Annotated in this window: 55 protein-coding genes and 1 tRNA gene (2 of these 56 running past the window's edge); 29 read left to right on the top strand and 27 right to left on the bottom strand. The window is 71.5% G+C overall.

Annotated features, from left to right (window positions below; translation table 11 throughout):
- The 4 genes from HHX30_RS26485 to HHX30_RS26470 form a co-directional block, all read left to right on the top strand.
- A protein-coding gene (locus HHX30_RS26485) for an ATP-binding SpoIIE family protein phosphatase (RefSeq protein WP_169984714.1) crosses the window boundary here: on the top strand, positions 1 to 751 show its 3' portion. 689 nt of this gene lie to the left of the window's left edge; 751 of the gene's 1440 nt are visible here — the last part of the coding sequence; its start codon lies beyond the left edge, outside the window; it ends in the stop codon at positions 749 to 751.
- An 88-nt stretch (positions 752 to 839) separates the two neighbouring features.
- A tRNA-Ala gene (locus tag HHX30_RS26480) sits at positions 840 to 915 on the top strand.
- Entirely contained in the window at positions 915 to 1460 is a 546-nt protein-coding gene (locus HHX30_RS26475) for a nucleotidyltransferase domain-containing protein (protein ID WP_169984712.1), read from the top strand. Before HHX30_RS26480 ends, HHX30_RS26475 begins: the two co-directional genes overlap by 1 nt.
- 35 nt (positions 1461 to 1495) lie before the next feature.
- A complete protein-coding gene (locus HHX30_RS26470; protein ID WP_169984710.1) occupies positions 1496 to 1702 on the top strand; it encodes a DUF6203 family protein in 207 nt (68 codons plus the stop codon).
- A 1-nt stretch (position 1703) separates the two neighbouring features.
- Here HHX30_RS26470 and HHX30_RS26465 read toward each other — a convergent pair whose 3' ends face one another.
- The gene (locus tag HHX30_RS26465; RefSeq protein ID WP_169984708.1) at positions 1704 to 2678 is read right to left on the bottom strand and encodes a GlxA family transcriptional regulator; all 975 of its coding nucleotides are present in this window, start codon (positions 2676 to 2678) and stop codon (positions 1704 to 1706) included.
- Positions 2679 to 2750: 72 nt separating this feature from the next.
- Here HHX30_RS26465 and HHX30_RS26460 point away from each other — a divergent pair, with 72 nt between their 5' ends.
- From HHX30_RS26460 to HHX30_RS26450, 3 genes are read left to right on the top strand one after another with little or no spacing between them, the layout of a single operon-like run.
- Positions 2751 to 4010 carry an MFS transporter gene (locus HHX30_RS26460; RefSeq protein WP_169984706.1) on the top strand — a complete coding sequence of 420 codons (1260 nt, stop codon included), beginning with the start codon at positions 2751 to 2753 and terminating at the stop codon, positions 4008 to 4010.
- Positions 4007 to 4669 carry a peptidyl-tRNA hydrolase gene (locus HHX30_RS26455; protein WP_310742158.1) on the top strand — a complete coding sequence of 221 codons (663 nt, stop codon included), beginning with the start codon at positions 4007 to 4009 and terminating at the stop codon, positions 4667 to 4669. The genes HHX30_RS26460 and HHX30_RS26455 overlap by 4 nt, the downstream gene beginning before the upstream one ends.
- Positions 4670 to 4715: 46 nt before the next feature.
- Entirely contained in the window at positions 4716 to 5696 is a 981-nt protein-coding gene (locus tag HHX30_RS26450) for a hypothetical protein (protein WP_169984702.1), read from the top strand.
- Positions 5697 to 5722: 26 nt separating this feature from the next.
- On the opposite strand, the gene HHX30_RS26445 is transcribed toward HHX30_RS26450, so the two are convergent.
- Complete coding sequence (locus HHX30_RS26445) at positions 5723 to 7588, bottom strand: CASTOR/POLLUX-related putative ion channel (protein ID WP_169984700.1); 1866 nt, start codon at positions 7586 to 7588, stop codon at positions 5723 to 5725.
- Between the two features lie 60 nt (positions 7589 to 7648).
- Between HHX30_RS26445 and HHX30_RS26440 the strand changes: the two genes are divergently transcribed.
- A complete protein-coding gene (locus HHX30_RS26440) occupies positions 7649 to 8236 on the top strand; it encodes a nucleoside triphosphate pyrophosphatase (RefSeq protein ID WP_169984698.1) in 588 nt (195 codons plus the stop codon).
- Positions 8237 to 8246: 10 nt separating this feature from the next.
- Positions 8247 to 9053, top strand: a complete 807-nt coding sequence (locus HHX30_RS26435; RefSeq protein ID WP_169984696.1) for an EI24 domain-containing protein — start codon at positions 8247 to 8249, stop codon at positions 9051 to 9053.
- Here the strand turns inward: HHX30_RS26435 and HHX30_RS26430 are convergent.
- Positions 9026 to 10618, bottom strand: coding sequence for an ABC-F family ATP-binding cassette domain-containing protein (locus HHX30_RS26430; protein WP_169984694.1), 1593 nt, complete (start codon positions 10616 to 10618; stop codon positions 9026 to 9028). The genes HHX30_RS26435 and HHX30_RS26430 overlap by 28 nt on opposite strands.
- A gap of 243 nt (positions 10619 to 10861) precedes the next feature.
- Here HHX30_RS26430 and HHX30_RS26425 point away from each other — a divergent pair, with 243 nt between their 5' ends.
- Positions 10862 to 11956, top strand: coding sequence for a DUF4192 domain-containing protein (locus tag HHX30_RS26425; RefSeq protein ID WP_169984692.1), 1095 nt, complete (start codon positions 10862 to 10864; stop codon positions 11954 to 11956).
- On the opposite strand, the gene HHX30_RS26420 is transcribed toward HHX30_RS26425, so the two are convergent.
- Positions 11935 to 12282, bottom strand: a complete 348-nt coding sequence (locus HHX30_RS26420; protein WP_169984690.1) for a hypothetical protein — start codon at positions 12280 to 12282, stop codon at positions 11935 to 11937. The two genes, HHX30_RS26425 and HHX30_RS26420, sit on opposite strands and share 22 nt — an antisense overlap.
- Before the next feature lie 200 nt (positions 12283 to 12482).
- Between HHX30_RS26420 and HHX30_RS26415 the strand changes: the two genes are divergently transcribed.
- Positions 12483 to 13025, top strand: coding sequence for a DUF1707 and DUF4870 domain-containing protein (locus HHX30_RS26415; RefSeq protein WP_169984689.1), 543 nt, complete (start codon positions 12483 to 12485; stop codon positions 13023 to 13025).
- Positions 13026 to 13046: 21 nt separating this feature from the next.
- On the opposite strand, the gene HHX30_RS26410 is transcribed toward HHX30_RS26415, so the two are convergent.
- The 5 genes from HHX30_RS26410 to HHX30_RS26390 form a co-directional block, all read right to left on the bottom strand.
- Positions 13047 to 14573, bottom strand: a complete 1527-nt coding sequence (locus HHX30_RS26410; protein ID WP_169984687.1) for an ATP-dependent DNA ligase — start codon at positions 14571 to 14573, stop codon at positions 13047 to 13049.
- 171 nt (positions 14574 to 14744) lie between these two features.
- A complete protein-coding gene (locus tag HHX30_RS26405; RefSeq protein ID WP_169984686.1) occupies positions 14745 to 16247 on the bottom strand; it encodes a glycosyltransferase family 39 protein in 1503 nt (500 codons plus the stop codon).
- 135 nt (positions 16248 to 16382) lie between these two features.
- Positions 16383 to 16757 (bottom strand): FKBP-type peptidyl-prolyl cis-trans isomerase, encoded by a 375-nt coding sequence (locus HHX30_RS26400; RefSeq protein ID WP_079316111.1) that lies wholly within the window; start codon positions 16755 to 16757, stop codon positions 16383 to 16385.
- 132 nt (positions 16758 to 16889) lie between these two features.
- The gene (locus HHX30_RS26395; protein ID WP_211592536.1) at positions 16890 to 17543 is read right to left on the bottom strand and encodes a general stress protein; all 654 of its coding nucleotides are present in this window, start codon (positions 17541 to 17543) and stop codon (positions 16890 to 16892) included.
- A gap of 83 nt (positions 17544 to 17626) precedes the next feature.
- A complete protein-coding gene (locus HHX30_RS26390) occupies positions 17627 to 19066 on the bottom strand; it encodes a GuaB1 family IMP dehydrogenase-related protein (protein ID WP_169984685.1) in 1440 nt (479 codons plus the stop codon).
- 104 nt (positions 19067 to 19170) lie between these two features.
- On the opposite strand from HHX30_RS26390, the gene HHX30_RS26385 reads away from it, so the two are divergent.
- Entirely contained in the window at positions 19171 to 19680 is a 510-nt protein-coding gene (locus HHX30_RS26385) for an effector binding domain-containing protein (protein ID WP_169984684.1), read from the top strand.
- On the opposite strand, the gene HHX30_RS26380 is transcribed toward HHX30_RS26385, so the two are convergent.
- The 8 genes from HHX30_RS26380 to HHX30_RS26355 form a co-directional block, all read right to left on the bottom strand.
- On the bottom strand, positions 19662 to 19898 hold the full coding sequence (locus HHX30_RS26380) for a hypothetical protein (protein WP_169984683.1): 237 nt from the start codon (positions 19896 to 19898) through the stop codon (positions 19662 to 19664). The genes HHX30_RS26385 and HHX30_RS26380 overlap by 19 nt on opposite strands.
- A gap of 118 nt (positions 19899 to 20016) precedes the next feature.
- The gene (locus tag HHX30_RS42835; protein ID WP_283246876.1) at positions 20017 to 20151 is read right to left on the bottom strand and encodes a hypothetical protein; all 135 of its coding nucleotides are present in this window, start codon (positions 20149 to 20151) and stop codon (positions 20017 to 20019) included.
- Entirely contained in the window at positions 20148 to 20381 is a 234-nt protein-coding gene (locus HHX30_RS26375) for a helix-turn-helix transcriptional regulator (protein WP_076434397.1), read from the bottom strand. The genes HHX30_RS42835 and HHX30_RS26375 overlap by 4 nt, the downstream gene beginning before the upstream one ends.
- Positions 20382 to 20411: 30 nt before the next feature.
- Positions 20412 to 21200 carry an ABC transporter permease gene (locus HHX30_RS26370; protein WP_169984682.1) on the bottom strand — a complete coding sequence of 263 codons (789 nt, stop codon included), beginning with the start codon at positions 21198 to 21200 and terminating at the stop codon, positions 20412 to 20414.
- A complete protein-coding gene (locus tag HHX30_RS43415; RefSeq protein WP_311922869.1) occupies positions 21197 to 21487 on the bottom strand; it encodes a hypothetical protein in 291 nt (96 codons plus the stop codon). Before HHX30_RS43415 ends, HHX30_RS26370 begins: the two co-directional genes overlap by 4 nt.
- 32 nt (positions 21488 to 21519) lie before the next feature.
- Positions 21520 to 21783 (bottom strand): ATP-binding cassette domain-containing protein, encoded by a 264-nt coding sequence (locus tag HHX30_RS43410; RefSeq protein ID WP_311922868.1) that lies wholly within the window; start codon positions 21781 to 21783, stop codon positions 21520 to 21522.
- A gap of 94 nt (positions 21784 to 21877) precedes the next feature.
- On the bottom strand, positions 21878 to 22525 hold the full coding sequence (locus HHX30_RS26360) for a nitroreductase family protein (protein WP_169984681.1): 648 nt from the start codon (positions 22523 to 22525) through the stop codon (positions 21878 to 21880).
- Positions 22526 to 22601: 76 nt separating this feature from the next.
- Positions 22602 to 23720 carry a CaiB/BaiF CoA-transferase family protein gene (locus HHX30_RS26355; RefSeq protein ID WP_169984680.1) on the bottom strand — a complete coding sequence of 373 codons (1119 nt, stop codon included), beginning with the start codon at positions 23718 to 23720 and terminating at the stop codon, positions 22602 to 22604.
- 74 nt (positions 23721 to 23794) lie between these two features.
- On the opposite strand from HHX30_RS26355, the gene HHX30_RS26350 reads away from it, so the two are divergent.
- The 3 genes from HHX30_RS26350 to HHX30_RS26340 all read left to right on the top strand — a co-directional run bounded on the left by HHX30_RS26350 (position 23795) and on the right by HHX30_RS26340 (position 27623).
- On the top strand, positions 23795 to 24784 hold the full coding sequence (locus HHX30_RS26350; RefSeq protein ID WP_169984679.1) for an NAD(P)-dependent oxidoreductase: 990 nt from the start codon (positions 23795 to 23797) through the stop codon (positions 24782 to 24784).
- A 186-nt stretch (positions 24785 to 24970) separates the two neighbouring features.
- Positions 24971 to 26341 carry an FAD-binding oxidoreductase gene (locus tag HHX30_RS26345; protein ID WP_211592534.1) on the top strand — a complete coding sequence of 457 codons (1371 nt, stop codon included), beginning with the start codon at positions 24971 to 24973 and terminating at the stop codon, positions 26339 to 26341.
- A 25-nt stretch (positions 26342 to 26366) separates the two neighbouring features.
- Positions 26367 to 27623, top strand: a complete 1257-nt coding sequence (locus HHX30_RS26340; protein WP_169984678.1) for a class I SAM-dependent methyltransferase — start codon at positions 26367 to 26369, stop codon at positions 27621 to 27623.
- Positions 27624 to 27633: 10 nt separating this feature from the next.
- Here the strand turns inward: HHX30_RS26340 and HHX30_RS26335 are convergent, their stop codons facing one another.
- Together HHX30_RS26335 and HHX30_RS26330 are read right to left on the bottom strand one after the other, a co-directional pair.
- A complete protein-coding gene (locus HHX30_RS26335) occupies positions 27634 to 29160 on the bottom strand; it encodes a long-chain fatty acid--CoA ligase (protein WP_169984677.1) in 1527 nt (508 codons plus the stop codon).
- Positions 29161 to 29272: 112 nt separating this feature from the next.
- Positions 29273 to 29677 carry a hypothetical protein gene (locus tag HHX30_RS26330; protein WP_169984676.1) on the bottom strand — a complete coding sequence of 135 codons (405 nt, stop codon included), beginning with the start codon at positions 29675 to 29677 and terminating at the stop codon, positions 29273 to 29275.
- Between the two features lie 99 nt (positions 29678 to 29776).
- Here HHX30_RS26330 and HHX30_RS26325 point away from each other — a divergent pair, with 99 nt between their 5' ends.
- The 3 genes from HHX30_RS26325 to HHX30_RS26315 are packed head-to-tail and all read left to right on the top strand — an operon-like array spanning position 29777 to position 33145.
- Positions 29777 to 30817 (top strand): GlxA family transcriptional regulator, encoded by a 1041-nt coding sequence (locus tag HHX30_RS26325; protein WP_169984675.1) that lies wholly within the window; start codon positions 29777 to 29779, stop codon positions 30815 to 30817.
- A gap of 43 nt (positions 30818 to 30860) precedes the next feature.
- Entirely contained in the window at positions 30861 to 32144 is a 1284-nt protein-coding gene (locus tag HHX30_RS26320) for a cytochrome P450 (RefSeq protein WP_169984674.1), read from the top strand.
- A gap of 17 nt (positions 32145 to 32161) precedes the next feature.
- Positions 32162 to 33145, top strand: coding sequence for a phosphotriesterase (locus HHX30_RS26315; protein WP_169984673.1), 984 nt, complete (start codon positions 32162 to 32164; stop codon positions 33143 to 33145).
- Here the strand turns inward: HHX30_RS26315 and HHX30_RS26310 are convergent.
- On the bottom strand, positions 33129 to 34622 hold the full coding sequence (locus HHX30_RS26310) for a hypothetical protein (protein ID WP_169984672.1): 1494 nt from the start codon (positions 34620 to 34622) through the stop codon (positions 33129 to 33131). The genes HHX30_RS26315 and HHX30_RS26310 overlap by 17 nt on opposite strands.
- 539 nt (positions 34623 to 35161) lie before the next feature.
- Here HHX30_RS26310 and leuS point away from each other — a divergent pair.
- The 3 genes from leuS to HHX30_RS41970 all read left to right on the top strand — a co-directional run bounded on the left by leuS (position 35162) and on the right by HHX30_RS41970 (position 42691).
- Complete coding sequence (gene leuS / locus HHX30_RS26305; RefSeq protein WP_169984671.1) at positions 35162 to 37624, top strand: leucine--tRNA ligase; 2463 nt, start codon at positions 35162 to 35164, stop codon at positions 37622 to 37624.
- Between the two features lie 100 nt (positions 37625 to 37724).
- A complete protein-coding gene (locus HHX30_RS26300) occupies positions 37725 to 40874 on the top strand; it encodes a S41 family peptidase (RefSeq protein WP_211592533.1) in 3150 nt (1049 codons plus the stop codon).
- Between the two features lie 185 nt (positions 40875 to 41059).
- Positions 41060 to 42691 carry a cellulase family glycosylhydrolase gene (locus tag HHX30_RS41970; protein WP_249350455.1) on the top strand — a complete coding sequence of 544 codons (1632 nt, stop codon included), beginning with the start codon at positions 41060 to 41062 and terminating at the stop codon, positions 42689 to 42691.
- Positions 42692 to 42700: 9 nt separating this feature from the next.
- Here the strand turns inward: HHX30_RS41970 and HHX30_RS26290 are convergent, their stop codons facing one another.
- On the bottom strand, positions 42701 to 43795 hold the full coding sequence (locus tag HHX30_RS26290; RefSeq protein ID WP_169984669.1) for a MalY/PatB family protein: 1095 nt from the start codon (positions 43793 to 43795) through the stop codon (positions 42701 to 42703).
- Between the two features lie 86 nt (positions 43796 to 43881).
- Positions 43882 to 44598, bottom strand: coding sequence for a transcriptional repressor LexA (gene lexA / locus HHX30_RS26285; RefSeq protein ID WP_169950829.1), 717 nt, complete (start codon positions 44596 to 44598; stop codon positions 43882 to 43884).
- A gap of 431 nt (positions 44599 to 45029) precedes the next feature.
- Between lexA and nrdR the strand changes: the two genes are divergently transcribed.
- Together nrdR and HHX30_RS26275 are read left to right on the top strand one after the other, a co-directional pair.
- Positions 45030 to 45494, top strand: a complete 465-nt coding sequence (nrdR, locus tag HHX30_RS26280) for a transcriptional regulator NrdR (RefSeq protein WP_169984668.1) — start codon at positions 45030 to 45032, stop codon at positions 45492 to 45494.
- Positions 45495 to 45614: 120 nt separating this feature from the next.
- Positions 45615 to 48527 carry a vitamin B12-dependent ribonucleotide reductase gene (locus tag HHX30_RS26275; protein ID WP_169984667.1) on the top strand — a complete coding sequence of 971 codons (2913 nt, stop codon included), beginning with the start codon at positions 45615 to 45617 and terminating at the stop codon, positions 48525 to 48527.
- A gap of 132 nt (positions 48528 to 48659) precedes the next feature.
- Here the strand turns inward: HHX30_RS26275 and HHX30_RS26270 are convergent, their stop codons facing one another.
- A complete protein-coding gene (locus HHX30_RS26270; protein ID WP_169984666.1) occupies positions 48660 to 49226 on the bottom strand; it encodes a hypothetical protein in 567 nt (188 codons plus the stop codon).
- A 407-nt stretch (positions 49227 to 49633) separates the two neighbouring features.
- Here HHX30_RS26270 and HHX30_RS26265 point away from each other — a divergent pair, with 407 nt between their 5' ends.
- The gene (locus HHX30_RS26265; RefSeq protein WP_211592531.1) at positions 49634 to 49804 is read left to right on the top strand and encodes a hypothetical protein; all 171 of its coding nucleotides are present in this window, start codon (positions 49634 to 49636) and stop codon (positions 49802 to 49804) included.
- Positions 49805 to 49845: 41 nt separating this feature from the next.
- Positions 49846 to 50472 (top strand): NADPH-dependent F420 reductase, encoded by a 627-nt coding sequence (locus tag HHX30_RS26260; protein WP_169984665.1) that lies wholly within the window; start codon positions 49846 to 49848, stop codon positions 50470 to 50472.
- 45 nt (positions 50473 to 50517) lie between these two features.
- On the opposite strand, the gene HHX30_RS26255 is transcribed toward HHX30_RS26260, so the two are convergent.
- Positions 50518 to 50952 carry a YbjN domain-containing protein gene (locus HHX30_RS26255; RefSeq protein WP_169984664.1) on the bottom strand — a complete coding sequence of 145 codons (435 nt, stop codon included), beginning with the start codon at positions 50950 to 50952 and terminating at the stop codon, positions 50518 to 50520.
- Between the two features lie 42 nt (positions 50953 to 50994).
- Between HHX30_RS26255 and HHX30_RS26250 the strand changes: the two genes are divergently transcribed.
- From HHX30_RS26250 to HHX30_RS26235, 4 genes are all read left to right on the top strand, one after another.
- Complete coding sequence (locus tag HHX30_RS26250) at positions 50995 to 51888, top strand: RNA polymerase sigma-70 factor (protein WP_169984663.1); 894 nt, start codon at positions 50995 to 50997, stop codon at positions 51886 to 51888.
- 4 nt (positions 51889 to 51892) lie between these two features.
- Positions 51893 to 52690 carry an SDR family oxidoreductase gene (locus tag HHX30_RS26245; protein WP_169984662.1) on the top strand — a complete coding sequence of 266 codons (798 nt, stop codon included), beginning with the start codon at positions 51893 to 51895 and terminating at the stop codon, positions 52688 to 52690.
- Positions 52687 to 52941 carry a hypothetical protein gene (locus HHX30_RS26240; RefSeq protein WP_169984661.1) on the top strand — a complete coding sequence of 85 codons (255 nt, stop codon included), beginning with the start codon at positions 52687 to 52689 and terminating at the stop codon, positions 52939 to 52941. Before HHX30_RS26245 ends, HHX30_RS26240 begins: the two co-directional genes overlap by 4 nt.
- A gap of 82 nt (positions 52942 to 53023) precedes the next feature.
- Positions 53024 to 54088 carry a cobalamin-independent methionine synthase II family protein gene (locus HHX30_RS26235; RefSeq protein WP_169984660.1) on the top strand — a complete coding sequence of 355 codons (1065 nt, stop codon included), beginning with the start codon at positions 53024 to 53026 and terminating at the stop codon, positions 54086 to 54088.
- A gap of 3 nt (positions 54089 to 54091) precedes the next feature.
- Here the strand turns inward: HHX30_RS26235 and HHX30_RS26230 are convergent, their stop codons facing one another.
- From HHX30_RS26230 to HHX30_RS26220, 3 genes are all read right to left on the bottom strand, one after another.
- Positions 54092 to 55036, bottom strand: coding sequence for a hypothetical protein (locus HHX30_RS26230; protein ID WP_169984659.1), 945 nt, complete (start codon positions 55034 to 55036; stop codon positions 54092 to 54094).
- A 64-nt stretch (positions 55037 to 55100) separates the two neighbouring features.
- A complete protein-coding gene (locus tag HHX30_RS26225; protein ID WP_169984658.1) occupies positions 55101 to 55670 on the bottom strand; it encodes a carboxymuconolactone decarboxylase family protein in 570 nt (189 codons plus the stop codon).
- A gap of 139 nt (positions 55671 to 55809) precedes the next feature.
- Positions 55810 to 56381: the 3' portion of a saccharopine dehydrogenase NADP-binding domain-containing protein gene (locus HHX30_RS26220; RefSeq protein ID WP_169984657.1), read on the bottom strand. 484 nt of this gene lie beyond the right edge of the window; only the last 572 of its 1056 coding nucleotides appear in the window; the start codon falls outside the window, past its right edge — the gene reads right to left on this strand; it ends in the stop codon at positions 55810 to 55812.

The raw sequence follows: 56381 nt of genomic DNA, 5'->3' as shown, positions 1-56381 counted from the left end.
GACGCTCACCACCTGTGTCTACTGCGTGTACGACCCCGTGCTGCGCAGGTGCACGATCGCGAGCGCCGGGCACCTGCCGCCGATCCTGCTGGGGCCGGACGGCAAGGCGGAGGTCCTGTCGCCGCCCCGGTGCCCGCCGATCGGGCTGGGCCGTACGCCGTTCGAGACGATGGAGATCGCGGCGGAGGACGGCAGCATGCTCGTCCTCTACACCGACGGGCTCGTGGAGGAGCGCGGGCAGGACATCGGGCTGAGCGTGGAGTCGCTGCGCCGCAGGCTCGCGAACGGCACCTCGATCGAGGCGCTGAGCGACGACGTGCTGTCCGCCGCCAGGACCGACGACGTCACCGTGCTCGCCATCCGGTTCCGCGGCATCCCCAGCGAGCACGTCGCCCAGTGGCTGCTGGAGCCCCAGCCGACGACGCCGGGGCGCGTGCGCGGCCTGGTCCGCCGGACGCTCGACTCGTGGGGTCTCACGCGGCTGATCCCGGTGGCCGAGCTGCTCGCCGGCGAGCTCGTCACCAACGCCGTACGGCACACCCAGCGGCCCATCACCCTCAGGCTGCTGCGCACCGACCATCTGCTGTGCGAGGTCAGCGACGACGACCACCGGCTGCCGGTGGTCCGCGAACCCGGCCCGCTCGACGAGGACGGCAGAGGGCTGTATCTGGTCAGCCAGCTCGCCGAGCACTGGGGGACCAGCCGGGTGGCGGGAGGCAAGACCGTCTGGTTCTCACTGGCGATTCGCTGACGCCCGCGCCTGCCGAGACCTTCTCGGTTACACCCACGCCGCGAAAGTCCTATACACTGGCCACGCGCCGCCGACGCGGCGTGGGTGAGGGGCTATAGCGCAGCTGGTAGCGCACTTCCATGGCATGGAAGGGGTCTGGGGTTCGAGTCCCCATAGCTCCACCATGACTGAAGCACCGCAAGAGCCGTCCTCCGCCCGGAGGGCGGCTCTCGGCGTTTCGACGGACGCCGAGACGGTCTGCGGCATCTACGGGTATCTCGCCGAAGGTGGCGTGAAGATCTGGATCGACGGCGGCTGGTGCGTCGACGCCCTTCTGGGCAGGCAGACGAGAGAGCACCCCGACCTCGATGTGGCGCTCGCCCGCGAGGACGAAGAGCGGTTCATCGAACACATGACGGACCTCGGATACACGAAGAGGCGCGACGACAACGACACCGCCTGGAACTACGTCGTGACCGATGACCGGGGCCGCCGTGTCGACGTGCACGTGTTCGAGTACGACGAGACCGGCAGGAACGTATACGGGATCGAGTACCCCCACGGCTCGCTGACGGGCGAGGGCACAATCGACGGCCGTACCGTGGCCTGCGTCGCGCCGGAATGGATGTTCGCCTTCAAGACGGCGTACCCCCCTGCCGAGAAAGACCTCGAAGACGTCCGCGCACTGAGTGAGACCTTCGGCTTCGAGATACCGCCAACCCATCGGTGACATGGTCACACCCGTGCCGGGTAGAGGCGGGTGTCATGAAGAGGATCCTGCAGCTCGTCGTCACCCGCTGGCTGGCGCGTACGCCGATCGGGATGGTCGTGCTCGGCCTCGGCTGGCTGTTCATGCGCAAGCGGCGGACCCGCAAGCAGCAGCCCGCGCAGACCCCGGCGCGCCGCGAGCCCGGACGCCGGTCGGGCAACCCCTACGCCTGGCGCGGTCCCGCCGCCCGCGACCGCCGGTGAATCAGCCGAGCACGGCGGGCGTGCGGAACGTCTGCCGGTAGACCAGGGGGGACACCCCCACGGCGGCGTGGAGGTGCTGGCGGAGTGAGACCGCGCTGCCGAACCCGGCCTTCCTGGCGATCGCGTCCACCGGCAGGTCGGTGGTCTCCAGCAGATGCCGGGCGTGCGCGATCCGCTGCCCGGCGAGCCACCTGGCCGGGCTGAGGCCGGTCTCCTCCCGGAACCTGCGGGTGAACGTCCGCACGCTCATGCGGGCGTGCGCGGCCAGGGCCGTCAGGTTGACCGGTTCCTCCAGGTGTTCGAGCATCCACGCCCGGGTCGGCGCCGTGGTCGTCCCGGCGGGGTCGGGCAGCGGCCGCTCGATGAACTGGGCCTGGCCGCCCTCCCGGAACGGCGGGGTGACGCACCGGCGGGCGGTGCGGTTGGCCACCTCGCTGCCGTGGTCGCGCCGGATGACGTGCAGGCACAGGTCGATCCCCGCCGCCACGCCCGCCGAGGTCAGCACGTCGCCGTCGTCGATGAACAGCACGTCGGGATCGAGCCGTACGCGGGGGAACAGCGCGCGGAAGGCCGCGGCGTTGCGCCAGTGCGTCGTCGCCGGGCGCCCGTCCAGCAGGCCTGCGGCGGCCAGCACGAAGGCGCCGGTGCAGATCGAGATGAGCCGGGCACGCCCGGCGACCCCCCGCAGCGCCTCGCGCACCTCCCCGTCGAACGTGCCGTTCTCCAGCGCCGCTCCGCTGTGGATGCCCGGTACCACCACGGTGTCCGCCGTCGCGAGCACGCCGAGGTCGTAATCGGGGACCACGCTGTAGCCCGCCCGGCTCCGCACCGGGCGGCCGCCCGGGGTGCAGGTGACGACCTCGTACAGCGGGCCGGGGTCGCGGGCGGCCCAGAACACCTGCCCGGGGATGCCCAGGTCGAGTGTGGCGAAATCGTCCAGGGCCAGTACGGCGACGCGGTGCACAGCCGGATGCATGGCCCGATTCTTTCACATGTTGGCCTCTCGGCCACTGTCCCCGATGGCGGACACAACAGGATGATGCTCGCCATGAAGTCGCTGCATCGTGCGTGGATCGTCGCCGCCGTCGCCTTCGTCGCGATCATCGGGGCGGCGGGGTTCCGCGCCACGCCGGGCGTGATGATCACGCCGCTGGAGGACGAGTTCGGCTGGACGAGGGGCACGATCTCGCTCGCCGTCTCGGTGAACCTCATGCTCTACGGGCTGTGCGCGCCGTTCGCGGCGGCGCTCATGGACCGCTTCGGCATGCGCCGCGTCGTCTCCTGCGCCCTGCTGCTGGTGGCGGTGGGCAGCGGCCTGACCGTTCTCATAACCGCGAGCTGGCAGCTCGTCGCGCTCTGGGGCGTTCTGGTCGGGCTGGGCACCGGCTCGATGGCGCTCGTCTTCGCCGCCACGCTGACCGACCGCTGGTTCGTACGGCACCGCGGCCTGGTCACCGGCGTGCTCACGGCGGGCGGGGCGACGGGACAGCTCGTCTTCCTGCCGGTGCTCGCGCACCTGGCCGAGTCGCAGGGCTGGCGGTGGGCCTCGGTCACGGTGGCGGCGGCCGCGCTCGCCGTCGTCCCGCTCGTGTGGTTCCTGCTCAGGGACACTCCGGAGGAGCTGGGCCTGACCGCGCTGGGCGCGACCGAGCCGGTCGTGCGCACATCGGGCAGGGGGGCAGCCGCGCGGGCCGTACGGGTGCTGCGGGACGCCGCCCGCACCCGGCGCTTCTGGTATCTCGCGCTCGGCTTCGCCATCTGCGGGGCGAGCACGAACGGCCTGGTCGGCACCCATTTCATCCCGGCCGCCCACGACCACGGCATGCCGGAGACCACCGCCGCCTCGCTGCTCGCCGTGATCGGGGTCTTCGACATCGCCGGCACCGTCTTCTCCGGCTGGCTGAGCGACCGGGTGGACCCGCGGCTCCTGCTCGTCGTCTACTACGGGCTGCGCGGGCTGTCGCTGCTGGTCCTGCCGCAGCTCTTCGCCGCCACGGCCGAGCCGAGCATGCTGGTCTTCATCGTCTTCTACGGCCTCGACTGGGTGGCCACCGTGCCGCCGACCGTCGCCCTGTGCCGCAAGATCTTCGGCGCGGACGGCGCCGTGGTGTTCGGCTGGGTCTTCGCCTCCCACCAGGTCGGCGCGGCCGTCGTCGCCACCGTGGCCGGGCTCACCCGCGACCACCTGGGGAACTACGACCTGGCGTGGTACGGCTCGGGCGCGCTGTGCCTGCTGGCCGCGCTCATGTCGTCCCGTATCGTCACGCGTGTCCGGGACCGCCGCGATGCTGCGATCCTTGTCGGGTGACCGAACGCGTTCTTCCCCTGGTCGTACGCATCGAGCGGGCCGCGCCGCCGCGGCGCACCGACGCGCTGGAGGCGGCCGCGACGGCGGTGGTGCGCCTGCTGGACAGTGCCGGGAACGGGGGACAGTGGCCGCAGGAGGTCGCCGAGTGGCAGGACGGCCGGATCAGGAAGGTCGTCAGGCGGGCACGCGGCGCCGAGTGGCGGCGTGCGCTCGCCCTGCCCGGCATCACCGTCGCCGTGGGCACGGCCGAGGTGCGCGTGCATCCTCCCGTGCCGCTGGACGGCTGGCCGCGCGACCTCGCCAGGCTCCAGGTGTCGGGCACCGAGCTCACCGACGACGTGGCGCCGCCGGAGGCGGGCCCCGATGACGTGGTGCTCTGGATCAATCCCCGTCTGGAGATGACGGCGGGCAAGGCGATGGCTCAGGCGGGCCACGGCGCGCAGTTCGCCTGGTGGGGCGCGGGCGAGGCGGACCGGGCGACCTGGCGCGGGCGCGGCTTCGCCGTACGGGTCAGGACGGCCGCCCCCGGAGGGTGGGACGCGCTGGCCGCGAGCGGGCTGCCGGTGGTCAGGGACGCCGGGTTCACCGAGATCGAACCGGGCTCCGCGACGGTCGTGGCCGACGCGCCGTGGCTGCGGGTGGGCGTTCCCGAAGTGTGATGGGGAAGGCACCCGAAATAGCGGGATTTGCCGTACGCTCCCGATCGTGTCACCTGGGGATCACGGGACGAAGGCCGTCCCCTCTTACTTAGCGGCCGAGGCCGAGACCACTCCGCTCCCGAAGATCACGGTCCCTGAGCCGGTGCCGCCGGCGAGTCCTCCGAAGAAACTCGGGGACCTGCCGATGCGGGTGGTCTACAAGGTCGTCGCGGTCGCGGCGGGGGTCGCCGTGCTGGGGGCGGGCGCGGCCGTCGTGCTGCTGAACCGGGACGACCCCGCCACCACGGCCGCCGCGCCGCGTCAGTCCGCCGCGGTCGGCCTGCTCTCGGCCGAACCGTTCCCGTCCGCGTCGAGCGCCGCCGCGCCGGCCGCGGGCGCGGTGGCCACGCCCGGTCTCAGCCCCCTGTCCAGTCCCGCCGCGAGTCCGGCGGCCAGTTCGGCGGCCAGTCCGGGCGCCGTGGATCCGGCGCTGGCGGCGGCCCTGAAGGATCCCCGTGTGCCCGCGCTGCCGAAGGCCGACCGCCGGCTTCGCGGCCTGCGCGGGCGGGCGGCCGCCACCCGCGGCCTGGTCAAGGACCGCCGCTCCGGCGTCGCCCTGGCCCGCTTCGCGAAGGAGTGGGCGCTTGTCACGCCCACGCCGTTCGCCTCCCGCCAGCTGCTGCCCAGGGTGAAGGGCGCGTCGTACCGGGGGATGGTGGTCTCCTGCCCCGTGCCGATCCCGGAGCAGGAGACGCTGCGCGACACCGCGTTCCTGGCCGCCCGGTGGACCCTGAACCACCACCCCTCGGGTGCCACGATCACCTGGACGGCCTCCCAGCCCTTCAAGGCGGGCAAGCGGAAGGGCTGGCTGCTGGGTTACACCGTGCACTACACGCTCAAGGGCAAGAAGCGGGTCTCCGCGGCGGCGCTGGCCCTCGTGGACGTCCCGGAGAAGAAGCCCGCCGTCGTGTTCGTCACGATCCCCGACGGCCAGAAGAAGCGCTGGCACGACATCAACACGGTGATGTCGTCGGTCAGGGCGCTCTGACCCAGCGCTCGGCTCGGTGTATCGGCTCAGTGCTCGGCTAGGACGATCACGGAGTCGCCGGGGGCGAACGTCACCGTCCGTGACCGGTCGGGGTTGAGCACGATGCCGTAGTGGGGCGGCTCTCCGGCGTTCGCCGCCAGGCGGTAGCCGATCGCGGTCTCGCCGCGCCGCAGGGCCGACTCCACGATCGTGCGGAAGGCGACGGGCACGCCGGTGGTCACGTAGTTCTCCACGGGCCGCGGGTAGACCTCCGAGCCCGCGGAGTCGAACAGCTGCCCGAAGACCTCGGCGAGGTGCGGGTTCTCGGCGAGTTGCGCGAGCAGCAGGCCGATCACGGTGTCGCTGATCACGATGTCGTCGGCCTCGGTGACCTCCGCGAGCGCGCGGTTGTTCTCGTCGTGCATCTCGCTCACGATCGAGTACTTCTCGCCGAGGGTCGCCTGCATGTCGCGCAGCTGCAGCAGCGTCATCAGGGTCCGGGTGTCGGCGTGGCGCGGGTCGTGCCGGTCGTCGGAGAGCACGATGACGTGCTGGTAGACGCCGACGCCGAGGGACTCCAGGGCGTACCTGTCGGTGGCGTCGCACTCCTTGACGTTCACCGCCAGGTTGGCGAGGTGCGCCAGGCCGATCCCCGCGCCGGGGTGGTCGCTCGCGACGTCGAGCACCGATCCGGATGTGACATAGCCGTCGAGGTGGCGGATGATCCGTGCGGCCCGGCCGTTCCAGCCGAGCATCAGCGTCCGCTCGGCGACCCTCTCCGGGGCGCACGCGGGCACGATGTGCCGTTCCTCGGCGGGTGCGGTGCCGTTCGCCAGGCGGATGAGCGAGTCGTCCTGGGCGAGCACGACGAGCTCGTCGGACGTCCCGATCACCGTGTCCGCCGGCGGGTTCAGCGCCACGCCGCCGGACGTGCGCAGGCCGAGGACGGTCGCGGTCGCGTACGCGTCGAGGGCCCGGCCGTACGACCGGTCGGCGAGGGACGGGTCGCGCCGCAGGTAGATCTCGCCGCCGTCGAAGTTCAGCAGGTCCATGCAGACGACGGACATGCCGGACTGGCGGGACGACTGCACGATCAGCCGGGCGGCGATGTCGTCGCTGTCGACCAGGTGGACGCCCGGCCCGCCGGCCAGCCGGGCGGCGGCCATGTTGCGCGAGGAGGCGACGGCGGCGACCACGGGAGGGTGGTCGCCGGCCCGCTTCGCCAGCGCGAGCAGGGTCTTGATCACGTGCGCGTCCGGGTCGTCCTTCTCGGGGGACAACACGACGATCGTGCGCGCCGTGTTCAGGCTCAGCAGATCGAGATCGGTCGGTTCGGTGGGCCGGCCGGTGCGGCAGACCAGCCGCGTCCTGCCGGTGTCGCCCACCCGCGCCCGGATGGCGTCCTCCATGGCCGGCTTGTCCTTGTCGGCCAGGATCGCGATGACCGAGCCGTGCTGGCTGGCATGCGCCTTCACCAGTTCGGAGACGATCGTGTAGAGCTGCTCGGACCAGCCGAGGATGACGGTGTGACCGCTCTCGATGACGCGCGAGCGGCCCTTGCGCAGCTCCTCGATCTTGCCGCGCAGGCCGGCGGAGAGCACGCCCACGAGGATGCTGACGATGAAGATGCCGCCGAGGGACGCACCCAGCATGATGGCGAGGAAGGGCGCCGTACCGGCGTCCCCGGCGATCTTCCCCGGGCTGAGCGCGTGCATGAGCGCAAGCCACAGCACGCCCGGCCACCCGTGGTACTTGAGTGCCTCGTCGGGGGTCAGCCACACCGTCAGTGCGCTGACCACCACGATGAGCCCCAGCGACACCATGGCCAGCCAGCCGATCAGGGCGGCCGTGCCCCTGGCCATCGTGTTGTCGAACCAGTAGCTCAGGCGCTCCTTGACCGTGGGTTTTGACACCGGCTCCCCCGTCTTTATCGGCAAACGCCAGACATAGTAGAAGCGACTAGGCTTCACCGTGTGACGGATCTGGTACTCGCCTCCGCTTCGCCCGCCCGCCTCGGTGTGCTGCGGGCGGCCGGGCTCGATCCGAAGGTGATCGTCAGCGGCGTCGACGAGGACGCGATCACGGCCGCTACGCCCGAGGAGCTGTGCCTGAAACTGGCCGTCGCCAAGGCGGACGCCGTCGCCGGATCGCTCGGCGACGGCATCGTGATCGGCTGTGACTCGGTGCTCGAACTCGACGGCGTCGCCTACGGCAAGCCGGGGACGCCCGAGGAGGCGGTGCGCCGCTGGCACATGATGCGGGGCAGGACCGGCCGGCTGCTGACCGGGCACAGCGTGGTCGACGTGGCGAGGGGCCGCGGGGTGTCCGAGGTGGCGGCGACCGTGGTGCGGTTCGGCACGCCGTCCGGCGAGGAGATCGAGGCGTACGTCGCCAGCGGGGAGCCGCTCCACGTGGCGGGGGCGTTCACGCTCGACGGCCTGGGCGGCTGGTTCGTGGAGGGCATCGAGGGCGACCACGGCAACGTGCTCGGCATCTCACTGCCCCTGCTTCGCCGCCTTTTCGCCGATCTGGATGTGCCGGTGACGACCTTGTGGCGCTAGCCTGCCCGCCATGAGTGGCATCGGGCGGCCCGCCGGACGGCGCGGCGTCGGCGGTTTCGCCGAGGGAATCGGGTACTGCTTCCGGGGTCTCGGGTGGGTCGCCCGGCATCCCCGCTGGTGGTTGTTCGGGTTGATCCCGGCGTTGATCGCGCTGGTGCTGTACGCCCTGGCGCTGGTCTGGCTGGGCACGCACGCCACCGACGTGGCGGCCTGGGCGACGCCGTTCGCGGACGACTGGGGCTGGCGCGACACCTTTCGCACGCTGGTCGGCGTGATGATCTTCGTGGTGGGTCTCGCGCTCGCCGTGCTGACGTTCACCGCGGTCACGCTCATCATCGGCGACCCGTTCTACGAGAAGCTGTCGGAGAAGGTCGAGGAGGATTGCGGCGGTCTTCCCGGCGGCGACCAGCCCTTCTGGTCGTCCCTGTTCCGGTCGATCCGCGACAGCCTCGTCACGCTCTGGTATGTCCTGCTGTTCACGGTGCCGCTGTTCGTGCTCGGCTTCGTGCCGGTCGTCGGGCAGACCGTGGTGCCCGTGGTGGGGGCGCTCGTCTCCGGGTTCTTCCTCACGGTCGAGCTGACCGCCCTGGCGATGGAACGCCGGGGCCTGCGGCGCAAGGAGCGTTTCGCCCTGCTCCGCTCGAACATGTCCGCCTCGCTCGGGTTCGGCGTGCCGCTCTTCCTCTCGTTCATGGTGCCGCTCGTCAGCGTCGTCGCGATGCCCGGCGCGGTCGCCGGCGCCGCCATGCTCGTCCGCATGCGTCTGGCGCCGGCGGCCGTACCGGAAGGTCAGGCCAAGGACACGAGACCGGCGTAGCCGGCGTTCCACATGTCCTCGACCCCGTCGGGCAGCAGCAGGACGCGGTCGGGACGCAGGGCCTCCACGGCGGTCTCGTCGTGGGTGACCATCACGACGGCGCCCTGGTAGGAGGCGACCGCGCCCAGCACCTCCTCCCGCGACGCCGGGTCGAGGTTGTTGGTCGGCTCGTCCAGCAGCAGCACGTTGGCCTGCGAGCAGACCAGGGTGGCCAGCGCCAGGCGGGTTTTCTCGCCGCCCGACAGCACACCGGCGGGCTTGCCCGCGTCGTCCCCTCCGAACAGGAACGAGCCGAGGACCCGGCGCGCCTCGCCGTCGCTCAGGTGCGGCGCGGCGGCGGCGAGGTTCTGGGCGACTGTGCGCGCCGGGTCGAGCGTGTCGTGCTCCTGCGCGAAGTAGCCCAGGCGCAGACCGGGCCCGTGCACGACGCGGCCCGAGTCGGGGCGTTCCCGCCCGGCGAGGATCCTCAGCAGGGTGGTCTTGCCGGCGCCGTTGAGGCCGAGGACGACGAGCCGGCTGCCCCGGTCCACGGCCAGGTCCACACCGGCGAGCACCCGCAGGTCGCCGTACGCCTTGGTCAGGCTGATCGCGCCCAGCGGGGTGCGTCCGCAGGGGGCGGGCTCGGGCAGCCGGATGCGGGCGACCTTCTCGGCGCGGCGGGCCGGCGCCACCTCGGCCAGCATGCGGTCGGCCCGCCGCGCCATGTCCTTGGCCCGCACGGCCGTCGACTTGCCGGCGCGCATCCGGTCGGCCTGCGCGTGCAGCGCCGCGGCCTTGCGCTCGGCGACCGCCCGCTGCCGGGCGCGGCCGCGCTCGACGGCGTCGCGGTCGGCCAGATAGGTGCGCCAGCCGGTGTTGTGCACCTCCAGCGCGGCCCGGCCGGGGTCGAGATGCCAGATCCTGTTCACGGTGTCGTCCAGGAGCCCGGTGTCGTGGCTGATCAGGACCAGCCCGCCGGTGCGGCCGGCGAGGAACGACCGGAGCCAGGCGACCGAGTCGGCGTCGAGGTGGTTGGTGGGCTCGTCGAGCAGCAGCGTGCCGTGCCCGGCGAACAGGATGCGGGCGAGTTCGACCCGACGGCGCTGCCCACCGGACAGGGTGCCGACCGGCTGGGCCATGACCCGGTCGGGCAGGCCGAGCCCGGCGGCGATGCGGGCGGCCTCGGCCTGCGCGGCGTACCCGCCGCGGGCCTCGAACTCCGCCTCGGCCCGGACGTAGCGCCGCATCGCCTGCTCCCGCAGGGCGGGATCGGCCATGGCCGCTTCGGCGGCCCGCAGTGCGCGCTCGGCCTCGTCGAGGCCCCGGGCCGACAGGACGCGGGCGGCGACGGTGAGGGACGGGTCGGCCGCCGCGGGATCCTGCGGGAGATAGCCGACCGGGCCGGTGCGGGTGATGGTGCCCGCGGCCGGTCGCAGTTCGCCGGACAGGGTCTTCAGCAGGGTGGTCTTGCCGGCGCCGTTGCGGCCGACCAGGCCGACGCGGTCGCCGGGGGAGACGTGGGCGGTGACGCCGGACAGCAGGAGACGGGCGCCGACGCGCACGTCGACACCGTGAAGGGTGATCATTGGGTGACGCTCCGGAGAAGCTCAAGGACACACGGGTGGCGTGGAAGCGGGTGTCCGAGCTAGGAGATCCGGGGCAGAGACATGGTGCCGAGTGTAGGCCGAGCACTCTGTCCGGTGCCAACGGGTTTCCTGCTGCCCGGCTGCCCTGCTGCCCGGTCGTCCGGTTGTCCACAGGAGGACGGCTGTCCCCAGAACGCGCTTCGGCGGTCCTGGGGGTGCGACCGTCCGGCGAGGCTTGCGGCCATGACGATCCCGAAGCTCGTGCTCTCCTCGCCGGCGGACATCCTCGCCGCCGTGCCCTATCTCGTCGGGTTCCATCCCGCCGACAGCCTCGTCGTGACCGGCTTCGCCGGCCCGGAGGTGCGGCTGACGACGCGCTGGGACCTGCCTGCCGCCTCCGATGACCTCGACCGGCTGGTCGCGCTGCTGCGCCGCGAGTCGGTGACCGCCGCCTTCGTCGTCGGGTACGGCCCCGGCGCCGCAGTGACCCCCGCCGTCGACACGGTGACCCGGTTGCTGCGTGCCGGGGGCATCCGGGTGACGGAGAGCCTCCGGGCCGAGGGCGGGCGCTACTGGTCCTACTCCTGCGGCAGCGCGACCTGCTGTCCCGCGGAGGGCACGCCGTACGACACCGAGCGCAGCCGTGTCACCGCGGAGGCCGTGATGCACGGGCTGGTGGCCCTGCCCGACCGGAGCAGCCTGCGGCGATCGGTCCAGCGGTCCGACGGGGCGGCGATGCGGCAGGCCACCCTCCGTGTGATGGCCGATCTGCGGGCGTTGCCGGAGCCCGGGGGCCCCGCCGCGGACGAACTGGCCGCGCGCTTCGTGGCCGAAGGGCTGGCACGGGTGCGCGGAGCCCTCGGCCTGTACGACTCCGGGGGCCGGCTGGACGACGAGGGCGCCGCCCGGCTCGGGCTCGACCTCGCCGTGGTCAGGGTGCGGGACGAGGCGTGGGCGTTGGTCGACGACCGTGACGCGCACATCGCGTTGTGGCGCGACCTCACCCGCCGCCTGGAGCCGGGCCACGCCGCGCCCGCGGCCTCACTGCTGGCGGCCGCCGCGTGGCATCGGGGGGAGTGCGCACTCGCGGGGATGGCGCTGGAGCGGGCGCTCGCCGCAGACCCCGGCTATTCGATGGCGCTCCTGCTCCGGCAGGCCCTGACGTACATGATGTCCCCCGCCATGCTCCGCGACCGCATGCCGACGCCGGAGGAACTCGACGACGAGATGGGCCGTCCCCGGGCGATCTGGCTCGCGCCGCTGCGCGCACTGCTGGCCCGGGACCTGTCCGAGCCGGCGCCGGTGCCGGACGGCCGTCAGACGGGGTCGCCGTCCTGAGCCCGGCGGCGCTCGTTGTAGGCCCGCATCCGGGCGGGGTAACCGGTGAGCTGCACGTCGTAGACCGGGAGAGCGAGGTCCCTGGCGACCTTGGCGATCACCGCGGGAGACCCGACACGGCGGCGGGTCCACTCCCCGTCGTGGGCGACGGCCACCGCGGTGGTGTCGGTCGCGAAGGTCTCGGGCTCGACGTAGAACTCGACGCCACGCCGCGTCTTGGCGAACTCGATGAGGGTCTCGATGTCGGCGTCGGTCGCCTCGCGGTCGAACTTTGCCACGCGGGCGCCCCGTCGCCGCCGGAGCCCATAGCGATCTCGCCATCTCATAGTGCTTGTATACATCGCCGTGGATCACGATGGCGTTAAGGGAACGGTCTCGGGGCGATGTCGGGGATGTCCCTGATGCCGCCGGGCGCGTAACCGGCACAAGATGGAGGGAGACTCGAAGAGAGCCGAGCAGTCGACGTGACGGAAGGCGATGCGTGATGCCCACGGCAGTCACACCACCCTGGCAGGGCCGTGCCCCTATGCCACACCCTCAGCTGCGCGTCACCAATCAGGACCGCGAACAGGTGGTCGAGCACGTCAAGGCGGCCTACGCCGAGGGCAGGCTCGACAAGTACGAGATGGACGAGCGCCTGCACCTGGCGATGACCGCGCGCACGCACGCCGACCTCGTGCCCATCATGAACGACCTGTACGGGACCCGTCCGGCCTACGTGCCCCGGCCGCCCTCGTACCACGCGGCCGCGGCCCCCGACGGGGGAGACCGGGTCGGGGCGGCGGCCTCGCACCTGTTCGGGCTGCTGGGGTTGTTCATCATCGGCCCGCTGCTGATGATGGTGACCGCGGGGCGGACGTCCCCCTACATCAGGAGGCACGCGGTGGAGTCGCTGAACTTCCACCTCACCGTGCTGGGGGCGAGCGTGCTGCTGCCGATCACCGTCGTCGGGCTCGTCCTGGTGCCGGTCGTCTGGGTCGTCGGGCTGGCCCTGAGCATCGTCGGCGGGGTGTCGGCCCTCGCCGGCACCGAGTTCCGCTACCCGCTGACCATCCGCCTCGTGAAGTGACGTCCGGAGCGGGGCGCCCGGTCAGGGCATGAGCACGCGGACCGCCGCCACGGTGTCGGCCTCCTCGGGCCGCTTGTCGGGCCGGTAGCGCAGCACCCGCGCGAACCGCAGTGCCATGCCGCCGGGGTAACGGCTCGACCGCTGCACGCCGTCGAAGGCGATCTCCACGACCAGCGCGGGCCTGAGCGTGACGACGTAGTCGTCCGCCGGCCCCTCCGCCAGTCGCAGGAACTGCTCGGTCTGCCAGGTCAGCAGTTCGTCGGTGAGGCCCTTGAACGTCTTGCCGAGCATCACGAAGCCGCCGGTCTCCGGGTCGTAGGCGCCGAGATGCAGGTTGGACAGCCAGCCCCGGCGCCGTCCGCTGCCCCACTCGGCGGCCAGCACGACCAGGTCGAGCGTGTGCCGCGGCTTGACCTTGATCCAGCCCGCCCCTCGCCGGCCCGCGGCGTAGGGCGTGCGCAGCGACTTCACCACGACGCCCTCGTGGCCACGCCGTACGGCGTCGCCGAAGAACGCCTCGGCCTCGTCGGCGTCGGCCGTGACGAGCCGAGGCGTGATCAGCTCGGCCGGGACCGCGGCCTCCAGCGCGGCGTGCCGCTCCGCGTCGGGCAGGTCGAGCAGGTCGGCGCCGCCCACGCGCAGGGCGTCGAAGAAGAAGACGGTCAGCGGCACGGTCGCGCGCACCGACGCGACGTCGGTCCTGCTGGCCACCCGGCCCGAGGTGACCTGGAACGGCTCGGGACGGCCGTCCGGGCGCAACGCGATGACCTCGCCGTCGAGCACGAGATCGGTCCCGGGCAGGCCGAGCACGGCCTCCACCAGCTCGGGGACCTGGGCGGTGATGTCGTCGAGCGTGCGGGTGAAGACGGAGACCCGGTCGCCCGACCGGTGGGCCTGGACCCGCACGCCGTCGAGCTTCCACTCCACCGCGGCGGGGACGCCGGCCTTCTCCAGAGCGGCGGTCACGCTGGGCGCGCTCTGCGCGAGCATCGGCGCCACCGCACGCCCGACCTCCAGGTGGAACGCCTTCAGCTCCGCGACGCCCCCGCGCAGCGCGGCCGCGCCGACGGCGGGCAGCGAGCCGCGCAGGGTCAGGGCCCGGCGCACCTCGGCCGCGGGCACGTTCGCTGCCATGGCGATCGCCTCGATCATCACGCCGTTCAGCGCCCCCTGGCGCAGCTCGCCCGTCATCAGCCGGTGCATGAACGACTGCTCCTGCCGGGTGAGGGCGCCGAACAGCTCGCCCAGCAGCTCACGGCGCGCGGCCTGCGAACCGGCGCCGGACTGGGACTTGACGCGTTCGAGCAGCTCGTCGACCCGGGTCAGGGTCGCCGTGGCGACCTGGCGCGGCTCGGAAAGGTCGGACAGGCTCCGCCAGCCCACCCCGATCTGGCGCTGCGGCAGCTCACCCGACAGGTACGCGATGGCGATCTCGGCCTCGTCCGCGCCCACCCTGCCGAGCAGCTCGGCGAGATGCCTGATCTTGGCGAGCCGCGCCGAGTCCGCGGCGACGGCCGCGGAGGTCCTGGCAAGGTCGATCAGCAACACACCGTAATCCTGCCTCACCGCAGCGGCAGATGCCCAGGCCGGGGGTCGGAGACCAGCGCCGCGACCGCCGGAGTCCGCCCGGAAGGAGCGGTGTCCAGAGTGGGTGGGGCGACAACGCGGCGAGGTGCCGCTCTGGTCGACGCGACGGGGCGAAGGTTGGCGGGAGGGGCACTAGCTGTAGTGGCGCAGGCTCGGCCACAGGTCCCGCCAGGGGCGGACGGGGTCGCGGCAGACCGTGATCGGCACTCCCTGCTCCTCGCCCGGCATTCCGCTCAGCCTGCCCGCCGGGGCGCAGCCGGCGAACGCGGCGCCGAGACGGGCGGGCGGGTAGCCGACGGACACGACCACCCGGGTCCCCTCCGGCGGCGGCCCCCACCACCACAGCTCGTTGTGGCCGCTGTACACCCGGGGCAGCCCGAACTCGCCCGCCCAGCGGCGCAGCGCGCCGGCCTCGCCGTAGTTCGCCGCGAGCAGCACCGCCCCGGCGCGCTCGGCGGCGGGCAGGCCGTTCACCACCCGGGCCGTCTGCGCCGCCACGTCGCGCATGCCCACCGACTCGCGGGCCACCTCGTTGACGGCGGCCACGGGTGTTCCCCCGAGCGACGCGGCCGGGACGACCGGCAGCGCCATCACCACCGCGACCACGGCGCCGACCGCCAGTGCCGCGGCCAGCGCCGCCCGCCACCGCCACCCGGCCGCCGTGACGCAACCGGCCGCGAACAGGTAGAGCAGGAACGCGCCGGTGTAGTCGGGGCGGCCGCCCGAATACAGGATCAGCGCGCAGGCCACGGGATAGGCGATGGCGAGCGAGCGGACCCGCCGGTTCCGCCACAGCCGCAGCCACCCGGCCACGCACACCACCGCCTGCACGGGCCCGAGCAGCACGATCTGCAGAGGGAAGAAGGCCGCACGGTTGTCCGCGCCCTCGTCGACCCGCAACGCCTGGGCCATCTGGAACTGGGGCCAGTCGTGTGTGGCCTGGTAGACCAGGTTGGGCGAGGCGATGGCCAGGGCCAGAAGGGCGCCCGCCCACAGCCGCCTGTCCCGCAGCACCTCGCGCGGACCGGCCACGAGGACGCCCAGGCCGACGCCGACCAGCAGCACCACGATCAGATCGCGGTTGTACGCCGCGATCCCGCACAGCGCTCCCGTCCAGAGCCAGTAGCGCCCGTCACCCCTGAGCAGCACCCTCAGCAGGCACAGCGTGACCGCGCTCCACAGCACGAGGTCGGGGGTGAGGGTCAGCAGCGCGTGCCCGGCCACGAGAGGCAGCACGGAGGTCGCGGTCCCGGCCGCGGCGAGGATCTGGGCCGCGCCGCCGCCGCCCAGCTCGCGGGCGGCCAGCGCGACGAGCACGACCAGAGCCCCGGTGCACAGGGCGGGGACGATCCGCAGCGCGACGACCGTGTCCCCGAAGAGCGTCGTGGACAACCGGGCGATCACCGGGGTCAGCGGCGGAGTGTCGAAGTATCCGAGCCGCGGCCGTTCGCCCAGCATGCGGAAGTACAGCTCGTCGCGGTGGTACCCGTACCACGGGCTCACCGCGAGGAGCACGGCCACGGTCGCGGCGGCGATCGCGGCCACGGCCCGGGGCGGTGCGGCGAGCGGCCCGCCCGCCCGGTCAACCCCGCCGGTTGCCGGCGTGCCGGTGATCGCCTGTCCGTCCGCGGTCACGCCGGCCTCCCGGAAGCCGGCGTTCGCAAGGGGCCGCCTCTGGAGCCGTGTTTCGGGAGGGCATCGTCCACGCGGCCATCATCCTCGAAGCGCTCCGGCTCGCCTACCCCCGGATAGGCGCCTTCCGGTGTCCGGTCAGCCGACGCCGAGCAGGTCGACGACGAAGATGAGCGTCTCGCCGGGCTTGATGAGGGCGCCCGCGCCGCGGTTGCCGTACCCGAGGTGCGGGGGGATCGTCAGGCGGCGCCGCCCGCCGACCTTCATGCCGGCCACGCCGCGGTCCCAGCCGGCGATGACCCGGCCGCCGCCGAGCGGGAACTGGAACGGCTGGCCGCGGTTCCAGGAGGCGTCGAACTCCTCACCCGTGGAGAACGCCACCCCGACATAGTGGACGGTCACGTTCTGCCCGGGCTTGGCCTCCGGCCCGTCCCCCTCGACGAGGTCGACGATCTCCAGGTCCGCGGGCGGCGCGCCCTCGGGAAAGTCGATCTCGGGCTTCTCCAGTGCCACGTGGGCCTCCTGTTCTTCCAGTGCCGGAAGTTCCGACCGGCTGACGACTCTACCGGTGACGGCCGACACGACGACGCCTTCCCCACGCGGCGTGGGGAAGGCGTCGCGACTTCCGTGGACGACGGGAGGAGGTTACGGGCGAGGGCCCCGCGAGGCGCCCGCCCGGTCTTCGTCGCGTACCTCCTCGGCCCGGGGTTCGGACTCCGGGAAACCGGTGGCCTGCGGCGCCGTGTCGCCGGTGGTCACCGGTGACGTGGTGACGGGACCGGCCGACGGCGGACGCTGGACGACGACGGTGTCGGCCGGCTGCACGCCGCCCTGCAGCAGCGCCTGGGCCTGGTCGAGCATGGAGGAGGCGACCAGCACGTCGTAGCGTCCGGCGACGATCGAGCTCCTGGACGAGAAGTCGCGCGTCCCGCCGGTGAAGGCGTGACTCGTGAAGCCGAAGGCGGCGCCGGCGATGGCGCCCCAGAGGATCGACCACAGCACCAGCCCGATGAACGAGGTCGTGGTCGAGGTGAACAGCCCGAGGAACAGGCCGACGACGAGTCCGAACACCGCACCGGTGATCAGGCCCGACAGTGCGGCCCTGCCGTTGGTGAGCCGCCCGGTGACGGTCTCCTCCAGGCGCAGGTCGCTGCCGACGATCGCGGTGTTCTCCACCGGGAACCCGGCGTCGGACAGGGTGTCGACGGCGCGCTGCGCCGCCGTGTAGTTGTCGTAACTGACCAGCAGCCGTCTGTCGACCGCCGGACTGACCGGCCCTCCGGCCGGGGAGTACTGCATGATCGCCTCCGCGGGGTAGTGCGGTCGGTACACGAACGCACTACCCCCACAGAGCCCGATATTCCTGTGCGGAACAGGGGGAGTCACCAACTCTGGTGGAGTGGCATGCCCTCGCTGTAGCCGGAGGCGCTCTGCACGCCGACCACGGCCCGCTCGTGGAACTCCTCCAGCGTCGTGGCGCCCGCGTACGTGCAGGAGGAACGCAGACCGGCCACGATGGCGTCGATCTGGTCCTCCACACTGGGCCGCGCCGGGTCGAGGTACATCCGCGACGTCGAGATGCCCTCCTCGAACAGCGCCTTGCGGGCCCTCTCGAACGGCGAGTCCTCGGCGGTGCGCAGCCGTACGGCACGGGCCGAGGCCATGCCGAAGTTCTCCTTGTACTTCCGCCCGTCGGGGGCGGTGCGGGTGTCGCCGGGCGACTCGTACGTGCCAGCGAACCACGAGCCGATCATGACGTTGGAGGCTCCCGCGGCGAGCGCGAGCGCGACGTCGCGCGGGTGACGCACGCCGCCGTCGGCCCACACGTGCCGGCCGAGGCGGCGGGCCTCGGCCGCGCACTCCAGCACGGCGGAGAACTGCGGCCGTCCCACGCCGGTCATCATCCGGGTCGTGCACATCGCGCCCGGGCCCACGCCGACCTTCACGATGTCGGCGCCGGCGTCCACGAGGTCGCGGACGCCCTCCGCGGTGACGACGTTGCCGGCCGCGACCGGCACGGAGGGATCGAGCGCGCGTACGGCCCGCAGCGCCGAGATCATCTTCTCCTGGTGGCCGTGCGCCGTGTCGACCACGAGCACGTCGACGCCGGCGTCGAGCAACTCCTTGGACTTGGCGGCCACGTCGCCGTTCACCCCGACCGCCGCCGCGACGCGCAGCCGGCCGCGCGCGTCGAGGGCGGGCTGGTAGAGGGTGGAGCGCAGCGCCCCGGTGCGGGTGAGGATGCCGACCAGGCGGCCGTCCTCGTCCACCACGGGCGCCAGCCGGTGGCGGCCCTCGTGCAGCGCGTCGAACGCGGCCTGCGGATCGACGCCGCGCGGCAGCGTCTGCGGTGAGGCGGTCATGACCTGGGAGAGCTGCGTGAACATGTCGACGCCGTGGCAGTCGGCCTCGGTCACCACGCCGACCGGCCGGTTCTCCCAGTCCACGACGATGACCGCGCCGTGCGCGCGCTTGGGCAGGAGGGTGAGCGCCTCGCCCACCGTGTCGTGGGCCGTGAGCGTGATGGCCGTGTCGTGGACGAGGTCGCGGCTCTTCACCCATTCGATGACGTCGGCCACCACGTCGATCGGGATGTCCTGGGGGATGACGGTGATGCCGCCGCGCCTGGCGACGGTCTCGGCCATGCGGCGGCCCGCGACGGCCGTCATGTTGGCGACGACGAGGGGGATCGTGGTGCCGGTTCCGTCGCCGGTGGACAGGTCCACCGCGAGACGCGACCCGACGGAGGAACGGGACGGCACCATGAACACATCGCTGTACGTGAGATCGTAGGGCGGCGTCACATCATTGAGGAATCGCACGTTTGTCCAGCCTACGTTGTGAGCGGGTCATACCCGGCATTCCCGGCCGCCGCCGGAACAGACCCGGACACGGGATACATTGACCTCGCCTGAGAGGAGAGCATGTGATCATCGTTGACCGTCCGGAGACGCTCGTCGTCGGCTTCGCCGTGCGGACGACCAACGCGGCGGAGGCGGACCCGGCCCGCGCCCAGTTGCCGGGCCTGTGGGCCCGCGCCGGAGCGCCCGGCGCCTTCGCGCACGTGCCCGGCCGGGTCGACGAGAACCTGTACGCCGTGCTGACGGACTACGAGAGCGACCACAACGGCGCCTACACCCAGATCGTCGGCGTGGCCGTGCGTACGGCCGCGCGGCTGCCCGAGGGCATGGTCGCCGTGCGGGTGCCCGGCGTGCCCGCGCTGCTGTTCGAGGCGCGGGGGCCGATGCCGGGGGCGCTCCTCGATGCCTGGCAGCAGGTGTGGAAGCACTCGGAGTCGGGCCTCACCCCGGCCCGTGCCTTCACCACCGACCTGGAGATCCACCACCCCGGGGGCGTCGACCTCTTCGTGGCCACGCTGCCGTCGTTCGGGGATCCGACCGGGCCCATTCCGCCGGTTCAGGCCACGCCCGCCTGACCTCCGGCCTCGTCGTCGTCCAGGTCCTCGTCGAGGTCGTCGTCCGGCGGCGGGTCGGGCAGCCACCACCCGGCGACCAGCAGCGGCAGCAGGAAGTGGGTCCACCACAGGGCGAAGACGCCGAGGAAGACGGCGGTGCCGGGGATGTGCGCCTTCTCTCCCTCATCCCACATCGCGACCACGACGAACGCCGCCAGGCCGCCCAGGATGAGCCGCATCGCCGTGTTGGCGTACGTGTCCCGGGATGCAGATCGCCAGCATGACGACCAGCAGCACGAGGTTGACCCCGACGGCGGCGTCGCTCGGGGCGATCGCCCACGACACCGCGGCGTCCGCCTACAGCAGCAGCACGCTGGCCGCGCCCGCCACGACGAGCAGGCGGCGCCGCCGCCGGGTGCGGTGCAGCGGCACGAGGCGGTCCTGCTCCATCGCCCGGGCCATGTGGCGGTTCCAGCGCTCGCGCACGCTCACGACGTGCTCCCCAGCTTGGGAAACGGCTTGAGGGAGAAGACGACCTCCACCGGCACCTCGAAGAACTCCGCGATCCGCAGGGCCAGGTGGAGACTCGGGCTGTACTCGCCGCGCTCCAGGTAGCCCACCGTCTGGTAGTGCACCCCGAGCGCGGCGGCCAGGTCCCGGCGTGAGACGCCGCGGTCGGCCCTCAGCACCGCGATGCGGTTGAACACCGGCTCCTCGGCCACGTCTCACCTCCGTCGGGCCCACGGGACCGCTCACCTTCCGCGGACCCGGCGCAGCAACCAGGGGGCTAGAACCATACCGCCGACGGCCCACGCGCCCAGCACGGTGGCCGCCTGGCCCAGCCGCCACGCGTGCGCGACCTCGGTCGCGAGGACCGAGTCGGGCAGGAGCGCCGCGCGCAGCCCGAGCGCCTGCCAGTAGAGCGGGAACACCTCGGCGATGCGGCGCACCAGGTCGGGCAGCGTCTCCAGCGGCAGCATCACACCGGAGACGACCATCAGGAGCATCGCCGGCAGGGCGAGCATGGCGCCCGCCTTCGGGCCGGGCAGCAGGCTGCCGATGACCGCGCCCACCGGCACGACGGCCAGCGTGCCGAGCACGACGACCCAGGCGAGGGTGAACCAGCGCGCGGGAGTCGCCGGCGCCGGGACCCCGGCCAGCGGGATCGCGAACGCCAGGACCAGGGCGACGTTGACGAGGATCGTGAGCAGCACCGTGGTGGCGCGGCCGACCAGGTAGACCCGGATGCCCCGGGGCAGCGTGCGCGCCCGCAGCAGCGTCCCCTCCCCCCGGTCCGCGGCGATCAGCATGGGCAGCGCCGTCAGCCCGGTCGTGAAGATCGCGAACGCGATGAAGCCCGGCGTCATGAACGTCCCCGTGGTGACGGTCGTGCCCTCGACCGGAGTGTCGCCGATCCAGAGGATGAGCAGCCCGTAGGTGACGACGCTCCCCGCGACGGCGTTGAACAGCTCCTTGCGGTCGCTCCACTGGTTGAGCTGCTCGATCCAGCCCCGCCGCAGTCCCAGCATCGTCGCGTTCATCGGGTCCTCGCCTCCTCGATGAGGTCCAGGTAGCTCTCCTCCAGCGTCGGCCGCCGGATCTCCAGCCCGGGGACCGGGCCGCCGTACCGCCGGTGCAGTTCCCAGGCCACCCCGGACGGGTCGTCGGCCTCCGGTTCGCCCTCCGCCCAGCGAACCCGCGACGGCGCCTGTACGGCTCGCGCGAGCTCGGCCGGGCTGCCGCAGGTGAGCACCCGCCCGGCCACCAGCACGGCGATCCGCCCGGACAGCCGTTCGGCCTCGGCCAGGTCATGGGTGGTGAGCAGCACGGTCAGCCCCTCCTCGGCCGCCAGCCGCTCGATCAGCAGAAGGAACTCGCGCCGGGCCTCGGGATCGAACCCGGTCGTCGGCTCGTCCAGGAACTCTCCCCGAGCACGCTCACCTCGCCGGTCCAGCCGGTCCTGAAGCCCTCCAGGATCTCGACGAGGGTGGTCTTGCCGGCGCCGTTGGGCCCCAGGAGCGTGAACACCTCGCCGCGCCGCAGGTCGAGATCGACCCCCTCCAGCACCCGGACGGATCCGTACGCCATGCGTAGCCCGCGCACGCGGATGACGACATCGTTCATACGCCCGCCAATGAAGCAGCCTTGCTCTCAAATGTAGTAGGTGTACTACATACGAAACAAGAGCTGCTGCATCAGAGGGCGTGTCGGTGATCGCTCAGGGCGTCCAGAGAGGCTCGGGGATCTCGAAGCCGACCGGGTCGCCCCAGCGGTTGCGGTAGGCGACCTCGTGGGCGGGCCGGCGCGGGGCCACCCCCCAGCGGCCGGTCGGGTAGCCGAAGGTGACCATGCACGCCACCTGCCAGCCCTTGCCCTCGGGCACACCGAGGATCCGCATCGTCTCCGCGCCGTGGAACAGTCCCAGCACGGACGTCAGCGCGCTGCCCACGCCGAAGGCCCGGGCGGCGAGCTGGGCGCTCCACACCGAGGGGTAGATGGAGCCGCCGCCGGGGTCGTTGCGGGTGAAGGCGAACATGAGCAGGGGATAGGACTCGAAGTTGTCGGCCAGATGCTGGGCCGAGCGCAGCACGTTGAGCGTGCCGGTGTCGCCGGTCGCCTCGGCCCGCTCGCGCATCGGCTTGTAGTGCCCCTCGAACAGCCTGCCGAGCGCGTCCCGGTACAGCGGCCCCAGCTGGGACTTCACCTCCGGGTCGTCCACCAGCAGGAACCGCCAGCCCTGGGTGTTGCCGGCGCTGGGGGCGCGGACCGCGGCGTCCAGGATGCGTTCCTGGACCTCCGCGGGGATCGGGTCGGGCTTGACCCGCCGCATGGCACGGGTCGTGTAGAGGGCTTCGAAAACGTCCATGTGCGGGGGGACTCCTCGTTCTGTCAGCACGATAGAAGCCGGCACGATAGAAACCGGCACGGTCCGGCCGGCACGGTCAGGCCAGCACGCCGGCGGCGCGCAGGGCCTTCGCCTCGTCGTCGGGCAGGCCCCAGGAGCTCAGGTCCCGCAACCGGGTGGCGGGGGACAGGTCGCCGCGCGGCGCGCCGACCAGCCGGGGCGCGGGCGCCGCCTGCGGCAGCCCGCCGACCTCCACGAACGTGCCGCGCGCCCGGTTGTGCGGGTGCCTTGCGGCCTCGCGCGGGTCGAGCACGGGGGACACGCAGGCGTCGGAGCCCTCGAAGACCGCCTCCCACTCGGCCCGCGTACGCGACCGGAACGCCTCGGTCAGCCGCTCCCGGACGGCCGGCCAGTTCGCCCGGTCGTCGCGGTCGGGCATGTCGTCGATGCCCATCCGGGCGAGCATCTCCGCCCAGAACTGCGGCTCCAGCGCGCCCACGGCGAGGAAGCCGCCGTCGGCCGTCTCGTAGGTGTCGTACATGGGGGCGCCGGTGTCGAGGAGGTTGGTGCCGCGCGGACCCCAGTGGCCGCCGTGCACCGCGCCGTAGAACATCGACAGCAGCAGCGCCGCGCCGTCGACCATGGCCGCGTCCACCACCCGGCCCCGGCCGGTGCGCTCCCGCTCCAGCAGGGCCAGCAGCACGCCGTAGGCCAGCATGAGCCCGCCGCCGGCGAAGTCGCCGAGGATGTTGATCGGCGGGGTGGGCTTGCCGCCCTCGCGGCCCAGCATCGACAGCGCCCCGGCGATCGCGATGTAGTCGATGTCGTGCCCGGCGGTGGAGGCGAGCGGGCCGTCCTGGCCCCAGCCGGTCATCCGGCCGTAGATCAGCCGCCCGTTGACCGCGTGGAGGTCGGCGGGCCCGATCCCGAGCCGTTCGGCGACCCCGGGCCGGAACACCTCGATCACCACGTCGGCCCGCTCGGCCAGTCGTCTGAACGCGGCGACGCCCTCGGGCGACTTCAGGTCGAGGCCGATCGTGCGCTTGCCGCGGTCCATCACGTCGCGGCGCGGGGTGTCGCTCACGGCCTTCACCCGGTCGATCCGCAGCACCTCGGCGCCGTGGTCGGCGAGCATCATCCCGGCGAACGGCCCGGGCGCGAGGCCGGCCAGCTCCAGCACGCGGACCCCCGCCAGCGGTCCCCGCGACTCGTCCATCCGAACCCTCCTCAACGCGGCATCACTTCACGCGACAGTAGAACATGTTTCTGGAGACGTGCGAGACTGCGCCCGTGACGTGGAATGTTCTCGCGCTGCCGCCGCTCCCCGAGGACGCGGTGCGCGGCCTGCTCGCCGACCTCCACGGGCGCGCCGAGGTGCGCGTCCCCGCCCGGCGCGACCGCGAATCGCTGCTCGAGGCGCTGCCGGACGCCGAGATCGTGGTCGGCGACTGGAGCGGCGCCCTGGCCCTCGACGCGCGGGCCGTACGGCTGGCGCCGCGCCTGGCGTTCGTGCAGCAGCCGTCCGTCGGAGTGGACGGGCACGACCTGGAGGCGCTGGCCCGAGCCGGGGTGCCACTCGCCAACACCGCCGGGGTGAACGCCGCCGCGGTCGCCGAATGGTGCCTGGCCGCCGCGCTGGCGCTGCTGCGCCACCTCGCGGACGGCGACAGGGACATGCGGGCGGGGGAGTGGCCGCAGTTCGCCTACCAGCGCCGCGAGCTCGCCGGATGCCGTGTGGGAGTGGCCGGCTTCGGCCCGATCGGCGCGGCCTGCGCCCGCCTGTTCGGCGCGCTCGGCTGCCGGGTCTCCTACTGGTCGCGCACGCCCAAGCCCGAGTCGTACGGCGCGGCCTACCTGGACCTCGACGCGCTGGCCGCGGGCAGCGACGTGCTGGTCCTGGCCGTGCCGCTCGCGCCGGAGACCCGCGGGCTGATCGACGCCGCCAGGATCGGGCGCATGCCCAGGGGGTCGGTGCTGGTCAACGCGGCCCGCGGCGGGGTGGTGGACCAGGCGGCGCTGCTGGCCGCGCTGGAGTCCGGCCACCTCGCCGGCGCGGCGCTCGACGTGTACGACAGCGAGCCCCCGCCGCCGGACGACCCGCTGCGCTCCTGCCCGAGGGTCCTGCTGTCGCCGCACGCGGCCGGGGTCACGCCCGAGGCGACGACGCGGCTGATCCGGTGCGTGCTGGACAACCTCACCGCGGCGATCGAGGGCCGTCCCGTCGTCAACGTGGTGAACGGCGCGGACCCGCTCGTGCGCCGGCGTCCGCCCAGGTCCTGACGGTTTCCACAGTTACACCAGGGGCGGCGGGGGCGATGTAAAGGGGCAAGATACGATCTACGCCGGTGGGCCGCCGTGAGAACACCGGATAGTTTTCGCGGGCGTAACGTGTCTACTCTGGTCTGCGATCCCCTCCAGGGATAGCGTGCCAAGAAAGCGATCTCTACGATCCATGGGGGTGGTGTCATGCCAGAGCGCACGGCCAGTATGACCGCCCATAGCAAGGCCGTCGAGCAGATCAGGGACTCCTACGCCGCCATTCCCGCGGACGCGGCGCCACGGCTGGCCAAGGCCACGACGAACCTGTTCCGCTTCCGTACGCCGGCCAAGACGGCCGCGCTGTCCGCCCGCGATCTGGACCAGGTCATCCACGTGGACCCGGCGACCATGACGGCCGAGGTCCAGGGCATGACCACGTACGAGAACCTCGTGGACGCGACGCTGCCGTACGGGCTCATGCCGTACGTCGTGCCGCAGCTCAAGACGATCACGCTGGGCGGCGCGGTCACCGGCCTCGGCATCGAGTCGACGAGCTTCAAGGACGGGCTGCCGCACGAGTCGGTCGAGGAGCTGGAGATCCTCACCGGCGACGGGCGGATCGTGGTGGCCCGGGCCGACAACGAGCACGCGGACCTGTTCCGGGCGTTCCCCAACTCCTACGGCACGCTCGGCTACGCCCTGCGGATCCGCATCAAGCTGGCCCGGGTGAAGCCGTACGTCAAGCTGACGCACATCCGCTTCAGCGACGCCGACAAGTGCATGCTCGCCATGCAGGAGATCTGCGAGAGCCGCGAGCACGACGGCGAGCAGGTCGACTTCGTCGACGGCACGTTCTTCGGCCCGGAAGAGCTGTACATCACGGTCGGCTCGTTCTCCGACCGGGCGCCCTACACGTCCGACTACACCGGTATGCGGATCTACTACCAGTCGATCCGCAGCCGTGTCCGCGACTGGCTGACCGTGCGCGACTACCTGTGGCGCTGGGACACCGACTGGTTCTGGTGCTCGCGCGCATTCGGCGTGCAGCAGCCGCTGGTCCGCTCGCTCCTGCCGCGCCGCTACCTGCGCTCGGACGTCTACCGCAAGCTCGTCGGCCTCGACCAGAGGTACGGCGTGACCGCCCGCGTCGACCGCTGGCGGAACAACCCGGTGCACGAGTCGGTGATCCAGGACGTCGAGGTGCCGGTCGAACGCGGCGCCGAGTTCCTGGAGGTCTTCCACGACAGGGTCGGCATGACCCCGGTGTGGATGTGCCCGCTCAAGGCGACCGGCCGGTGGTCGCTCTACCCCCTGGAGCCCGGCCGTCTGTACGTGAACTTCGGCTTCTGGGGCATGGTGCCGCTGCCGCGCGGTCAGTACGACGGGTACTACAACCGGCTGATCGAGCGGGCGGTGCACTCGCTCGACGGCCACAAGTCGCTGTACTCCACCTCTTTCTATGAGCGGGAGGAGTTCTGGCGGCTCTACAACGGAGACGCTTACTGGCCGGTCAAAGGCGCCTACGACCCGGGTGGCCGGCTGCTTGACCTCTATGACAAGTGCGTCAGGGGCAGGTAGGCGTCGAAACGTCGGGAGAGGTGCAATGACTCTTGCGGAGATCTTTGAGAAGATCGTCGGTCCTGACGCAGGCGTCGAGTTCGTCGCCTACGACGGCAGCAAGGCCGGATCCTTGGGGGCGGACGTCCGTATCGAGGTGAAGTCGCCGGCGGCGGTGGCCTACCTCGCGCAGGCGCCGGGGGAACTCGGCCTCGCCCGTGCGTACATCTCCGGGCACATCGACGTGCACGGTGACATGTACACCCTGCTCGACCGGATGTGGTCGCTGACGATCAACGACCTGCCGCTGAGCGAGAAGATCGCCGCAGTCCGCTCGCTCGGGCTCAAGCCGCTGCTGATGCGCGTCCCGCCCCCGCCGCAGGAGGCGCGGCAGAGCACTCTGGCCAAGCTGGGCAGCAGGCACGCCAAGCAGCGCGACGCCGAGGTGATCCATCACCACTACGACGTCTCGAACCGCTTCTACGAGTGGGTGCTCGGCCCCTCCATGGCGTACACCTGCGCGACGTTCCCACGGCCGGACGCGACACTGGAGGAGGCGCAGTACACGAAGTTCGACCTGGTCGCCAAGAAGCTCGACCTCAAGCCCGGCATGCGCCTGCTCGACGTCGGCTGCGGCTGGGGCGGCATGGTCATGCACGCGGCCAAGGAGTACGGCGTCAAGGGCCTCGGCGTCACGCTGTCGCGCCAGCAGGCCGAGTGGGCGCAGAAGGCCATCGCGGAGGCCGGGCTGTCGGAACTCGCCGAGGTCCGTCACATGGACTACCGCGACGTCGCGGAAACCGGTTTCGACCGGGTCAGCTCGATCGGCCTGACCGAGCACATCGGCAAGGACAACCTCCCGTCCTACTTCTCCTTCCTGTACGGCAAGCTCAAACCGGGCGGGCGCCTGCTCAACCACTGCATCACCCGCCCGACGAGCACCGAGAAGACCCTGAACAAGAGTGGTTTCATCAACCGCTACGTCTTCCCCGACGGCGAGCTGGAGTCGGTGGGCTACCTGATCCGCCAGATGGAGGACACCGGGTTCGAGGTCCGCCACGAGGAGAACCTGCGCGAGCACTACGCGCTGACGCTGCGCGAATGGTGCAAGAACCTCGACGCCCACTGGGACGAGGCGGTCGAGGAGGTCGGCCAGGGCATCGCCCGGGTCTGGCGGCTCTACATGGCCGGCTGCGTCGTCGGGTTCGAGCGCAACAAGGTGCAGCTCCACCAGGTGCTCGGCGTCCGGCTCGACGAGGGACGGTCGCACGTCGCGCTGCGCCCGTCCCTCGACTGGCCGTAGACACCCGTTATTACCGCAGCTCGCGCTTGAGGATCTTGCCGGTGGCGGTCATCGGCAGGGACTCGCGGAACTCCACGATCCGCGGGTACTTGTAGGCCGCCATCGTCTCCCTGCACCAGGCCACCAGTTCCTCCTCGGTGGTCGTGGCGCCGGGCTTGCGGATCACGTACGCCTTGATCTCCTCGCCGTGGGAGTCGTGGGCCACCCCGACGACCGCGGCGAGCGAGACGGCCGGGTGGGTCATGAGGACCTCCTCGATCTCCCGGGGGTACACGTTGAAGCCACCCCGGATGATCATGTCCTTGGCCCGGTCGACGATGAAGTAGTAGCCGTCCTCGTCGCGGCGGGCCACGTCGCCGGTGCGGAACCAGCCGTCCTTCATCACCTCGGCGGTCGCCTCGGGCCGGTTGTAGTAGCCCTTCATGATGTTGTGCCCGCGGATGGCGATCTCGCCGACGTCGTCGGCCGTGTTCCAGCCGGCGTCGACCAGCTTCATCTCCACGCCCCAGACCGGGGTGCCGATCGAGCCGGCCTTGGCGGGCCTGCCGGGCTGGTTGAACGACGCCACCGGCGAGGTCTCCGACAGGCCGTAGCCCTCCAGGATGTCCACGCCGAACGTCGCGTTGAAGTCCTTGAGCACCTCCACCGGCAGCGCGGCGCCGCCGGAGACCGCCGTGACCAGCGACGACGGCACCTCGGCGGCCCCGGTCTGCACCGCGGTGAGCATCGCCCAGTACATCGTCGGCACGCCGGCGAACAGCGTGACCTCCTCCCGCTTCATCAGCGCGAGGGCCTCGACCGGCTCGAAGCGCGGCATCAGCACGAGCGTGCCGCGGCGCCGGAAACCGGCGTTCAGCAACACGGTCTGGCCGAAGGAGTGGAACAGCGGCAGCGTGACGAGATAGGCGTTCCGGGCCTGCCGGGGGAACATCTCGTCGCTGACGACGGCGTTCATGACCATGTTCTGGTGGGTGAGCTCGGCGCCCTTCGGCTGGCCGGTGGTGCCGCTGGTGTAGAGGATCACCGCAGTGTCCTCGGCGGAGGTCTGCACGGTCTCGAACTCGCCGGACACCCCGTCGAGGGCGGCCCAGAGCGTCTCGCCCAACTCGGACTCGGTCGCGAACGGCGTGGCCGGCAGTACGAAGAAGTGCTCGGTGATCTCGGTCTCGGCGAAACCGGCCCGGCCCCGCTCGCCCAGCGGCAGTTCCGGTGAGCCCTCGAAGCAGAAGAAGGCCTTGGCGTCGGAGTCGTTCAGGTGATAGGCGATCTCCCTGGTCTGCAGCAGCACGTTCAGCGGGACGACGGTCGCGCCCGCCTTGAGGATCCCGTAGTAGACGAACGGGAAGTACGGCAGGTTGGGGCAGGCCAGCGCGACCTTGTCGCCCCTGCCGATGCCACGCGAGACGAGCAGGTTGGCGACCTGGTTGGCGACGGTGTTCACGAGCGAGTACGGCAGGCGGAGGTCTCCGAAGACGACCGCTGTGGCGTCGGGCGTGTCTCGTGCGGTGTCTTCCAGCACGACGGCCAGGTTGAGCATCTGCCGCTCCCTCTTCTGTCGGACCCTCGGTCCATACCTACCGGTAGGTACCTCAGCGTAACGGCTCGGAGGGCGTATTTTGGGGGGCCGGTTATCCGGGCTGCTCCGGCCCTCAATGGGCGTACTCGTCGCGGCGCCGCAGCATGGCCGCCAGCATCAGCGGGAACATCGCGACGTGGGCCGCGACCATCAGAGCCATGCCGTCGATCAGGCCCAGCCACAGCAGCGGGAACAGCGGCACGACCGGGGCGAACATCGCGCCGCACATCTCCAGGGCCGGGGCCCAGGCGTGGCCGCGCACACGCATCCAGGCCGCCATGCCGGCCGACATGTCGAACGCCATCAGCAGATAGGCGATCTCGGGGTCGCGTGCGTACGAGGGATCGATGCCCAGGGCGGACCACAGCAGGCCGAGCGCGAACATCCCGGCGAACATGGCGACGACCATCTCGAGGTAGTGCAGGGCGAAACGGCCCCAGCGCCGCGCGGCGTGCCTTTCAGGCGTCGTGTGCGTCATGGGCCCAACTGTCCGGTCGGCCCCGGGGCGCGCCAAGGAGGGAGACGGGGACAGGTCCGGAATCTTGGGCTCCCCGTCCGTCCGGCCTACAGTCGTGTCATGACCCAGCGGCGCATGGTCGTGGTCGGATACCACGCGGCGGAGCTCGTCGACATCGCCTGCGTGACGTCGACGCTGATCATGGCGAACGCTCACGGCGCGTCCCCGTGCTACGACGTGTGCCTGGCCACCCCGTCGGGCCTGCCCGTCACCTGCGGCAGCGGGCTGACGCTGCAGGGGCAGCAGGCGCTCGAACGCGTCACCGGGCCGCTGGACACGCTCCTCGTCTCGGGCGGGATCGGGCACGAGGAGGCGGCCGCCAACCGGGTGATCGTCGGCCACGTGCGGCGGCTGGCGCGGGAGAGCCGCCGCGTCGCGTCGGTGTGCACGGGCGCGGCGGTGCTCGCCGCCGCCGGCCTGCTCGACGGGCGGCGCGCCACAACGCACTGGCAGTTCGCACACACGCTCGCCGCCCGCCACCCGGAGATCGCCGTCGACGCCCGCCCGATCTTCATCCGCGACGGCAACGTCACCACCGCCGCCGGCGTCACCAGCGCGCTGGACGTGACCCTCGCCTTCATCGAGGAGGACAACGGCCCCGCCCTCGCCAGGCAGGTGGCCCGCAACCTGGTGACCTACCTGCAGCGACCCGGCAACCAGGCGCAGATGAGCATGTTCACCGAGGGCCCGCCGCCCGGCGACGGCCTGGTCAAGCGGGTCGTCGACCACGTCACCGGCCATCCGGGCGCCGACCTGTCCACCGCCGCCCTGGCGGCCGGTGCGGGCGTGAGCGAGCGCCACCTGACCCGGCTGTTCCTCAAACACACGGGGCAGACGCCGGGCCGGTTCGTCCGCCGGGCCCGCACCGAGGCCGCCGCCCACCTGCTCGCCTCCACCTCGCTGCCCATGGCCGCCGTCGCGGCGCGCTGCGGCTTCGGGACGGCCGAGGCCCTCCGCCAGGCGTTCGTCGACCTGTACGGCATCCCGCCCTCGCGCTACCGCCTGACCCAGGCGACCGCGCTGCCGTCCTCCTTCGCCGACGATCCGCCTTCCCCGCCCGAACAGGCCCCTGTGGCTGAGCCGGGGAGTGTGGCAGACTGACGACCGAATATGGTTCTAGTCACTCGGAAGGGCCGGCCTCTCCATGACGACACAGCCGACGGAGCCCGCGGAGCGCACGCCCATCACCTCGGCCGCGGACATCGACCTGAACGACTGGAACTTCTGGGGCCGCCCCGACGCGGAGCGGGAACACGCCTTCCGGCTGCTGCGCGACCTGGACAAGCCCGCCTTCTTCCCCGAGCCGGAGTTCGGCTTCGCCGGCGCCACCGGGCCGGGTTACCACGCGCTCGTCCGGCACGCCGACATCCTGGAGGCCAGCCGCAACCCGGAGATCTTCTGCTCGGGCGACGGCGGGGCCACCAACATCCCGGACCTGCCGGCGGAGTTCGCCGAGTACTTCGGCTCGATGATCAACATGGACGACCCGCGCCACGCGCGGCTGCGGCGGATCGTCTCGCGCGCCTTCACGCCGAGGATGATCAAGCAGTTCGAGTCCGACGTGGACGCCGCCGCCACGCGCATCGTCGACGAGTTGCTGGAGACCGGCCCGGGCTGCGACTTCGTCACCGAGGTGGCCGCGAAGCTGCCGCTGAAGATCATCTGCGACATGATGGGCATCGCGGAGAAGGACTACCAGTTCGTCTTCGACCGCTCGAACATCGTCCTCGGCGCCACCGACCCCGAGTACGTCAGCGACCGCGAGGACATCGCCCACGCGCTGCTCACCGCGGGGATGGAGCTGCAGCAGCTCGTCCAGGACCTGGCCGCGCTGCGGATGGAGACGCCCACCGACGACCTCACCTCGTCCCTGGTGAACGCCAACATCGACGGGGAGCGGCTGACCGCGCAGGAGCTCGGCTCCTTCTTCATCCTGCTCGTCGTGGCGGGCAACGAGACCACCCGCAACGCCATCTCGCACGGCATGCGCCTGCTCACCCTCAACCCCGAGCAGCGGCGGCTGTGGCTGGAGGACTTCGAGGGCCGGGCGCCGCGCGCCATCGAGGAGATCGTCCGGCTGGCCGCGCCGGTCAACTACATGCGCCGCAAGGTCACCCGCGACCACGAGATGAACGGCAACCTCTACCGCAGGGGCGAGAAGGTCCTGCTGTACTACTGGGCCGCCAACCGCGACGAGCGGGTGTTCGACGACCCGCTGCGCTTCGACATCCGGCGCGACCCCAACCCGCACGTCGGCTTCGGCGGCCCGGGTCCCCACTTCTGCCTCGGCGCGCACCTGGCCCGCCGCGAGATCACCGCGATGTTCCGCGAGCTGATGCGGCGGATCCCCCAGATCGAGGCGGGTGAGCCGGAGCGCCTGCTGTCCAGCTTCATCAACGGCATCAAGCACATGACCTGCGACTTCTGACCCCCGGCGGTGCCCGCATGGCCATTGTGAACACCGTCGGCGGCCCCGTCGACGTGGACGACCTCGGCGAGACGCTCATGCACGAGCACGTCTTCGTGCTCGCGACCGAGCATCTGGACAACTACGGCCGGGGCGCGTGGTGGGACGAGGAGACCCGGGTCGCCGACGCGGTCGCCAAGCTCCGGTCGCTGGTGGCCAAGGGGGTCACGACGATCGTCGACCCCACCGTCTGGGGACTCGGCCGCTACATCCCCCGGGTGCAGCGGATCGCCGCCGAGGTGCCGGGACTCAACATCATCGTGGCCACCGGCCTGTACATGTTCGAGAGCGTGCCGCACCAGTACGAGATGCGCGGGCCGGGCCTCGTCATGGACATGCCCGAGCCGATGGTGGACGACTTCGTCCGGGACATCACCGAGGGGATCGCCGACACCGGGGTGAAGGCGGCGTTCCTCAAGTGCGTGGTCGAGCAGCAGGGGCTCACCCCCGGCGTCGAGCGGATCTGCCGAGCCGTGGCGCGGACCCACCTGCGAACCGGCGCGCCCATCACCGTGCACACCAACGCCGCGGCCCGCAGCGGCCTCGCCGCGCTCGACCTTCTCGTCGCGGAGGGCGTGGACCCGCGGGCGATCGTGATCGGCCACGCCGGAGACTCCAACGACCTCGACTACCTCATGCGCCTGGCCGACACCGGCGCGATCCTGGGCATGGACCGCTTCGGCCTGGACCTCTACAACCCCACGCCCGCGCGGGTGGAGACGATCGCGGCGCTGTGCGAGCGCGGCTACGCCGACCGCATGGTGCTGAGCCACGACGCGGCGTGCTTCATGGACTACTTCGGCGGAGCGTGGGACCAGGTCATGCAGGTGACGCCGAACTGGCGGTACGACCACATCCACGACGACGTGCTGCCGGCCCTGCGCGAGCGCGGGGTGGGCGACGACCAGATCCGGCAGATGCTGGTGGACACCCCCCGGCGCTACTTCAGCCGATGGGCTTGATCGACCGGAAGACCGTGTTGACGTCGGGAAGCAGGTCGTCCTTGAGCTGCGGCACGGCCATATAGACGATCGTGGGCAGGTCGGCGCCGGTGTTCACGGCCGCGATCACGACCGTGGTGGTCGCGCCGTCGGCGGTCACCTTGTACGCGGCCGTCAGGCCGGTGAGGCCGTTGCGCGCCAGGCGCTGCTGGGCGACCTTGGTGACCTTGTTGTCCTTGGGGAACTGGGTCTGCCGCGCCCGGAACATCACCGCGCTCACGACCGGGCCCAGGTTGTCGGGCGTGGTGTACTTCACGGCCAGCGACTGCGCCAGCCGGCCCGACATCACCAGGGCGAACTCCCGCTTGCCCTTGGTGGTCATGCCGGCGGGCACGTACTGCCTGCTGGTGAAGCCGTACGTCGCCTTGATCTGAGCCGGGTCGGCGTCCGCCTGCCAGGGGCCGCCGAGCCTGGGCAGCGTGATCCCGGCGGCGGTGTCGGTGACCACGCCGTTCACGGGCGAGGCCTGGCCCTTGTAGACGGGCAGCCGCGGGACCTGCGCCTGCGGCTTGGCCGTGGCGGCGGATTTGGCGGGGGAGGGCTTCGCGGACGTCGCCGCCTCGGCCGTGTCGCCGGAGCTGAGCGGCCCGGCGGCGAAGGCCCACACGAGCACCCCGACCAGCGCGGCGACGACCGAGGCCACCAGCGCGTACAGCCAGACCGGCCGGCCGGGCTCGTCCTCCTCGTACTCGTCGATGGCCCGGTAGTTCTCCCCGAACACCGTGTTCCACAGCTCCTGCTGCCGGTGCGCGGGAGGCGTCTTCGGCCCGCTGATCTGCCCCGCCGTCACGAACGGCCGGTACGGATCCTCCGGCTGCGGCTGCGGCTGCGGCTGCGGCGGGGGCGGAGGCGCGGTGGCGGAGGGCGGGGCGGACTCGGCGAACGCGCGGACCGAGGGGGTGAACGGAGAGGAGGGCTGCGCGCGGTCCGTGCCTCCCGGGAACGTCGCCTCGTGGGGGCCCGACCGACCGCGGTCGTGGCCGTGACCGTGGCTCTGACCGTGGCTCTGACCGGGGTTCTGATCGTGGCTCTGCGCGGGGCCCGGCATGCCGTACACGGGCGCGGGGCCGCCGGGCTGCGCGGGATTGCCGAAAGCCGCGGGGTTGCCGAAAGCCGCAGGCCCGCCGGGCTGCGTGTGCGGGCCGGCCTGCGGGTTCCCGCCGGCCTGCGGGTGGCCGGCGAAGGCCTCCGGGCCGCCGAAGGGAGGAGCGGGCCGGGGCGGATCGGGCTCGCCGAACGCGGGGACGGGCTGCCGGGGAGCCGCACCGGGAAGCGAGCCCGCCATGGTCGCGGCGGCGTCCGGGGACTGCTGCGGCGTTCCCTCGACGAAGGACCGGACGGAGGGGGTGAAGGAGGAGGGCGGAGGCATCTCGGGCCACGCCGGCGGGATCTCCGGCCACGCCGGTTCCCGCTGGTGTTCGCTGCGGTCCGTGGGCACGGTACCTCCCGAGATCATGCCCGAATTGGGGGTGCCTGGCATGATCTCATGCGAGCCGGGGGCTGCCGCAGCGAAACCGCGGAATGCCTCGCGGAACTGCTCACCCGTGGGGTCGGTGGGCGGGTCCTGCATCGGCAGATCCGCGGGCGGATATGAGTTGGCCACGGCAGCACAGTAGGGGAATGGACATAAGAGCCCACAACGGAACTATCACCATCGGATATCACACTCTGACAGACGGGGTCAGCGAGTGAGCGCCGCGACCGACGAGATTCGCCCGGACGGGGCGAAGATCGGCGGGAGGGGCACAAGAGCGATCGGCGACTCACTTGCGGTCTGCGCTACGCTTGACACGCGTGCCGCACCCTGCTGCGCAGGCAGCCGCCTCACACCGGGCGTGTGAGAGCGCGGGCCGCCCTCCCTTCCCGGGGTCGAAGAACCGGGCCGGCGGAGGGCCGGAGCGGTAAGGGAGTGCGACGGGGTCCCGCCCCGGGCGCGCCTTCATCTGTGTGATTCCAGCCGCCTGGCGAGGAGTGGAAGTGGACGAGCCGGTGTACGACCCGCAGGCGCTGCAGGCCAAGTGGCTGCCGCGGTGGGAGGAGCTGAACCCCTTCGCGGCGGTCGAGGACCTCGCGGACACCAGGCCGCGCAAGTACATGCTCGACATGTTCCCCTACCCCTCCGGCGACCTCCACATGGGGCACGGCGAGGTCTTCGCGATCGGCGACGTCGTCGCGCGTTACTGGTTCCAGAAGGGCTACAACGTCCTGCACCCCATCGGGTGGGACTCCTTCGGCCTGCCCGCGGAGAACGCGGCCATCAAGCGCGACGCGCACCCCGCCGAGTGGACGTACACCAACATCGACACCCAGGCGAACTCGTTCAAGCGGTACGCCATCTCCTTCGACTGGTCGCGGCGCCTGCACACCAGCGACCCGGAGTACTTCCACTGGAACCAGTGGCTGTTCACCCGCTTCTACGAGCGGGGCCTGGCCTACCGCAAGGGCGGACTGGTCAACTGGTGTCCGCAGGACCAGACCGTGCTCGCCAACGAGCAGGTCGTGGCGGGCAAGTGCGAGCGGTGCGGGGCCGACGTGGTCCGCCGCGAGCTGACGCAGTGGTACTTCAAGATCACTGACTACGCCGACCGGCTGCTCGACGACATGGCGCAGATCGAGGGCGGCTGGCCCGAGCGCATCCTCACCATGCAGCGCAACTGGATCGGCCGCTCCACCGGCGCCGACGTCCAGTTCCGCATCGAGGGCCGCGACGAGCCGGTCACCGTCTACACCACCCGCCCCGACACGCTGTACGGCGCGACGTTCTTCGTCGTGGCGGCCGACGCCCCGCTGGCGGAGGAGATCTGCACCCCCGAGCAGGCGGAGGCGCTGGCCGCCTACCGCGCCGAGGTCGCCAAGCTCTCCGACATCGAGCGGCTGTCCACGGAGAAGGAGAAGACCGGCGTCTTCCTGGGCACGCACGCGATCAACCCGGTCAACGGGGAGCGCATCCCGGTCTGGGCGGCCGACTACGTGCTGTCCGACTACGGCCACGGCGCGATCATGGCGGTGCCCGCGCACGACCAGCGCGACCTCGACTTCGCGCGGAAGTTCGGCCTGCCGGTCAAGGTCGTCGTGCACACCGGCCTGGCCGACCCGGGCGAGACCGGCGTCGCCACCCCCGGCGAGGGCACCCTGGTCAACTCCGGCCCGCTGGACGGGCTGACGAAGGCCGACGCGATCCAGAAGATCATCGAGGTCCTGGAGGAGCGCGGCACCGGCAAGGCCGCGGTCAACTTCCGGCTGCGCGACTGGCTGCTGTCGCGGCAGCGGTTCTGGGGCACCCCGATTCCGATCATCCACTGTGTGGACTGCGGCGAGGTCCCGGTGGCGGACGACCAGCTTCCGGTCACGCTGCCCGATCTGCGCGGCGCGGCGCTGAAGCCGAAGGGCGTCTCGCCGCTGGCCGCGGCCACGGAGTGGGTCAACGTCGAGTGTCCCAAGTGTGGCGGCCCCGCCCAGCGGGACACCGACACGATGGACACGTTCGTCGACTCGTCGTGGTACTTCCTGCGTTACTGCGACCCGCACTACGAAGGCGGGCCGTTCGACGTCGAGAAGGTCGGCCTGTGGGGCCCGATCGACCAGTACGTCGGCGGCGTCGAGCACGCGGTGCTCCACCTGCTGTACTCGAGGTTCTTCACCAAGGTCCTGCACGACATGGGCCTGGTGAGCTTCACCGAGCCGTTCCTGCGCCTGCTCAACCAGGGTCAGGTCATCAACCGGGGCAAGGCGATGTCGAAGTCGCTGGGCAACGGCGTGGACCTGGGCCAGCAGATCGACGCCTTCGGCGTGGACGCCGTCCGGCTGACGATGATCTTCGCCGGGCCGCCGGAGGACGACATCGACTGGGCCGACGTCTCGCCCGCCGCGTCCCAGAAGTTCCTGGCCCGCGCGTTCCGCGTGATGGCCGAGGCCGGTGCGGCGTCCGCCCCGGGGGCCGACTTCTCCGGCGGCGACGTCGAGCTGCGCAAGGTCACCCACCGGACCATCGACGAGGTGACCAAGCTCGTCGAGAGCTACCGGTTCAACGTCGCGGTGGCCCGCATGATGGAGCTGACCTCGGCCGCCCGCCGGGCGATCGACGCCGGTCCCGGCGCGGCCGACCCGGCCGTCCGCGAGGCCGCCGAGACCCTGGCGATCATGCTGTCGCTGGTCGCGCCGTACGCCGCGGAGGAGGGCTGGGAGCGGCTCGGGCACGCGCCGTCGGTCGCCACGGCCGGCTGGCCCGAGGCCGACCCGGCGCTGCTGGTCCAGGAGTCGGTCACGGCCGTGGTCCAGGTGGCGGGCAAGGTCCGCGACCGGCTGGAGGTCTCCCCGGACATCACCGAGGCCGACCTGCAGGCCCTGGCCCTGGCGTCGGACAAGGTCCGGCCCTACCTCGACGGCGAGCCGCGCAAGGTGATCGTGCGGGCGCCGAAGCTCGTCAACATCGTCCCGTGACGGGGTGACCCCGGCTCCGCCGTACCGTGAACGCACCTGTCCGGTACGGCGGAACCGTCGCCATTCGGCATAGGGTGCCGATGTGGCGAATGGTGCGTACTTGAGATACCCCCACCTGAACGGCGACCTCCTCACCTTCGTGGCGGACGACGACGTCTGGCTGGCACCCACGGGCGGCGGCAGGGCGTGGCGGTTCACGGCCGACCGGGTCCCGGTCTCCCATCCCCGGTTCTCCTCCGACGGCACGCGTATCGCGTGGACGAGCACCCGCGAGGGCGATCCCGAGGTGTTCGCCGCCGATCTGGACGGCGGCGAGGGCGAGCGGCTCACGCACTGGGGCAACGCCATGACGGGCGTGCGCGGCTGGACCGAGGACGGGAACGTGCTGGCCGTCACCGCAGCGGGCCACGGCTCACGGTCCCGGCAGTGGGCCCACGCGGTCCCGCTGGACGGCGGCCCGGCGACGGCTCTGCCGTACGGCAGGGTCAGCGAGGCCGCGGTCAGCGGCCGCAGGGTGGCGACCGTCTCGGCGGTGTGGCGCGAGCCGTCGCAGTGGAAGCGTTACCGCGGCGGCACCGCGGCCAAGATCTGGGTGGACGCCACGGGCGACGGCGAGTTCAGCCGTCTGTTCGCCGGAGATCCCGCGCAGCACTGGTCGGTCATGTGGGTGGGCGAGCGCCTGGCCTTCCTCGCCGACACCGACGGCGACGGCAACCTGTACTCCTGCCTGCCGGACGGCTCGGACCTGCGGCAGCACACCACGCACCGCGGCTTCTACGCGCGCCACGCCGCGACGGACGGCTCCCGCGTCGTCTACGGCTTCGGCGGAGACCTGTGGCTGCTGGAGAGCCTGGACGCCGAGCCGTACAAGCTGGACGTCACCCTGAGCGGGCCGCGCCCGGCCAGGGCCAGGCGGCCGGCGCCGAACAAGGTCGGCGGCTTCGCGCCGGACCGCACCGGACGGGCCAGCGTGGTGGAGATCCGCGGCACCGCCCACTGGCTGACCCACCGCGACGGCCCCGCGGGCGTGCTGCGCGCGGAGCCCGGCGTCCGGGTACGGCTGCCACGGCCCCTCGACGACACCGGCCGGGCCGTCTGGGTGTCGGACGCCTCCGGCGAGGACGCGCTGGAGATCGGCACGCCCGGCGGCGAGATCCGCACCCTGGCCGCCGGGCAGCTCGGCCGGGTGCTCGACCTGGCCGCCGCGCCGGACGGCAAGCACGCCGCGGTCGCCACCCACGACGGGCGGCTCCTGGTGGTGGACCTCGACTTCGGGAACGTCCGCGAGCTGGACCGCACCACCCACGGCGACGTACGGCACCTGGCCTTCTCGCCGGACTCGGCCTGGCTGGCGTGGGCGCACGCCTACCAGCCCTGGCGCTGCCACCTGAAGCTCGCCCGCGTGGACGGCAGCACCGCGATCGAGGTGACGCCGCCGCGGTTCAACGACTACAACCCTTCCTTCACCAGGGACGGCAAGTATCTGGCCTTCCTGTCGGACCGCACGTTCAACCCGGTCTACGACAGTCACGTCTTCGACCTGTCCTTCCCCGCCAGCTGCCGGCCGTACCTGGTGCCGCTCAAGGCCACCACGCCCTCGCCGTTCGACCCCTCGCCGGCGGGCCGCGGCTTCAACGGGGAGGACGACGCCGGTGCGGACGCCAAGCGCGCCCGGAACGCCGAGAACGACGGCAAGCCGGGCCCGCCGCCGGTGACGGAGGTGGACGCCGACGGGCTGGCGGCGCGGATCGTGCCCGTGCCGGTGCCCGCCGCCACCTACTCCAACCTGCGTGCGGCCAAGGACGGCCTGCTGTGGCTGCGCCACCCGCTCGGCGGCCAGCTCGGCGACGGCACCGACCCAGGCGAGCCGGTCCTGGAACGCTACGACCTGGTCAGGCGCAAGCTCGGCGAGCTCTGCGGGGAGTTCGGGGCCTTCGAGGTCAGCGGCGACGGCACGCGCCTGGTGGCCACCGGCGGGCACGACCTGCGGACCCGTGCCACCGGAGAGGACGACGAGGTCGTCACCATCGACCTGGACCGGGTGGTCGTGACCGTCGACCCGGTCGCCGAGTGGCGGCAGGCGTACAACGAGGCCGGGCGGCTCATGCGCGACCACTTCTGGCGCGCGGACATGAACGGCGTGGACTGGCCGGGCACGCTCGACCGCTACGCGCCCCTCGTGGAGCGGTTAGGCGCCTACTCCGAGCTGATCGACCTGCTCTGGGAGGTGCAGGGCGAGCTGGCCACCTCCCACGCCTACGCACGGCCGGGCGGCGGCGCCCGCGATCCCCGGCGTCGTCAGGGCCTGCTCGGCGCCGATCTGGCCCGGGACGAGAACGGGGTGTGGCGGATCAGCCGCGTTCTGCCGGGGGAGTCCTCCGACCACGAGGCGCGCTCGCCGCTGCTCGCGCCCGGCGTCGCCGTCCGGGAGGGCGACGCGATCGTGGCCGTGGGCGGGCGCCCGGTCGACCCGGTCCGCGGGCCGCTGGCACTGCTGTCCGGTACGGCGGGGCGGCCGGTGGAGCTGACCGTCCAGCCCGGCTCCGGCGGCGAGACCCGCAGGGTCGTCGTCACGCCCATCGCCGACGAGACGCAGCTGCGCTACCACGACTGGGTGGCCGGGCGGCGGGCGTTCGTGCGTGAGGCGTCGGGCGGGCGGCTCGGCTACCTGCACGTGCCGGACATGATGTCGGCCGGGTGGGCGCAGTTCCACCGGGATCTGCATGCCGAGATGGGCTTCGACGGGCTCGTCGTGGACGTGCGTGACAACGGCGGCGGACACGTGTCCGAGCTGGTGCTGGAGAAGCTGCAGCGGCGGGTGACCGGGTGGTCGCTGGCCCGGGGGTACGAGCCGGCGCGCTACCCGGAGGACGCGCCCCGCGGGCCCGTCGTTGCCGTTACCGACGAGTTCGCCGGGTCGGACGGGGACATCGTCAGCGCCGGGATCAAGAACCGCGGCATCGGGCCGCTCGTGGGCACGCGGACCTGGGGCGGCGTGATCGGCATCGACTCGCGGTACTCGCTCGTGGACGGGACCGTCGTCACGCAGCCGCGGTACTCGTTCTGGCTGGAAGGCGAGGGGTGGGGCGTCGAGAACCACGGCGTCGACCCGGACGTCGAGGTCGTCATGACCCCGCAGGACCTGGTGGCCGGGCGGGATCCGCAGCTGGCGCGGGCGGTGGAGCTGGCCCTGGCGGCGCTGGAGGAGAGGCCTCCGGCGACCCCGCCGGAGGTGCCGCCGCTGCGGTGACCCCCGGGGACGTTGACGATCGGTCGGCCTAGCGGACAAAATTACGCCCGAGCCACAAACAAGTCATAGAGAAGTAGGCGTGCGGTCAGGGCATGCCGCGACCACCACCGCTCCGGCGGTGGTCTGGGGTGCGCGCCTGACCGTATGGCTCACCGTCGGCGTGCGCCCCGCGTGGGAGGCACGTCTTGTACAGACGCATTATCGGCGGGCTGGCGACCGCCGCCGCGATGGCGGCGACCGTTCTCGTCGTCACCGGTACGCCGGCGAACGCCGCAGGAACGGGCACCGGCTACCTGCACACCAGCGGAAACAAGATCGTCGACAGCACCGGCGCCACGGTCCGGCTGACCGGCATCAACTGGTTCGGCATGGAGACCGACAACAAGACCTTCCACGGGCTGTGGGCGAACAACCCGTGGCGGAGCCAGATCGACCTCATGGCGAACCTGGGCTACAACACCCTGCGGGTGCCGTTCTCCGACGACGCGCTGAAGCCGGGCGCGCAGGCGACGAGCGTCAACACCGCCTCCAACCCCGACCTGATCGGCCTGTCGCCGCTGCAGATCCTCGACAAGGTCGTGGACTACGCGGGCCAGAAGGGCATGCGCATCATCCTCGACCGGCACCGGCCGACCAGCGCGGGCCAGACCGCGCTGTGGTACACCTCCGGAGTCCCCGAGTCGACCTGGATCACCAACTGGAAGTCGCTGGCCCAGCACTACGCCGGCAACCCCACCGTCATCGGGGCGGACCTGCACAACGAGCCGCACGCCGACGGCACCAACCCGAACGCCACCGGCTCCTGCTGGGGCTGCGGCGACCAGTCGCGTGACTGGCGCCTGGCGGCCGAGCGGGCGGGCAACGCGATCCTGTCCGTGCAGCCCAACTGGCTGATCTTCGTGGAGGGCGTGAGCTGCCCGAGCGGCGGCCTGTCCAACATCTGGGACAACGACACCAGCAACGACGAGGACTGCGGCTGGTGGGGCGGCAACCTCACCAAGGCCGGCCAGTTCCCCGTACGGCTGAACGTGGCCAACCGGCTCGTCTACTCGCCGCACGAGTACGCCACATCGGTCTTCCACCAGAACTGGTTCGACGACCCGAACTACCCGGCCAACATGCCGGCCATCTGGGACAAGTACTGGGGATACCTGTACAAGCAGAACATCGCCCCGATCATGGTCGGCGAGTTCGGCACCACGCTGGCCAGCAACATCGACAAGGTCTGGCTCCAGGAGCTCATGAAGTACATGGGCACCGGAGTGAACGGCATGTCCTTCACCTACTGGTCGTGGAACCCCAACTCGGGTGACACGGGCGGCATCCTGAAGGACGACTGGGCCACGGTCGACCAGGCCAAGCAGAGCATCATCTCGCCGTACCTCATCCCGCCGGTGGGCGACAACCCGCCGGTGTCGCCCTCGCCGCGCGTCTCGCCGAGCGTGTCGCCGCCTGTGTCCCCGTCCGCGTCCCCCTCGGTGTCGCCCTCGGTGTCGCCGTCGTCTCCGGGTGGCAAGACCTGCACCGCCACGTACAAGGTCGCCAACCAGTACCCCGGCGGCTTCCAGGGCGAGGTCACGGTGAAGGCCGGTTCCTCGGCCATCTCGGGCTGGACCGTGAAGTGGGCCTTCCCGAACGGCCAGAGCATCAGCCAGCTGTGGAACGGCACGCTCAGCGCGAGCGGCGCCAACGTCACGGTGACGAACCTGTCCTACAACGGCGCGCTCGGGGCCGGGGCCTCGACCATGTTCGGCTTCAACGGCGGCTGGTCCGGCAGCAACGGCGTTCCGTCCTCGGTGAGCTGCACGGCGAGCTGAGCGGGCGGGTCACGTCAGCGCGGCGGCGATCCTGGACAGGATCTCCTCCAGGATCGCCTCCGATGTCGCGAAGTTGAGGCGGGCGAAGGTGTCGCCGCCTCCGTAGTTCGGGCCCGGGTTGAGTTTGACCCGGGCCTCCCGCTCCAGGAAACGCGCCGCGTCGGGCACGCCGAAGTCGAGCCATGCGAGATAGGTGGCCTCGGGCATGCGGTAGCCGACCGACGGGAGCCGCTCGGCGATGCGCCTGCGGTTGCGGTCCAGGATCGCCAGCACCTCCTCCAGCCACGCGTCGCCGTGCCGCCACGCGGCCACCGTGGCCTCCACGCCGAGGACACTGGGCGCCCCGTAGATGTGGGCGGGCTGGCGGCCGAGCGCGTCCCTGACGTCCTTCGCACCGATGTGGGCCACCGAGCAGTGCAGGCCGCCCATGTTGAAGGCCTTGCTGGCGGAGGTCAGCGTGACCGTGCGCTCGGGGAGGACCGTGGCGAACGGGATGTGGCGGGCCGGGGCGTACGTCAGGTCGGCGTGGATCTCGTCGGCGATCACGAGCGTGCCGTGCCGGTCGGCGTACGCGGCGACCGCCTCGAGCTCCTCACGGGTGAACGAGCGGCCCGACGGGTTCTGCGGGTTGACCAGCAGGAGCACCCGGACGGGCTCGCCCGGGACCTCGAACCTGCCGTCGGCCGTCAGCGGCATGGGCACCAGGCGGCGGTTCATCCCGGTGATGGTGGCGAGGAAGGGGTCGTAGGCCGGAACGTGCAGCGCCACGGCGTCGCCGGGGTCGGTCATGACGTGCAGCAGCACCTGGAGGGCCTGGTTGAGGTCGGTGTAGGACCGCACGCGGGCCGGATCGGCTCGCCAGCCGTACCGCGCCTCCATGCGCTCGGCGAACGCCTCCGCCAGGGGCCCGGCGGTCGGCTCGTCCAGCCAGGCGGGATAGCCGAGATCTGTCGCGGCGCGTCTCGCGATGGCCTCCGTGACCGCCTCGGGCACAGGGAAGTCCATGTCGGCGACCCAGGCGGGGATGACGCCGGACGCGGCGTGGGCCCATTTGATTCCGTCACGGCGGCGGGCCGCATCCAGGGACAGCGAGTCGAGTTTCATCCGACTCACCCTAATTGCCGATTAGCGACTACCGGAAAGGCGGTCGTCGCGCCCCGCGGTGCTGGGTGCCGCGGGGCGCGACGCGGCTACAGCTTGCGCAGGACGGCCGTGACCTTGCCGAGCACGGTTGCCTCGTCACCGGGGATCGGCTCGTAGTTCGGGTTGTGGGGCACCAGCCACACGTGCCCGTCCTTGCGCTTGAACGTCTTCACGGTGGCCTCGCCGTCGATCATGGCGGCCACGATGTCGCCGTTGTCGGCGACCGGCTGCTGCCGCACCACGACCCAGTCGCCGTCGGCGATGGCGGCCTCGATCATCGAGTCGCCGGAGACCTGGAGCAGGAACAGCGTGCCCTCGCCCACGAGCTGCTTGGGCAGCGCGAACACGTCCTCGATGCTCTGCTCGGCGAGGATGGGACCACCGGCGGCGATGCGGCCGACCAGCGGCACGTACGCGGCCGTCGGCCGGTTGAACCCGGCCTCCTCCTCGGTGGTGGCGTCCGGATCCACCCACAGCACCGGCTCTCCGGGCAGCCGGACCTCCAGGGCGCGGGGGCGGTGCGGGTCACGCCGGAGGTAGCCCTTACGCTGGAGCGCCGTGAGCTGGTGCGACACGCTGGAGGTGCTCGTCAGCTGTACTGCCTCCCCGATCTCCCGCATGGACGGCGGATAGCCGCGCTGCTGGACCGAGTCGCGGATCACCTCGAGGATCTTCCGCTGCCTGGGGGTGAGGCCAAGCGAGTCGCGCCTGCGAACCGCGAGGTCGCTGACGCCATCCGCTTGCTCACTACGGTCACCCACGATGCCACCTCTCAATCCGTGTTCCTCATGTCGCACAGAGCGACCGTACCGCGATTCAAGATCACCGTCAAACAATTGTTCGATATCCAGCGAAATCGCCGATCTCGCCGTCCACATCATCGTACGGGAGTTCGATCGATCCCGTGTTCGATTTACCCGATCTTCCAGGGTCGATGTACGTCCAGGTCAGAGCCTTGCGGAAATCGCGGAGGAAAAGCGCCGTAAAGGGTCTGTCTCGCGGCCGGCGGGGCAGGTGATGCGGCCGTGACCAGAGGTGCGACACGCGCGCCGAACAGGCACTTCCCCTCCCGGGGCCGCTTCGACTTGCGTTCAAGGTCGGGCACTTCTACGGTTGGACCACAACATCTAGTAGTCACACCGGTGTAAGTTCACCACACCTTGTGTTCGGGATGGGCGTTCAGGGAGGCGATGGAGTGCACTGTCCGTTCTGTCGCAACCCGGACACGCGGGTCGTGGACAGCCGCGCCGCCGAGGACGGGGCGGCGATCCGTCGCCGGCGCACCTGTCCCGAATGCGGGCGCAGGTTCACCACCCAGGAGACGGTGCTGCTGATGGTGAGCAAGCGCAGCGGGGTCACCGAGCCGTTCTCCCGGGAGAAGGTCGTCGCCGGCGTGCGGCGGGCCTGCCAGGGACGCCCGGTCAGCGAGGACTCCCTCGCCCAGCTCGGGCAGCGGGTCGAGGAGAGCATCCGGGGCACCGGCGCGGCCGAGATCGCCTCCCACGAGGTGGGCCTGGCCATCCTCGGTCCGCTCCGCGACCTCGACGAGGTGGCGTACCTGCGCTTCGCGTCGGTCTACCGCAGCTTCGAGACGCTGGCGGACTTCGAGGCGGAGATCGAGCGGCTCCGCGCGGCCCACGGCCCGGAGGGCGAGGAGTAGGCGCCTTCCGGGGGACCGGGACGAGGCGGGCGGCGGCGCGCGACGGCGCGGCGCGACGATGTGGTTGTAACGAGCGTGGTCCGGAGGAGGGGCTCCATCGGGCCCTGGGAGGGGGAAGTCATGACGGAGACCGTGAGCGGCACCGTATCGGGTACGGGGGGCCGGGGGGGCAAGCGCCCGCGCAAGGGCCTGAAGATGAAGCGCGTCTTCACCACCCCGGGCGTCCACCCGTACGACGAGGTCCGCTGGGAGCGGCGCGACGTCGTGATGACGAACTGGCGGGACGGCTCGGTCAACTTCGAGCAGCACGGCGTCGAGTTCCCCGACTTCTGGTCGGTCAACGCGGCCAACATCGTCACCACCAAGTACTTCCGCGGGGCGGTGGGCACCCCGCAGCGCGAGTCGAGTCTCAAGCAGCTCGTCGACCGGGTGGTGGGCGTCTACACCAGGACCGGTGTCGAGCACGGCTACTTCGCCTCCGAGGAGGACGCCGAGATCTTCGACCACGAGCTCAAGCACGCGCTGATCCACCAGATCTTCAGCTTCAACTCGCCGGTGTGGTTCAACGTCGGCACCCGCTCGCCCCAGCAGGTGAGCGCCTGCTTCATCCTCGCCGTGGACGACACGATGGAGTCGATCCTCGACTGGTACAAGGAAGAAGGCGTCATCTTCAAGGGCGGCTCGGGCTCCGGGGTCAACCTCTCCCGCATCCGCTCGTCCAAGGAACTGCTGTCCAGCGGTGGCACGGCCAGCGGCCCGGTCTCCTTCATGCGCGGCGCCGACGCGTCCGCCGGCACCATCAAGTCGGGCGGCGCCACCCGCAGGGCGGCCAAGATGGTCGTCCTCGACGTGGACCACCCCGACATCGAGGAGTTCATCGAGACCAAGGCGCGCGAGGAGGACAAGGTCCGCGCGCTGCGCGACGCCGGGTTCGACATGGACCTCGGCGGCAAGGACATCGTGTCCGTCCAGTACCAGAACGCCAACAACTCGGTGCGGGTCTCCGACGAGTTCATGCGGTCCGTCGAGGCCGGCGGGCAGTTCGGCCTGCGGGCCCGGCTGACCGGCGAGGTCATCGAGGAGGTCGAGGCCCGCTCGCTGTTCCGCAAGATGGCCCAGGCCGCCTGGGAGTGCGCCGACCCCGGCGTGCAGTACGACGACACGATCAACGACTGGCACACCTGCCCCGAGACCGGGCGCATCACGGCCAGCAACCCCTGCTCGGAGTACGTCCACCTGGACAACTCCTCGTGCAACCTCGCGTCGATCAACCTGCTGAAGTTCCTGCGCGACGACGACAGCTTCGACGTCGCGAACTTCGTCAAGGTCACCGAGCTGATCATCACCGCGATGGACATCTCGATCACCTTCGCCGACTTCCCGACGCAGAAGATCGCCGAGACCACCCGGGCGTACCGCCAGCTCGGCATCGGCTACGCCAACCTGGGCGCGCTGCTGATGGCGACCGGCCACGCGTACGACTCCGACGGCGGCCGGGCCGTCGCGGCCGGGATCACCTCGCTGATGACCGCCGTGTCCTACCGCCGCTCGGCCGAGATGGCCGGGATCGTCGGGCCGTACGACGGCTACCAGCGCAACGCCGAGCCGCACAAGCGGGTCATGCGCAAGCACGCCGCGGCCAACGACGACCTGCGCACGCTCGAGGACATGGACAGGGCCCTGCACGCCGAGGCCACCCGGCAGTGGCAGGAGTGCCTGCGGCTCGGCGAGAAGAACGGCTACCGCAACGCCCAGGCGTCGCTGCTCGCCCCGACCGGCACCATCGGCCTGATGATGGACTGCGACACCACCGGCATCGAGCCCGACCTGGCGCTGGTCAAGTTCAAGAAGCTCGTCGGCGGCGGCTCGATGCAGATCGTCAACCAGACGATCCCGCGGGCGCTGCGCCGGCTCGGCTACCTCGAGGAGCAGGTCGAGGCCATCGTCGAGTACATCGCCGAGCACGGCCACGTCGTGGACGCCCCCGGCCTGCGGCCCGAGCACTACGAGGTGTTCGACTGCGCGATGGGTGAGCGGGCCATCGCCCCGATGGGCCACGTCCGGATGATGGCGGCCGTCCAGCCGTTCCTGTCCGGTGCGATCTCCAAGACCGTGAACCTGCCCGAGTCGGCCACCGTGGACGACATCGAGCAGGTCTACCTGCAGGGCTGGAAGCTCGGTCTCAAGGCCCTGGCCGTCTACCGCGACAACTGCAAGGTCGGGCAGCCGCTGTCGATCGCCAAGAAGACCCCGGAGGAGGCCTCCCCGGAGACCGCGGAGAAGGAGCCGGTCGTCCAGGTCGTCGAGGTCGCGAGGCCGACCCGGCGGCGGATGCCGAACCAGCGGCCCAGCATCACCACCCGCTTCACGGTCGGCGGCGCCAAGGGCTACATGACCGCCTCGTCCTACCCCGACGACGGCTTGGGCGAGGTCTTCCTCAAGATGTCCAAGCAGGGCTCCACCCTCGCGGGCGTGATGGACGCCTTCTCCGTGGCGATCTCGATCGGCCTCCAGTACGGCGTGCCGCTGGACACGTACGTGCAGAAGTTCGTCAACATGCGGTTCGAGCCGGCCGGGATGACCGATGACCCCGACGTCCGGATGGCGCAGTCCGTGATGGACTACATCTTCCGGCGGCTCGCGCTCGACTACCTGCCGTACGAGGACCGGGCGGCCCTGGGCATCTTCTCCGCCTCCGAGCGGGCCGCGCAGCAGCGCGGGGAGGACCCGGCCGCGCTGCAGGACGTCGACACCGCAGCCCTGGCGCAGTCTGCGCCCATCGAGAACGGCCAGTCGGCGCCGATCGAGAGCGGGCAGTCTGCGCCGATCGAGGCCAAGCCCGTCGAGGGGCCGTCCGCCGGGCAGCCCGCGCCGGTGGCCGTGCCCGAGCCGCGCCGGGCCGGCGCCTCGCTGGAGAGCCACCAGGGCCGTACGGCCGACGCGCCGCTGTGCATGACCTGCGGCACCAAGATGCGGCCCGCGGGCAGCTGCTACGTCTGCGAGGGCTGCGGCAGCACCAGCGGCTGCAGCTGAACCGCTGTCTGAACGCCCCTGAGCGAAGGGGGCCGGCGAGTGTGCCGGCCCCCTTCGTATTCCTCAAACCATCACGGGCACGCGGACAATCTCGGGTGCTTGAGCGAGCGCACCAGGGTGTAGCAAATAGGCCTATTCGTCGGTGTCGTCCGGGTCTTCGGGGATGCCCAAGTCGGCGCGCATGATCGAGCGGAGGCGTTTGTTGTAACGCCAGAATTCCTCGCCGTGCCCGAATGCCGCCTCCAGGGACTCGCCTTTCTTCGCCGCTCCGGATTCCAGCCGCTTGGCCATTCCGTACCAGGCGCTGAGGTGTTCTCTCAGGGCCCCAGCGGCGGCCAGTACATTGCCAGGGGCCGTCATCTGCGCCACCGCGTGCCGTTCGATGTATGAACGCCGGGAGTCTTCGAGTTCGTCCCGTACGTCGTCGCCGATCTTGCCCTGTCGCAGCGCGTGCAGGAAGTCGACGATGGCCGCGCGATGCCTTCTGATGGCGATGTTCAACGCCACATAGCATGCGCGCCGTTGTTCAAGCTCCGCCTCGCGCCGGGCGCGCTCGTACTCTTCCTGTCGCTGGGCTTTGCCCAGCTCGAACTCCTGCTGCCTGCTTCGGAATGTCGTCCGCTGAGAATAGATGGATGTCGCCACAGTCCCCAGTACGGCGATCACCGAGGCGAGCAGGGTCGCGACGTAGGCATCCACAGGAAGCTCCAGGTTTCACGAGACGGATCAGGGGGGAGGGCGGCGCTTCGGCCATCAAGGAGCCGACGAAGTGCTTGCTCGCGGCTGACGGGATAAGGCTCGCACCATCGCGGATCGGTCGACCTCGGGATGGAGGCTGTGCGTACAAGCATCATTAGTCGCCGCCACACATCGTCATCGGTGCCGAAACGCCAGAGCCATGTGGCTGAATGCCCCCCGTGTGGCCGCAGAAACTTCCTGCAGGCCTTTCCGTCGCTGCCGCTGCGGCCTGCGAGGAGCGTGGTACACGTCATCCCGATCCTTCGCGGCAACAGCGTCAAATGGATGCGACACAATTGCTCACGAAACCGAGTTACCGGCATATGCGTCCGGCGGTTGCGTTGGAATGCGACCACGCCCAGGTGCTCGTGACCCGGCTCACGCGTGCCGGGCTGGCGTTGCTGCGCAAGGCCGACGCCGCCGCGGTGGCGGTGGAGCGCCGGCTCGTGGACGCCTTCACGCCCGACGAGGCCGACCGGCTGCGGGATCTCCTGGAACGCGCCGTCGTCGTCCTGGAGGACAGGCCCCCAGGGGAATGAGACCGGGGAATGAGACCGGGGGCGGGCGTGTTGCCGCAGCCATGGTCATCGGATTCATCGGCAGCGGGAAGATCGGCGGCACCCTCGCGAAGCTGGCGGTCGACGCCGGGCACTCGGTGGTGCTGAGCAACTCCCGCGGGCCGCAGACGCTCTCCGAACTCGTCGCCCGGCTGGGCCCGGAAGCACGCGCCGCCACTGCGGCCGAGGCCGCGGAGGCGGGCGACATCGTGGTCGTCACGATCCCCTTCGGACGGTATCGGGAGGTTCCCGCCGGGCCGCTCGAGGGAAAGATCGTGATCGACACGGACAACTACTACTTCGAGCGGGACGGCCACTTCCCCGAACTCGACGCCGGCGAGACCACCGACAGCGAACTGCTGGCCGCGCACCTGCCGGGAGCCCGGGTGGTCAAGGCGTTCAACGCCATCAACTACGTCCATCTCGCCGAGCAGGGGCAGGCCGCCGGCACGGAGAACCGGCGGGCGCTGCCCATCGCGGGCGACGACGACGAGGCGAAGAAGGCGGTCGCCGAGCTGATCGACTCCTTCGGCTTCGACGTGGTCGACGCCGGCCCGCTCGCGGAGGGACGGCGGTTCCAGCGGGACAAGCCCGCCTACGGGCCGCGGCTCACCGCCGCCGAGCTGCGCGACGCCCTGAGCCGCGGCTGACACCGGACGGAGGCCCGGCGTCCGGCCGGGCCGCCGGCCGCCGGATCAGTCGGTCTCGAAGGCGAGCCGGTCGGTGAGCCAGCGGTAGAACTTGATCGAGAACCTGACCCAGTGGGCCACCATCGTGGTCAGGTGTTCCCTGGTCACGCCGGCCCCGATGTAGACCTGCGAGTCGCCGACGAGGCGGATGTCGCCGTTGTCCTGGGTGAACGTGTACACCTTCGGCCACATCGTGTCGGCGTTCCACTCGTTGAGCGCCGTGAGCAGCATCGGTTTGTCGTCCACCGAGTGCGGCCTGTCGTAGAAGGTGCGTACGGTGAAGAGATCTCCTTCCTTGCCGAACAGGAAGAAGATCGTGAGGTGGGCGGTGGAGATCGCCAGATCGCCCTCGGCGTCTATGGTGTGCTCGATGTCCAGCTCGTCGAGGATCTCCTGGAGGAGATCCCGGTCGGGCTGCACGACCGCTGGGGAAGGCGTCACCGTCCCATCCTGCCGCATGGGCTCGGTTCTACAGTGGCGGATGTGACAAGGGAGCTCCCCGAGGAGTTCGTCGAGTACAGAGCACGGCTGTTCGGGCTCGCCTACCGGCTGCTCGGCTCCGCGGCCGAGGCCGAGGACGCCGTCCAGGACGCCTACCTGCGGTGGAACGCCGCCGACCGGGCCGCGATCGCCGCACCCGGCCCCTGGCTGGCCAAGGTGCTCACCAACATCTGCCTCAACCGGCTGACCTCCGCGCGAGCGCGGCGGGAGGAGTACGCCGGCCCCTGGCTGCCCGAGCCGGTCCTGACCGACGAGCCGTCGGAGACGGCCGAGCAGCGCGACTCGATCTCGATGGCCTTCCTCGTCCTGCTCGAACGGCTCACCCCGGCCGAGCGCGCCGTGTTCGTCCTGCGCGAGGCCTTCTCGTACGGCTATCGCGAGATCGCCGAGGTGCTCGGCCTGTCGGAGGCGAACTGCCGGCAACTGCACCACCGCGCCCGGCAACGGGTGGGGGACCGGCGCCGGTTCGACGCCTCCGCCCCGGTCCGCCGCCGGGTGGTGGAGCGCTTCCTGCGGGCCGCCGAGAAGGGCGACCTCGCGGGCCTGGAGAGCGTGCTCGCCGCCGACGTCGTGGCGTGGGCCGACGGCGGCGGCAGGGCGAACGCCGCGCTGCGGCCGGTCGTGGGGGCGGCCAAGGTCGGGCGATACCTTGCGGGCCTGGCCGCGCGGGCCGCGGGGATGGGCGTCCGCCTCGGGTTCGCCGAGGTGAACGGCGAGCCCGCCGTGCTGACCTTCCTCGACGGCGTGCTGCTCAGTGTGTTCGTCGTGCAGACCGATGGGGAACTGGTCCACGGTCTGCACGTTGTCGTCAATCCCGACAAACTCACCTACCTCGCCGCGCAGTTGTCACAACGGGAGGACGTCGCCGGTTCTTAGGGGCATGAGCGATTCCATCCTCGTCACCGGCGGCACCGGCACCCTCGGCCGCCACGTCGTCGGCAGGTTCGCCGAGGCCGGTGCCGGCGTACGCGTCCTGTCCCGCTCGCCCCGTCCCGGCACGGCGTACGCGTTCGTGCGGGGGGACCTGACAACCGGCGCCGGCCTGGAGGAGGCCGTGCGCGGCGTCTCCACCGTCGTCCATCTCGCCAGCGACCCGCGCCGCCCCGCCACCGATGTCGAGGGCACCCGCCGTCTAGTTGAGGCCGCGCGCGCGGCGGGGACGGGGCATCTCGTGTACGTCTCCATCGTGGGTGTGGACCGGCACCCCTACGCGTACTACCGGCGAAAGTACGAGGCCGAGCGGGTCGTCGAGGCGTCCGGGCTGCCGTACACGATCCTGCGCACCACCCAGTTCCACGACTTCGTGCTCTTCCTGGCACAGTCGCTGGCCCGGCTGCCCGTCGTGCCCGTGCCCGCCGGGTGGCGCTTCCAGCCCGTGGACACGTCCGAGGTCGGCGAACGGCTGGCCGCCCTCGCGCTGGGCGCCCCCGCCGGACGCGCGCCCGACATGGGCGGCCCGGAGATCCTGCCGGCACGTGACCTCGTGAGGGCCTACCTCACGGCCGCCGGACGCCGCCGGCCACTGGTGAGCGTTCCGGTGCCAGGGAAGACGGCGGCCGCCTTCCGGCAGGGCGTCCATCTCGCGCCCGGCCGGGCGACCGGCGTGCGCACGTTCGGGGAGTTCCTCGCCGGCCGGGTCGCCCCGGGGAGGCCGGCCGCCGGGTACGGCGCCGAATGAGCACGCGCGTCCGCGTCTGGCGGCGGATCGAGCTCGGGTATCTCGCGACGACCGAGGTCGTCGTCGGCTCGACGCCGTCCTGCGGCGTACGGCCGCGGCCGGATACCTGCTCTACGCGCTTCCGCATCTGGTGTTCCACCGGCCATCTCCACGGTCTCACCACCGTGGACGTGATCGGGCAGGTCGTGACGCTGATCCTGCAGGTGGTGGTCGCTCTCGCGGTCGCGCTTGCGCGCGACGGAGCGTCATGAGGCCGGGGCTGAGCGCTTGTGGTAGCCGCGCTTACCAGTCTGTGATTGATGAGACACGTGGGGTAACCCTACGCTCACCGGCATGAGCATCCCCACCGAACCCATCGGCAGCCTCCCCCGTCCAGCGACGCTGCTGACCGCCCTGGCCGGCCACGCCGTGGGGCGGGTCGAGGACGACGAACTCGCCGCGCGGCAGGAGGAGGCGACCGCCGACACCATCCGCAGGCTGCAGCGGCTCGGCTGCCCGGTCCTGGTCGACGGTGAGCAGGCCAAGCCGAGCTTCGCCACCTATCCGGTCGCGGGGCTCGGCACGCTCGCGCCGGACGGCGCGGTCATCCCGTTCGCCGATGGGCACACGCGTCAGCTGCCGCGGCTCACCGCAGGGCCGTTCCGCTACGCGACCCACGCCGACGCGTACCTGCGGACGGCCCGCCGGCACACGGATCTGCCGGTCAAGCAGGCCGTCATCGCGCCCTCCGCACTGAGCCTGCTGTATCCGGCCGAGGGCGTCGACGGTTACCCCCGCGAGGTCTTCCTCGACGACCTGGTCGCCGAGGCCGAGGCGGACATCCGCAGGTGCCTCGACGCGGGCGCCCATGTGGTGCAACTGGACTTCACCGAGGGCCGTCTGTCGCTCAAGCTCGACCCCTCGGGCGGCCTGCTGGACGACTTCGTGGCCCTGAACAACCGGGTGCTCGAGCGCTTCACCGCGGCCGAGCGCGCCCGGATCGGCGTGCACACCTGCCCCGGCGGTGACCTGGACTCCACCCACAGCGCCGACGTCGACTACGCCCTGCTGCTCCCCACGTTCTTCCGGCACAGGGTGGGCAGTTTCTACGTCCAGCTCGCGAGCGAGCCCGACCGGGAACGGGTGCTCCACGTGATCGCGGAAACGCTCCCGGCCGAGGCGCGGATCTTCGTGGGAGTGACCGACCCGATCGATCCCGTGGTGGAGACGGCCGAGCAGGTGCGCGACCGCGTCCTGGAGGCGGCCCGGCACCTGCCGCCCGAGAGGCTCGGCACCTGCGACGACTGCGGCTTCGCGCCGTTCGCCGACGACGCCTCGACGTCGCGGGAGACCGCGTTCGCCAAGATCGCCGCGCGGCTGGAGGGCACCAGGCTCGCCGAACAGGCGCTCGGGCTGTAGGCGCTACCAGGAGGCGGTGGGGAACCACCCGTATCCGAACATCGCGGGCAGCCGTACGTCCCAGTAGAGGAACGTGAAGGCGCCGACGACGAGGAAGGTCACGGCGGTGACCGCCGCGATCCGCGTGGGCGACGCCGTGAGCCACTGCGTGAAACGGCCCCTGGTCGCGTAGAGGAGCACCACGAAGAGCAGGGCCATCAAGGTGATGTTGCCGATGGACTGCAGGACGAAGACGGCGGCGCCGTAGAACGGGTTGCGCGTCGCCGCGGCGTACTCGAACAGCTTGTGGAACAGCGGGAACGGACGGCCGACGAGGAACCCGCCGATCAGCGCGCCGACGACGACGAGCCGGGCGTGCGGGAACCGGCCGGACACGCGGGCGAACGGATCGGGCACGACGCGCAGGGCCGCCAGGCCGAGGTAGACGAAGGCCAGGCCGATCAGCCCGAAGACCACGGACGCCTGGATCAGCCGGGGCGGCAGGCCGGAGGACGTCTGCACGGCGGACAACTGGGGAAGCCGGTCGCCGAGCAGCGCCCCGACCGCGCCGTACACCGCGGAGACGACGACCATGCCGAGCGCGAGCCTGCTGAGCGGGCGCAGCACGGCCCTGAACCTGCGGCTGCCCGCGTCCGGAGAGCCGGCCATCGGTGCGATCGCGCCGAACACGGCGATGTTGCACGCGGTGAACGTCCCGGCCAGGCCCGAGACGAACGCGAAGACGGTGCCCGCGGCGAGACCGCCGATCGCCGTCTGCTTGGCGTCGTAGCCGAGCAGGGTGTTGGCGACGTTGTCGCCGATCACGCTGTCCACGAACCGGAACGACCAGAGGGCGGCGATGAGCGCGCCGGCCAGCACGCTGAGGACGACGATCAGGCCACGGCGCCGGGGCACGCCGTCGGAGCGCGAGAGGGACGGGGATGTGGGAAGCGGCAGGGTCCGAGCCATGAAACACCTTTCTCCGGACGAGGACGTGACGGGGGAGGTGCGATCGGGAGCTGCGGAAGCAGGGTCAGGACCGCCCGGCGGCGGCCTGCATCTCGGCGAAGAGCCCCAGGTAGCCGTTGGCGACGATCCGCTCGGCCCGCGCGGCGTACGACTCGGGGTCGTCGGGCGCGATCGTGGCCAGGCCGTCGACGTACCGGTTGAACATGCAGAAGGCGGCGGCGATGAGCACGGTGTCGTGGATTTCCAGGTCGGTCGCGTCCTCGGCGCGCGCCGCGGCGATCTGCTCCTCGCTCACTTCTCTGCCGCCGCGCTGCACGGAGGCCGCGATGCGCAGCAGGGCCCTCATCTTGGGCGTGACCGGTGCGGAGTCGAGGTCGGTGCGCACCTGCTCGACCAGCGTCATCCCCTCGGGCAGCTGGGCGGCGGCGTAGGCGGCGTGCGAGGAGAAGCAGTAACGGCACGCGTTGAGCGACGACACGTACGCCGCGATCAACTCGCGCTCGCCCCGGGAAAGAGTGCTGTCGCCGCGCAGCAGCACCTCGGCGAGCGCGTTCAGCGGCTGGGCGGTCTCGGGGCGGAAGGCGAACAGGCCGCGGATCCCCGGCGCGTCGGATCCGAGGGCGATGTGGGGCATGGACTCTCCCTTGCTGACGGGGGAAGGGGGAAGGGCATCTCCCCAAGCAGCGTCGGCGAGAAAGATCGTCCGGTCAACCTCTGTCTTGCTCACCCTGTCGACGAGCGCCGTGATGTCCCCGCCACGCCGGCGTCGGGCTTCAGACCGTGATCACGAACTCGGCGCCGGCGGCCAGCGCCACCTCGGGGCCGAAGAGCCTGGCCGGGGTGAACGCACCGGGGCGGCCCTCGCCCTTGGCCAGGCGCTGGGCCACCTCGGTGACGGCGCCGGCCGTGAACGTCATGCCCTCGCCGGTGCGCAGCCAGCCCTCACGCACGCGACCGGACGGCCATTCGACTCGGGCACGGCCCCAGGACGATCGGCGCGGACGCTCCTTGGCCGTGGTCGTCGTGACGCGGGCGAGCCGCCGAGTGGCGAAGCCGGCCAGGCCGGGCAGACGCAGCACGCCGCCGATCGCCGGCAGGGCCGCTCGGACGGCAGGGCTGGCCGGGGCGAGAGCCGAGGCGCCGATCACGGACGAGGCACCGCTGGCCTGCCAGGCCGCGAAGAGCTCGCCGCCGCCCAGGGCAGCGGTGGTGACCACGTCGCCGTCGGGGGTGGTCAATCGCTCCGCGGCACCCCCGGCCCGGGCGCGTACCATCCGGCCCTGCCGCACCTCGCGGCCACCGTCGAGCAACGCGTGCACGATGGTGGCGGCCAGGGCTTCGCCGA

Source organism: Microbispora sp. H10836, from assembly GCF_012999525.1.
GTDB lineage: Bacteria > Actinomycetota > Actinomycetes > Streptosporangiales > Streptosporangiaceae > Microbispora.
This window is presented reverse-complemented; position numbering and strand designations above follow the sequence as displayed.

Coding starts and splice junctions, on each gene's coding strand:
- HHX30_RS26475 (WP_169984712.1), top strand. CDS start 915: ATGACTGAAGCACCGCAAGAGCCGTCCTCCGCCCGGAGGGCGGCTCTC.
- HHX30_RS26470 (WP_169984710.1), top strand. CDS start 1,496: ATGAAGAGGATCCTGCAGCTCGTCGTCACCCGCTGGCTGGCGCGTACG.
- HHX30_RS26465 (WP_169984708.1), bottom strand. CDS start 2,678: ATGCATCCGGCTGTGCACCGCGTCGCCGTACTGGCCCTGGACGATTTC.
- HHX30_RS26460 (WP_169984706.1), top strand. CDS start 2,751: ATGAAGTCGCTGCATCGTGCGTGGATCGTCGCCGCCGTCGCCTTCGTC.
- HHX30_RS26435 (WP_169984696.1), top strand. CDS start 8,247: ATGAGTGGCATCGGGCGGCCCGCCGGACGGCGCGGCGTCGGCGGTTTC.
- HHX30_RS26430 (WP_169984694.1), bottom strand. CDS start 10,618: ATGATCACCCTTCACGGTGTCGACGTGCGCGTCGGCGCCCGTCTCCTG.
- HHX30_RS26425 (WP_169984692.1), top strand. CDS start 10,862: ATGACGATCCCGAAGCTCGTGCTCTCCTCGCCGGCGGACATCCTCGCC.
- HHX30_RS26420 (WP_169984690.1), bottom strand. CDS start 12,282: ATGAGATGGCGAGATCGCTATGGGCTCCGGCGGCGACGGGGCGCCCGC.
- HHX30_RS26415 (WP_169984689.1), top strand. CDS start 12,483: ATGCCACACCCTCAGCTGCGCGTCACCAATCAGGACCGCGAACAGGTG.
- HHX30_RS26395 (WP_211592536.1), bottom strand. CDS start 17,543: ATGCAGTACTCCCCGGCCGGAGGGCCGGTCAGTCCGGCGGTCGACAGA.
- HHX30_RS26380 (WP_169984683.1), bottom strand. CDS start 19,898: ATGCGGCTCATCCTGGGCGGCCTGGCGGCGTTCGTCGTGGTCGCGATG.
- HHX30_RS26370 (WP_169984682.1), bottom strand. CDS start 21,200: ATGAACGCGACGATGCTGGGACTGCGGCGGGGCTGGATCGAGCAGCTC.
- HHX30_RS43410 (WP_311922868.1), bottom strand. CDS start 21,783: ATGAACGATGTCGTCATCCGCGTGCGCGGGCTACGCATGGCGTACGGA.
- HHX30_RS26360 (WP_169984681.1), bottom strand. CDS start 22,525: ATGGACGTTTTCGAAGCCCTCTACACGACCCGTGCCATGCGGCGGGTC.
- HHX30_RS26355 (WP_169984680.1), bottom strand. CDS start 23,720: ATGGACGAGTCGCGGGGACCGCTGGCGGGGGTCCGCGTGCTGGAGCTG.
- HHX30_RS26345 (WP_211592534.1), top strand. CDS start 24,971: ATGCCAGAGCGCACGGCCAGTATGACCGCCCATAGCAAGGCCGTCGAG.
- HHX30_RS26340 (WP_169984678.1), top strand. CDS start 26,367: ATGACTCTTGCGGAGATCTTTGAGAAGATCGTCGGTCCTGACGCAGGC.
- HHX30_RS26335 (WP_169984677.1), bottom strand. CDS start 29,160: ATGCTCAACCTGGCCGTCGTGCTGGAAGACACCGCACGAGACACGCCC.
- HHX30_RS26330 (WP_169984676.1), bottom strand. CDS start 29,677: ATGACGCACACGACGCCTGAAAGGCACGCCGCGCGGCGCTGGGGCCGT.
- HHX30_RS26325 (WP_169984675.1), top strand. CDS start 29,777: ATGACCCAGCGGCGCATGGTCGTGGTCGGATACCACGCGGCGGAGCTC.
- HHX30_RS26320 (WP_169984674.1), top strand. CDS start 30,861: ATGACGACACAGCCGACGGAGCCCGCGGAGCGCACGCCCATCACCTCG.
- HHX30_RS26315 (WP_169984673.1), top strand. CDS start 32,162: ATGGCCATTGTGAACACCGTCGGCGGCCCCGTCGACGTGGACGACCTC.
- HHX30_RS26290 (WP_169984669.1), bottom strand. CDS start 43,795: ATGAAACTCGACTCGCTGTCCCTGGATGCGGCCCGCCGCCGTGACGGA.
- HHX30_RS26275 (WP_169984667.1), top strand. CDS start 45,615: ATGACGGAGACCGTGAGCGGCACCGTATCGGGTACGGGGGGCCGGGGG.
- HHX30_RS26260 (WP_169984665.1), top strand. CDS start 49,846: ATGGTCATCGGATTCATCGGCAGCGGGAAGATCGGCGGCACCCTCGCG.
- HHX30_RS26245 (WP_169984662.1), top strand. CDS start 51,893: ATGAGCGATTCCATCCTCGTCACCGGCGGCACCGGCACCCTCGGCCGC.
- HHX30_RS26240 (WP_169984661.1), top strand. CDS start 52,687: ATGAGCACGCGCGTCCGCGTCTGGCGGCGGATCGAGCTCGGGTATCTC.
- HHX30_RS26235 (WP_169984660.1), top strand. CDS start 53,024: ATGAGCATCCCCACCGAACCCATCGGCAGCCTCCCCCGTCCAGCGACG.
- HHX30_RS26230 (WP_169984659.1), bottom strand. CDS start 55,036: ATGGCTCGGACCCTGCCGCTTCCCACATCCCCGTCCCTCTCGCGCTCC.
- HHX30_RS26225 (WP_169984658.1), bottom strand. CDS start 55,670: ATGCCCCACATCGCCCTCGGATCCGACGCGCCGGGGATCCGCGGCCTG.